The organism is Streptomyces sp. NPDC051921 (assembly GCF_040680975.1).
GTDB lineage: Bacteria > Actinomycetota > Actinomycetes > Streptomycetales > Streptomycetaceae > Streptomyces.
The window spans coordinates 1-56,093 of record NZ_JBFAXU010000033.1 but is presented as its reverse complement, the minus strand read 5'-3'; the positions used below and the strand labels follow the sequence as shown (position 1 = coordinate 56,093).

Sequence of the window (56,093 nt, the reverse complement as noted above, 5' to 3'; positions counted from 1 at the left end):
CTGTTGCGTACATCAAGCGGTACCTGCCGTTCGCCGATCCTGTTGGCTTGCTCGCAACCGTCAACACGGCAACGGCCCGTACTCTTCCCCAGCTCCCTGCGCGGGGCGCGCGCCGGTGCCATCGAGACGATGCCCCTGGGCGGTGACCTCTGCGACCACGGGTTCCCCGCGCACGCCGGCCTTCGGCGATCTGGGCGGACCCTCGGGGGCGAGCCAGATCACCGCCGTGCCCCGCCGCCGGCACGGCCGACGTGCGCCGGGGCCCGGCGGGGGTCAGATTGGAGGTGTCCTGGCCACCGGGCGGGGACACCTCGGCGGGGCGGTCACACGACAGGGAGGAACCGTCATGACGACCCACCCGAGTGCATCCGGTCGGCCTTCGACCGCGCTCACCGGCGTCCCCCGGCCGACGAGCACGCGCTCGTGGGGGACATCGACCGGCCTGCGGAGGCCGTCGTCAGCGCGGTGCTCTCCCTGATGCGCCCGGAATCCGATGCCGTGAGCCGGCCGTCCGGATCGGACACGAAGCGGGCCGACCACGTCGGTGGGCGCGACGGCCCTTCCGGGGCTCCCGGCCCCACGGGCGAGTCGTGGCGGCTGGTCCGCGCGGAGCAGAGTGCGGTGGTGCACGTCCAGGTGTACACGGGCGACACCCTGGCCGAACCGGAACGGCGACGGCGCGGAGTCGCCGTGGAGGCGATGTCCTGTCCCCCTGACGCCTTTCGCAGCGGCACGGACCTCACCGTCCTGGAGCCCGGCGCGACACACGTGCTCCGGTGGGGCCTGAACCCCTGGGGGTACGCGTGACACCGGCCCTGGAGCCGCCGGCGGCAGCCGACATGACCGCACACGCCTTCCGCGCGCTCTACGATCGCCTGCGGAGGCGGGCGGCGGCGCAGCCGGCAGCGGACGGCCGGTGCGGTGCGCTCGGCCGTCTGACCCCTGGGCGGGTGGTGGCGGCCGCCGCGGAGGTCCGTCTCGGACGCACCGTGTCGCTGGCGGCTCCGATCGAGACCGTGCCGGGCCCCGACGACCCCGAGCCCGCGGTGCACCGGATGACCGGTCCGAGCCCGCACGATCTCGGCTCGGACGGCCTGCACTTCGCCACCGACCGCTTCGCCATGAACGTGCACGGCGACGCGGACAGCCATCTCGACGCGCTCTGCCACGTGGTGTTCGACGGCGAGCTGTACGGCGGGGTGCCCGCCGGCAGCCTGACGCCCGAGGGCGCCCGCGCGCTCTCCGTCGACCTGCTCGCGGAGGGCGTCGTCGGCCGGGGCGTGCTGCTGGACGTCCCGCGGCTGCGCGGGGTGCCCTGGCTGGAACCGGGCGACCGGGTGACCTCGGTCGACCTGACGGCGGCCGAGGCCGCGCAGGGGGTCCGCGTCGGGCCGGGAGACCTGCTGTTCGTGAGGACGGGGCATCGCCTTCGGCGCACCGAACTCGGACCCTGGAAGGCGGCCACCGCCCGGGCCGGCCTCCACCCGGACGCCGTGGAGTTCCTGGCCGAGCGCGAGGTCGCCGTCCTGGGCGGAGACGGCAACAACGACACCGCGCCCAGCCCGGTGCAGGGCGTCTCCTTCCCCGTGCACGTCCTGGCGATCCACGCCCTGGGCATCCCTCTCATGGACTACCTGCAGTTCGAGGACCTGGTCCCCGCCTGCGCGCAGGCGGGGCGCTGGAGCTTCCTGTGCGTGGTCGCCCCCCTGCGGCTGGCCGGCGGCACCGGCTCGCCGGTGAACCCCATCGCCGTGCTGTGACCGACGGGGCCGGCCGTCGACCGCCCCTCCGGTAGCCGTCCACGGGGAGGGCGGATACGTTCGAACGGGTGGGACGCTCGGCCCCGTACAGCGGGGAGAAGGAGCCCGACGCCAGTTCAGGGCCATGATCACAAGGACGGTGGTCGTCGTGGGCGACGCCCCTCACTACGACGTCATCATCATCGGTACCGGCGCCGGCGGCGGCACCCTCGCCCATCGGCTCGCCCCGTCCGGCAAACGCGTACTCCTCGTCGAACGCGGCGACCACCTGCCGCGCGAACGGGACAACTGGGACTCGACGGCCGTGTTCGTCAAGGCCAAGTACCGGGCCCCGGAGTTCTGGATCGACCGGCACGGGAACGAGTTCCCGCCCGAGGTCAACTACTACGTGGGGGGCAACACCAAGTTCTACGGCGCCGCCCTCTTCCGGCTGCGGCCCGAGGACTTCGGTGAGCTCCGGCACCACGGCGGCCTCTCCCCCGCCTGGCCGATCCGGTACGAGGACCTGGAGCCCTACTACACGCAGGCCGAGCACCTCTACCTCGTCCACGGACGGCACGGCGAGGATCCGGGCGAAGGGCCGGTGAGCGCGCAGTACGCCCATCCGCCCGTGGAGCACGAGCCGCGCATCCAACAGCTGAGCGACGATCTCGAGAAGCGCGGTCTGCACCCCTTCCACCTGCCGATCGGGGTGAACCTTCGCCAGGAGAACGGCGGACGGGCCACCCACTCCAGTGTCTGCATCCGATGCAACCGGGTGGACGGCTTTCCGTGTCTGGTGCGCGGCAAGTCCGACGCCGAGGTGATCTGCGTCGAGCCGGCACTGGAGCATCCCGGCGTCGAGATGGTCACACGCACTCAGGTGGTCCGTCTGGAGACCGATGCGAGGGGGCGCAGTGTCAGCGCGGTCGTCGGCCGGCTGCCCGACGGATCGGAGGTCCGGTTCACGGCGGACGTGGTGGTCGTCTCCTGCGGGGCGGTCAACTCCGCGGCGCTGCTGCTGGCCTCGGCGAACGAACACCATCCGAACGGCTTGGCGAACAGCTCCGACGTGGTCGGCCGCTTCTACATGCGGCACAACAACCTGGCCCTGATGGCTGTGTCGAAGGAGCCCAACGACACCCAGTTCCAGAAGACCCTGGCCCTCCACGACTGGTACCTCGGCGCGGACGACTGGGACTACCCGCTGGGCGGCATCCAGATGCTGGGCAAGTCGGACGCCGAGCAGATCCACGGCGAGGCCCCGCGGTGGGCCGGCGCGGTCACCCCGGACATGCCCTTCGAAGTGCTGGCGCACCACGCCGTCGACTTCTGGCTGTGCGGCGAGGACCTGCCGCTGGCCACGAACCGGGTCACCCTCGACGGTGACGCCCGCATCCATCTCGCGCTCGACGAGAAGAACAACATCGAAGGCCTGAAGCGGCTGAGGCACAAGCTGCAGGGGATGCTGGGCCACTTGGGCATGCACGAGCACCACCTGCTGTCCCGCAGCATCTACCTGCACAAGGGCATGCCGATCGGTGCGACGGCGCACCAGGCGGGCACCGTACGCTTCGGCACCGACCCCGCCTCCTCCGCGCTGGACGTCGACTGCAAGGCCCACGACCTCGACAACCTGTACGTCGTCGACACGAGTTTCTTCCCGAGCATCGGAGCGGTCAACCCGTCCTTGACGGCCATCGCCAACGCGCTGCGGGTCGGTGACCACCTCCTGGCCCGGCTCGGCTGAGACCGGAGGCCGCTGGTCCGACCGGGCGAAGATGCTCGGCCCGACGGCCCAACCGTGGTTCCCCCCGGATGCCGACCGCCGCGGCCGGTGGTTCCGTGGCACCCGTGCCCGGCAGGCCGCAGCGGGCCGGGGCACGGCCGCGGGCGAGGAGGAGGCAGAGCGACATGGGTTCCACCGTGGAAGCACCGCAGGGGGTCGACCCCGCACGTCTGCTGCAGGGTCAGAAAGCGCTGGTCACCGGAGCCAACTCGGGCATCGGCAAGGCCACGGCCATCGGCCTGGGCCGGGCCGGTGCCGACGTGGTCGTCAACTACGTGACGGGGCGTGAGGCCGCCGAGGAAGTGGTCGAGGAGATCACGTCGTTCGGGGTGCGCGCGGCGGCGTACGAGGCGGACGTGTCCCAGGAGGACCAGGTCACGGCCATGATGGACCGGATGGTCGAGGAGTTCGGGACCATCGACGTCCTGGTCGCCAACGCGGGACTGCAACGGGACGCACGGCTCACCGACATGACGCTCGCCCAGTGGGAGAAGGTCATCGACGTCAACCTCACCGGCCAGTTCCTGTGCGCCCGGGAGGCGGTCAAGGAGTTCCGGCGCCGCGGGGTCGTCCCCGAGGTGTCCCGCGCCGCGGGAAAGATCGTCTGCATGAGTTCGGTGCACCAGGTCATCCCGTGGTCGGGCCACGTCAACTACGCGTCCTCCAAGGGCGGTGTGCAGATGATGATGCAGACCCTGGCCCAGGAGCTCGCACCGGAGAAGATCCGGGTCAACGCGGTCGCGCCCGGGGCGATCAAGACGCCCATCAACCGCGCTGCCTGGGAGACCGCCGAAGCCCGGGAGGACCTCCTGAGGCTGATCCCGTACGACCGGATCGGCGAACCGGAGGACATCGCCAACGCCGTGATCGCCCTCTCCTCCGACCTCATGGACTACGTGGTGGGGACCACCCTCTACGTCGACGGCGGCATGACCCTCTTCCCCGGCTTCGCCACCGGCGGCTGACCCGCTTCCCGGACGTCACGAACAGCGAAGGCGCGTATGCCCACCTCGTTCCACCTGCTGGCGGATGCCCCGGCCCAACTGCTGCCGGCCCGGGAACTCATGGCCTTCACCCTGGCGTCGCACATCATCCTGGTACCCCTGGGCGTGGCCCTTCCCTTCATCACCCTGGTCATGCACCATCGCGGCCTGCGCCGGCAGGACGCCACCGCCCTGCTCCTGGCCCGGCGCTGGTCGGCCGTCATGGCGGTGCAGTTCGCGGTCGGCATCGTCACCGGCACCGTGCTCTCCTTCGAGTTCGGCCTGCTCTGGCCCGGTCTGATGGGCAGGTGGGGTGACGTCTTCGGCGTCGGCTTCGGCGTCGAGGCCTGGGCGTTCTTCCTGGAGGCGGTGCTCATCGCCATCTATCTGTACGGGTGGCGGCGGCTGAAGCCCCGTACGCACTTCCTGCTCGGGCTGCCCCTGCCGTTCGCCGCACTCCTCGGAGCGTTCGGCATCCTGGCCGCCAACTCCTGGATGAACACGCCACAGGGCTTCTCCCTCGACTCCGAGGGCAACCCGGTCGACGTGAACGTCTGGAAGGCGATCTTCACGCCGATGTTCGGGCCGCAGTACTGGCACTTCGTGGTGGGGATGATCCTCACCGCGGGCTTCGTGGTGGCGGGTGTCTACGCGACGGGCTGGCTGCGCGGCCGCCGGGACCGCTACCACCGGCTCGGCTTCGCCGTTCCGTTCACCATCGCCGCGGTGGCCGCTCCGGTGCAGTTCGTCCTCGGCGACTCCATCGCCCGGTCGGTGTTCCACGAGCAGCCGGTGAAGTTCGCCGCGCTGGAGATCGTCTGGGACACCGACACCCGCGTTCCGGAGTACCTGTTCGGACGGCTGCACCCGGACGGAACCGTCTCGGGAGGCATCAAGATCCCGCTGCTCGACTCGGTCCTGGCCGGATTCTCCCCGGACACCAAGGTGGTGGGGCTGACCTCCGTGCCGCCGGACCAGCGGCCCAACGCCACCCAGGCGACCATCGCCCACTGGGCGTTCGACCTGATGGTCGTCATCGGCTCCGTCCTGGTCCTGCTCGCCCTCTGGTACGGGCTGGTCTGGCTGCGGCATCGGCGGCTTCCCGCCTCCCGGTGGTTCTACCGCGCCGCCGCCTGTGCGGGCGTGGCCTCCGTCGTGGCCGTCGAGTGCGGCTGGGTCGCCACCGAGGTGGGCCGTCAGCCCTGGATCGTCTACCAGAACATGAAGGTCGCGGAGGCGGTGACCTCGACCCGCTCGACCAGCCTCTGGATCATGCTCGGCGTGGTGATGGGCGTGTACGTGTTCCTCTTCGGCTCGTTCCTGGTCATCCTGCTCAAGATGCGCACGCGCTGGCGGCTCGCCGACGCGCAGCAGGCCGCGGGGGAACCGGCTCAGGCACCCGAGGCGGACACCCCGTACGGGCCGCGGGCCTCCGTCCCGGCGGGTGACGCCCCCGCCGACGGCGGAACCGCCCGGAGCGGGGACGGCCGACCATGACCGCCGACCTGATCGCCGTGGTGCTGCTCCTCGCCGTGACCGCCTACGCCTGCGCGGGCGGCACGGACTACGGGGCCGGTTTCTGGGACCTGACGGCAGGGGGAACGGAACGCGGCCGACGGCCGCGGTGGCTCATCGACCACGCCATGGCTCCCGTATGGGAGGTCAACAACGTCTGGCTGGTCTTCGTTCTCGTCGTCATGTGGACCGGATTCCCGACCCTGTTCCAGACCGTGTTCACCGCGATGTGGCTCCCCCTCGCGCTGGCCGCCATGGGCATGGTCCTGCGCGGCGCCGGCTTCGCGTTCCGCAAGCCCTCCCGGCGGCTCGCCGGCCGACGCCTCTACGGTGCCGTGTTCGCCGTGGCCTCGGTCGTCACGCCGTTCTTCCTCGGCGCCGCCGTCGGCGGGGTCGCGTCGGGACGGGTGGCGCCCGGTACCGCGGCGTCGGCGGACACCTGGTCCAACCCCACCTCCGTCATGTTCGGGCTGATCGCCATCGCGACCACCGCCTTCCTCGGCGCGGTCTTCCTCACCGGTGACGCCCGCCGCTTCGACGCACCCGACCTGGTGGGCCACTTCAGGCGCCGGGCGCTGGGCTCGCTCGGCGCGCTCACCGTCCTGGCCGTGGTCACCGGCTTCGTCACCCACGAGGACTCCCCCTACATCTGGCACGGACTCACCCACGGCCTGGGGCTGCTCTTCGTCGTCGTGGCCGGGGTGGCCGCGCTCGCGACGGCCTGGCTGCTGCTGCGGACACCGGGCACGTGGCTGCGCCTCACGGCGGTCGCGGTCGTCGCGTCCGCCGTCGTCGCCTGGGGCATGGCGCAGCGCCCGTACCTCCTTCCCACCTCGCTGACCGTGGCCGACGCCGCGGGCGCGTCCTCCACCCTGACGTGGCTGGTGATCGTCACCCTGGTGGCCCTGGTGCTCGTCATGCCGGCGGTCGTCCTCCTCTACTGGCTGGACACCCACGGGGAGCTGGAAGAGCTCACCGACGCCGAGCTGCGAAGCGGGAGCGGCACGGACGGTGAGGGCGCGGCACCGGGCGGCTGACCGCCCGGCCGCCCCTCTCGCGCCCGGAACCCGACGGAGGAATCCCCTGTGACCGACGACCAGATCCTGCTCGGGCTCGCCCTGACGGTGGTGCTCGCCACCGGCTCGCAGATCCTGGCGAGCAAGCTGCGCCTGCCGGCCCTGATCATCCTGCTGCCGGTCGGGTTCGCCGCAGGCGCCCTCACCGATGTCGTCAACCCGGACAAGCTGCTGGGGTCGACCTTCTCCGCCCTGGTCTCGCTGTCCGTCGGGGTGATCCTCTACGACGCCGGCCTGGGGCTCGACCTGCGCAAGCTCACCGGCCACACCCGGGGGATCGTCGGCCGGCTGCTGGTGTACGGGGTGCTGCTCACGTCACTGGTCGTCATGTCGGTCGCGCCGGCGATGTTCGACATGCCGCTGCGCGTGGCCGCGATGGTGGGCGTGATCCTCGTCGTCTCGGGTCCCACCGTCGTCGGTCCGCTGCTCGACTTCGTGCGACCGACCGACAAGGTGCGACGCATCCTGATCTGGGAGGGGACGCTGACCGACCCGATCGGCGGCATCCTCGGGGCGCTCACCTTCCACGCCATCGCCACGACGGGCCGGGTCGACATCGGCCGGGGGTACCAGCTGGGCCAGTTCGGCATCAGCCTGGCCGTCGGGCTGGTCGGCGGAGCCGTGGGGACCGCCCTGCTGTGGTTCACCCTGCGCACGCTCAGACTCGGCGAGACCCTGGGGACCCTGGCCCAACTGGCCACGGTGATCGCCGTATCGGCCGGCTGTGACATCGTGCGGGACGACACGGGGCTCATCGCCGCGATCGTCACGGGACTGGCCGTCGCCAACATCCGCGGGTTCGACATGCCTGCCCGGCGTCCCTTCTTCGAGACCCTGGTCCAGCTGATCATCGGGCTGCTGTTCGTCTCCATCTCCTCCACCGTCACCCCGGCGTCCCTGGTGCCGGTGCTCCTGCCCTCGCTCGCCCTCATCGCGGTCCTCGTCCTGGTGGTGCGGCCGCTCGTGGCCTTCGCCGCGACGGCGCGCTCGGGGCTGACCCGGGGGGAGCGGGGCTTCATCGGATGGATGGACCCGCGCGGCATCGTCGCCGCGGCCACCGCATCAGCCTTCTCCGCCAGCCTGGTCGACCGCGGGATCGGCGGGGCCGCGAAGATCCTTCCCGTCACGTTCCTGGTGATCGTGGGAACCGTCCTGCTCTACTCGCTGACGGCGGCGCCCATGGCCGGGCGGCTGGGCGTCGTCAAACCGGCGGGAAGGCGCATCCTGCTCGTGGGCGGTGGGCCGTGGGTGGTCGACCTGGGACGGGCGCTGCGCTCGGCGGGGCTCGACGTGCTGATGTGGGCGGGGCTCGACGAGGAGCGGGAAAGGATCAAGGAGGAGGGGATCGACCTGGCGAAGGGCGACCTGCTGGCGACCGCCATCAACCCCGGTGCCCGGCTGGAAGGAGTGACCGCCGTCTTCCTGGCCACGGACGACGACGACTTCAACGCGCTCGCCTCGGTCGTGATGCAGGACAACGTCGAGGGGCCCGTCTACCGGGTCGGACCGCCGCACGACAGCCATGGCGTGGTCGCTCCCTACACCGGCGGTGACATCCTCTTCGGCCGTTCCCTCGTCCGTCACGTCCTGGCGGAGCGCTACGAGCGGGGTGCGCGGTTCGTCGTGCAGCCCGCCTCCGCCCCGCTGCCGGCGGAGCACGAGACCCTCTTCGTGGTGCGGGCCGACCACCGCCTGGACCCGGTCACCGAGCGGGAGCGGACCGTCCCTCAGGAGGGGGACACCGTCGTCCTCCTCGGTTCCGTGCCGACGGAGGCCGGACGGTGAGCCTCGTACGCGGATTGAGTGCTCCTACTTCCCGCCCCCGGGCGCCCCGTTCAGCTTCGCGTCCAGGGTGATCGCCGCGTCGATCAGGGCCAGGTGCGTGAAGGCCTGGGGGAAGTTGCCCAGCTGCCGCCCCGTCAGGCCGATCTCCTCGGAGTACAGGCCCAGGTGGTTGGCGTACGAGAGCATCTTCTCCAGCACCAGTCTGGCCATGTCGGTGCGCCCGGCCCGCGCCAGGGCGTCGACGTACATGAACGTGCACAGGGAGAAGGTTCCCTCGGAGCCGCGCAGTCCGTCGGGAGACGCCTCGGGGTTGTAGCGGTAGACCAGGCTGTCGCTGACCAGCTCGCGCTCCATCGCGTCCAAGGTGGACTGCCACGTCGGATCGTCGGGCGTGATGAACCCGACGGTGGGCATGCGCAGCAACGACGAGTCGAGGACGTCGTCGCCGTAGTGCTGCACGAAGGCCTGCTTCTTCGGGTCCCATCCCCGGCTGAGCACCTGGGCGTAGATCTCGTCGCGCGCGTCCACCCAGCGGCCCCCTGCCGCGGGACGCCCGTCGTCGAAGGCGATCCGCAGGGCGCGGTCGAAGGCCACCCACGACATCACGCGCCCGTACGTGAAGTCCTTCTGGCCGCCTCGGGTCTCCCACAGCCCTTCTCCGGGCTGGTCCCAGTGGTCGACCAGCCAGTCGAGCAGCGTGTGCAGCGCCTTCCAGCCCCCGTTGTCGAGGTGCATGCCGTGGCGGTGCGCGAAGTAGATGCTGTCGAGCGCCTCGCCGTAGATGTCCAGTTGCCGCTGGGTCGCCGCTCCGTTGCCGATGCGGACGGGGGCGGATCCGCAGTACCCCTCCCAGTGTTCCAGGGTCTCCTCGACCAGGTCGGAGGAGCCGTCGACCCGGTACATGATGTTCAGCGGCCCGGTCCCGTCCCCCTGGCCGGCCTTCTCCTTCACCCGGTCGTGCAGCCAGCTGATGAACGCCGTCGCTTCTTCCCTGAAGCCCAGGCCCAGCAGCGCGTACACCGAGAACGACGCGTCCCGGATCCAGGTGAACCGGTAGTCCCAGTTGCGTTCCCCGCCCAACTGCTCGGGCAGCGCCGCCGTGGGGGCGGCGACCAGGGCGCCGGTCGGCGCGTAGGTCATGAGCTTCAGCGTCACGGCCGATCGCTCCACCGCCTCGCGCCACCGGCCCGAGTAGGTCGACTGGCCCAGCCAGGAGCGCCAGAAGCCGACCGTCTCGTCGAAGAGCTGCTCGAACTCCGCCGCCCGGACCTCGTGCGGCGGCCCGCCGGGGGACGACTCCAGGATCATGCCCCGCTGCTGACCCGCCTGCAGGGTGAGTCGGAAGCGCAGGTCCTGGTCCCCGGAGAGCGAGGCCAGCAGCCGGTCGTCCTGCGGCTCGCGGACGGGGTGGACGGCGAGCTCCATGTCCGGCGAGGTGAACAGGGCCCCGTGCTCGGTGAGGTGCAGCTCGTGCGGCTTGCGGCCGTAGTCGAAGCGGGGAGCGATCTCGCCCGCGAAGGTCATGCTGCCCCGCACACAGCGCAGCATGCGGACCAGGCGGTGCCGGTCCGTCGCGGTCGAGCCGGTGACCGGCATGAAGTCGACCACCTCGCCCGCCCCGTCCTCGGTCATGAAGCGCGTCACGAGAACGGCGGTGTCCGGGTGGTAGAGCTGCTTGGTGGTGTACTCGTCCGCGACCGGCCGCACGGTGAAGTGGCCGCCCTTCTGACGGTCGAGCAGGGCACCGAAGACGCTGGGCGAATCGAAGCGCGGACAGCAGAACCAGTCGATCGTCGCATCGGTCGTCACGAGGGCCGCGGTCTGCAGGTCACCGATCAGGCCGTGGTTCTCGATCAGGGGGTAGTCGTCCATCCTGAGCCCCTTTCGGCCGCCGGCGGTCAAGCGATCGGGCACCGTTGCGCGCCGCGTGGTGCGGGCGCCCCGGCCAGCTTAGGCCGACGGGGGCGTGCCGTCCTGGCGAGCGAGTCGCACCGGGCGACGGGGCGGGAGCTCCGCTGCGCCGCCCGGAGAAGGGCTCTACGGTGGGATGGCGGCGCTCCCCCGCGGGGGCCCGTGGTTCCGCGTGCCTCACGAGCACCGGAGTCCTCCGGGTGAAGGAGGCGTGACGTGGGTGTCCCGACGTCCTGGGCCGCCAGGTTCAGGCTGAGGCAGTACGTCAAGGCGAGCCTGTGGATCGTGCCGCTGATCGGTCTCGTCGTCGGTGTCCTGCTCGCCGAGCTCGCGCTCGCCGTCGACAACGCGGACTGGCAGCCGAGCGGCTGGCACTACTCCGCCACGACGGCGAGCGACGTGCTCTCCGCGATCGTGGGGGCCATGGTCGCGCTGCTCGGTTTCGTCGTCACCATCGGCGTGCTCGTCGTGCAGCAGGCGACGGGGACCCTCTCCCCCCGCTACATGCGCCTGTGGTACCGGGACCGGCTGCAGAAGGCGGTGCTGGCGACCTTCACCGGGACCTTCGCCTTCGCGTTCTCGTTGCTGCGCAACGTCGAAACCGACTCGGTCCCCGACTTCGGGGTCACCCTGGCCGGACTGGCGGTGGCCGTCAGTCTCGTGCTCCTGCTCGTCTACCTCAACAGGTTCACCCACAGCCTCCGACCTGTGGCCGTCGCCGAGCTGGTCACCCGCATGGGTGAGGCCGTCTTCGCGCGCGGCGTCAGGGCGATCCGCAACGCGGCCCCGGGTGCGGAGCCCCTCGTGCCGTCCGACGGCCCGGTGACGCGCCTGCGGACCGGACGGGGTGGAGCCATCCAGGCGTTCGACGTGGCCGGGCTGGTCGCGGAGGCGGCCCGGCACGACTGCGTCTTCGTCGTGACCCGGCTGATCGGCGACTACGTGCCGCCCGGTACCGTCCTCATCGAGGTCCACGGGGGCACGTCGCAGCCCGATCCGGACCGGGTGGAAGGTCTCGTCGCCCTCGGGTCCGAGCGCACCATCGAGCAGGACCCCGCGTTCGCCCTGAGGGTCCTCGTCGACATCGCGATCAGGGCGCTCTCCCCAGCGGTGAACGACCCCACGACCGCCGTACAGGTCATCAACTGCATCGAGTCCTTCCTGCACACGGTCGGCAGCACGCGCCTCCCCGGTCGCTACGTGCTGGCCGATCGCGACGCGAGGGCCCGGCTCGTGCTCCCAGGTCGTGACTGGGAGAACTTCGTGCAGCTCGCCGTGTGCGAGATCCGCGAGTACGGAAGCGCTTCCGTGCAGATCTGCCGACGGCTCCACGCCATGCTCGAGGGCCTGCTCGACACCCTGCCGGCGTCGCAGCACGCCGCCGTACGCGCGGAGATCGGCCTGCTGCGGGAGTCGGTCGACCGGGAGTTCACCGACCCGGCCCGCCGGGCCCTCGCGAGCCGACCCGACCACCAGGGCATCGGTGGGCGGTACCCCGCGTAGCGCGCGGGCTGGACGGGAGGAGGGATGCGCATCCCCGACGGGGAGCTGCTGGGCCGGGAGCTCGCCGAACTCGTGGGGTCGGGCACGCTGAAGGTCGCCCTGGTGACCGGGTCGCTGCGGGCTGCGGGCGCCGCCCCGCAGGGCGCCGCCCAGGTCTGGCGGTCCTGGCCGCCGGACTCCCGGGCCTTCCGGCCCACGCCCGGCCGCAGGCGCACGGGGCGCTGCCGGCCGTCGCGGCGGACGCCGCAGGCCTGTCGGGTGCGCGCGGTGACCTGCCCGAGGTGACCGCCTCGGCCCGGCGGCCGGGGTCGTCCCGTCTGCTCAAGGAGGCCCGGCGGCTGCGCGACACGCCGGCCGGGCTCTGAGTCACCGGACGCGGCGGCCGGCCCCACGTCCGGTACGGCTCCCGGCCGCTGTCGGCCGCCCTTGCCGGCCGCCGCCGGGCGGCCGGATCAGGCGGTTTCCAGCAGGCCTTCGCGCAAGCGCTTCATGGTGCGCGCGAGGAGGCGGGAGACGTGCATCTGGGAGCAGCCCAGGTGTTCCCCGATCTGGGCCTGGGTGAGTTCTTCGACGAACCGCAGGTGGATGATCTGCCGGTCTCGCTCGTCGAGGTCGGCGATGAGCGGGGCCAGGGCGTGGAAGTCCTCCACGAGCTCCATGGCGGGGTCCTCGCTGCCGATGAAGTCGGCGAGGGAGGCGTCGTTGTCCTCGTTCTCGCCGCTCAGCGCGGCGTCGAGCGACGAGGAGGTGTAGCCGTTGGAGGCCAGCCGGGCCTCGATCACCTCGTCCTCCGTGAGGCTCATCAGCTCGGCGAGTTCCTTGACCGTCGGTGTCCGGCCCAGGCGCGTGCTCAGTTCCTCGGTCGCCTTGGCCAGTTCCACCCGCGCCTCCTGCAGGCGGCGGGGTACGTGCACCGCCCAGGAGGTGTCCCGGAAGAACCTCTTGATCTCCCCGACGATGTAGGGAACGGCGAACGTGGTGAACTCGACCTCTCGTGTGAGCTCGAAGCGGTCGATCGCCTTGATCAGTCCGATCATGCCGACCTGGACGATGTCCTCCATCTCGTCGCCGCGATGGCGGAACCGCCCGGCCGCGTAGCGGACCAGGCTCATGTTCATCTCGATGAGGGTGTTGCGCGCGTACTGGTACTCGTGCGTGCCTTCCTCCAGTACCGCGAGCTCCTGGAAGAAGACCTTCGACAGGGCTCGTGCGTCCTTCGGCGCGACCGCCAACGCGTCCGGGACCATCGGCAGCGTTCCCGTTCCGGCCTCAATTCCCTTGGCCGACATCGTGGTGACCGTCACACCTTTCCCCTTTCGCGTGTGTACCGAGCCGGGATCCGTGGCCCCGTGGCTGCTCGCCTACCCGGAGCCCCGCAATCCACACGGCCCGGTTCGACGAGAAATTCCGGGGCGGGGGGTGAGGGGGACTCAGCAGCCCTCCGCGCAGCGCCTGTCGGCGTCGTCGAGCGCCCCTCCGCCCGGTTCTTCCGCCGGTCGCTGGGCAGAAGGAACATGCAGTACGGACGTTCGAAGGGGTGACATGACACGGGATCCCTCGCTGAGAGCCGTCGGGTGGGCGCGGTCGCTGCCCGTGGGCAGCAGCGTGAAGACGGCACGCGACTGGACGCGTGAGCACCTGGAGACGCTCGGCTGGGACCGTACCGCGCCGGCCACGGCGGACGCGGTGGTGCTCGCCGTCTCCGAGCTCGTCACCAACGCCCACGTCCACGCCCACAGCGACGCACAGCTCATCCTCACGTGGGACGAGGAGTGTCTGCACGTGACCGTGCACGACGCGTCGTCCCGTGCTCCCGAACAACGCGACCCCGGCGACGACGCCTTGGGCGGGCGCGGCCTGCTCCTGATCGGCGCCCTCGCCGACGACGTGCGGACCCGCAGCTGCCCCCGCGGCAAGGAAGTGACCGCCTGCTTCCGCCCGCCCCCGCCCGACCGGCGGACGTGACGCCGGGCGTGCGGGGAGCGGGCGGAGGGCGGCCGTACGAGGGCCCCCGCGCCACCGTGCGGCGGGCCCGCACCCCCTCTGCTCAGCGCCTGAGAGAGGAGAGCAGCGGCCGCCAGTCGATGTGGCTCTCCTCCGTGCCCTGCGGCACCAGGACGAGCGTGTCGCGCACCAGGCGGACGAGCCTGTCAGGGTCGCACCTGACCGTGGCGCAGTGCCCGGCCGGGCCGAGCAGCAGGAGGAGCGTGCCGTCGGGAGCCGGCCGCAGCCGGACCTCCCCCTCTCCGGTGGCGGTCCGCGATCCGGTGAGGACCATCTGGCGGTCGAGGCGCCACACGACGGGAGCCTCGCCCAGGAGGTGGAAGACGATGCTCAGCGCGTGGGGGTCGCGGGAGGTGTAGCTGACGGTGGTCTCGATCCGGACCGGCGCGTCCGCGTCCGGGGTCAGCAGTTCCATGGGCAGGGGCTGCGTGAGGACGCGCGGTGCGGGAAGCGGCGCGACGGGGGGCTGGGGCATGAGGTCCTCCGGCTGGGGGGATGTGGCGGGTGCGGTGTCCGCTTGACCCGTCCCGTCCCTGTTACACCTCATGCCCGCGGGACAGATGCGCCGATGGCGTCGCGGTTTCCCGCAGGCCGCGGACGCGGCCCGTCAGAGGCCGGGGAACCGGGGTCCGTCCGCCGCGCCGCTCGGGGTGTCGCCGTCGGGCCCCGCCGTCTCGGGCCGGCCCGTCAAATGCTCGTACGTGCCGGTGAGCAGCAGCAGCCTGTCGAGGAAGGGTGGCCTGTGGTCCAGTTGGAGCCGTACGCCCACCGCCTCGGCGTGCCGGTGGAGGGCCAGGAGGGCGGAGAGGCCCATCGAGTCGCAGAGGGTCATCCGGGCGCAGTCGAGGCGTATGTCCGAGGGCGCGGACGCCGGGTCGAGGTGGGCACGGACCGCGTCCAGCAGCTCGTCGGCGCTGTCCCAGGCGAGGTCGCCGGCGAGTTCCGCGTACAGGACGCCGTCCGCCGCGCGGGCGGCCGTGAGTTCGAAGGTGGTGTCGGATGTGGTCATGAATGGGGTCCGGGGGCCGATGGGGCGGGTACGCGGGTGAGGGCGCGACGTCCGGCGAGGAGGTGGGCCCGCGCGCGGGGGAAGTCGTGCTGCGCGTCGGCGAGGAGGTCGAGCGCGGCGGCCAGGGCAGCGCCCGGCACACCGCGGGCCCGCAGGACGTCGGCGGTCCAGGTGACGAAGCCGGTGAACAGTTCGGCGTCGTCGACGTAGAGGGACGCGGTGAGGAAGTCGACGATGTGGGCGATGTCCTCGGCGGTCCGTTCCCGCTGCGGGGCGGTGTACGACGCCATGGCCGGGACGGCGTCCTCCAGCTCCTTGAGGACGTGGCGGGTGAGCCGGGTCCGGTTGCGCGTCACCAGGGTGTACTCCTGGTCGGACAGATGCGGCAGTTCACGGGTCGGGTCCGGCAGCGGGTCCTCCGGGCGCCGCGGGCCATCGGCCAGGAGGGCGGCGGCGGCACGGGCGTCGGGTGCCCACCCGTCCGCGCCGAGCAGGAGGGCGTACCGGCCGTCGGGACCGAAGGCGGCCCCGCCGACGAGGACCGGGAGCCCGATGGCCTGGACGGCGGTGACCGCGGCGTGGGCGGTCGGGAGTCGGACCGGAAGGGAGGCCGACAGTGCGACGGCGTCCGCACCGGTCTGGTGCAGGTGCGCGATCAGGTGCGGGGTGGGGACGTGCGCCCCCAGGTAGTCGACGAGGAAGCCCCGGCCGCGCAGGACCTCCGCGAGGAGGCGGGCGGGCAGCGCGTGCCACTCGCCGTCGACGCAGGCGACGGTGACGCGCCGGGGCGCCGTCCCGCTCTCCCGCCGGGAGCTCGCCCCGGCGGTCGTACGGTGGCCCGGGACCTGGTGGGCGAGGGCCGCGATGACACGGTCCTGGATGGCCGTCGCGGCGTGCTCCTGGGCGACGCCGATGCGGCCGGCGGCCCACTCCCCGCCGACCCTCGCCTGTACGGGACCGATCACGTCGAGCAGGAGGTCCTCCACGGCGGTCCCCGCGTCGTGGGCGTCGAGGACGGCCGCTGCGGCTGCCGCTTCGTCCCTCGCCTGGAGTGCCGCCCACAGGCGTTCGCGGGTTCCGGCGAGGCCGATGGACGAGGTCATGGTGTGCGTGGTCATGCGGTGTACCTGCCCCGGGTGTGCCCGTTCACCGCCGACAGATGGGTGGTGTGCGGTGCGGTGATCGCGACGACCGCCATGTCGTCGTGCGGACCGCTGCCCACCCAGTCGCCGGCGATCATCTCCAGGCGCTCGACGACGGCCTCGGCGGGGAGGCCGACGCACTCGGCCAGCGCGGCCCGGAGCCGCTCCTCGCCGAACATCGACGAGCCGAGCGGTCCGCCCCGGGCCTCGGTGATCCCGTCCGTGTAGAGCAGGCACGTCTCTCCGGGCGCCAGGTGCACGGTCGCGGACCGCGAGGTGACCTCGGGCAGCGCGCCGACGAGGGTTCCGCTCGTGTCCGCCTCCTCCACCTCTCCCGTGGTGCGCAGGATCAGCGGTCGCGGGTGGCCCGCGCTGGTCAGTCTCAGCCGCACCTGACCGCCGGAGCGGCGCACCGAAGCCAGGACCAGGGTGGCGAAGCGGGTGTGGCGGGTCGTCAGGAGAGCGCCGTTGAGCAGCTTCAGGACGTTCTGGTGGTCGTCGGCGAGGGGCAGCAGCGCCTGCACGGTGCTGCGGATCCTGCCCGTGAGCACGGCGGCGTCCAGGCCCTTGCCGCACACGTCCCCCAGGACGGCGAGCGTCTCCTGCTCGGCGGCGGTCCCGGCGTGCACGTCGTAGAAGTCGCCGCCGATCCGCTCCGTGTCCTGGGAGGTCCGGTAGCCGCCGGCGAAGTCGACCCCCTGGACGTGGTGGAGTTGCGGCGGCAGGAGCTCGGCGATCAGCGCACGGGTGATGCGCGCCTGTTCCGCGTACAGGCGCGCGGCCGACAGGGCGGCGCCGGCGCGGGCGGCGAACAGCCGGGCGAAGAGTTCCTCCGAGGCGTCGAAGGCCCGCTGCCCGCCGCGCCGCAGCAGGATCAGGGCGCCCGCCGGCACGCCGTGACCGGGCAGCGGCGTGATGGCGACGGAGCCGGGGGCTCCTTCGAAGCCTTCGGGCACGGCCCATTCCGGCAGCTCCGCCGGATCGATCCACCGGGCGGGCACGGGGGGAAAGCCCTGGAGGGCCTCGGCCAGGCCGGGAACCGACGTCGGGTCCATCGTCACCTGGCTCCGGTCGCACCTCTCCCCCACGGCGGTGACCACGGCGTACCGCTTCCTCACGGGCGGAGAGATCACGAGCGCCGCGTCGCCGAGGTGGGCCGCGGCGAGCAGGGCCGCCTTCTCCAGGCACCGGTCCGGGTTCAGCGAGGCCAGGAGTTGCGTGGACGCCTCGGCCAGCAGCGCGGTGCGCTCCTGTTCGGTCCGCAGGGCGTCCTCCGCGACGGTCAGGTCGGAGTCGTCGACCAGCCACCAGGCCACGTCGCCATGGCCGGACTCGGTGGGGTGGGCCCGCAGGAGGCGGCCCTCGTGGCTCCCCCGCAGTGCGGGACGCCCCGCCCGTGCGCCGGCCGTGCCGGGCCCCGTCCGCGCCGGGCGGGCCAGCCGCCTGTGCGCGTCGGCCAGCCAGCCGGGGACGACCTCGTCCAGCCACGAGCCGACTCCCATCTCCGGGAAGAGGTCGGCCGCGGCGGCGTTGAACTCCACGACACCGCCCTCGCGGTCGGCCACCACCGCCGGATGGGGCGAGTGGAGCCAATAGGTGCGCCCGGCCGTGGGGGCGACCCGAGAGTGGTCGAACTCGCCTTCGAAAACAGTCATATGCGTGGCCCGCTCGTCGTGGCCCGCCACCTTTCCACTCGACGACGGCTCGTCCGTCCACCCTTCCGCAAGGGCGGGCCGCACATCAAGCGAACCCCCCTCTTCCGGTACGCACCCGCCGCTTCCTCGCCATACCCCCACCGTCCCGGCACAGGGGCTTCACCGGAGGGACACGTTTCGGAGGATCGCGTTTCGGGGTCGTGTTCGCGGTCAGCCGGTTCCTCGAACGTGGTCCTCGGCTCGGAAGGAATCCGTCGTGTCGGTCGTGCTCTTCCTGGTGCTCGGTGTCGGGGTGGCGATGGCGTGGTGGAGCGTCACGCCCGTGCGCGGCGGTACGCGGAGGGGGTCCAGGTGACGGCCGGCGGTCGTCCGCGGCCGACCGGGATCAGACCTCGTGCCACTTGGCCTGGCCGAACGAGAAGAGCCCGAAGAGCACGAGAGCGGCGGCCACCGCGATCAGCAGCCAAGGACCCGCCGGCGTCAGCGCGAACGAGCGGATCGCGTCGTCCACGCCCTTGGCCTCGCGCGGGTCGAACGCCACCGCCGCCCGCACACCGGAGAAGCCGACCGCCGCGAGGACGAGACCGCGCCCGACGCCACCGACGACCCCCGTGACGTCCATGGAGCGGCGCTGCCACGTCTCCATGCGCCCCCACACGAGGGTGTCCCGGTACTTCCGCAGGACCGCGCTGCCCGCGATCCACACGCCGACCGCGAGGACCCCCACGGCCACCGCGCCGACCCACCAGCGGCCACCGGGCATGTCCAGCAGGCGGCTGGTGACCTCACGGCTCTGACGGTCCGTCTCGCCCGCACCGCTCCCCCGCTCGCCCGCCGCGAAGGACAGGACGAGGAAGGCGGAGCCGGCATAGAAGACGCAGCGGCCTGCGGACAGCGCTCGCGTGCGCGCCTCGTCCCCCTTCGGGCCGGCCGCACCGAAGATCGCCTCCGACAGCTGCCACGCCGCCATCCCGGCCAGGCCCACGCCGAGCGTCCAGAGCAGGACGGCCCCGAACGGCGTGCCGGCGATGTGGGTGAGGGCCCCTCCCCGGTCCACCTGCTCGTTCCTCCCCGTCAGGCCGACGCGTACGGCCAGTGCTCCGACGAGCAGGTACAGCACGCCCCGCGCCGCGAAACCGACCCGGGCAGCCGCCCGTACGGCCTCGCCGCGGGCCGCTCCCGCCGTGACGGCCGCGTACGGCTTCCTCAGGGTCATGGCCACTCGCTCCTCTCGATCGCCCTCCGGATGCCCCGTCCGCGCCGGACCATTCCCGGCCCGGGGTCTGCGGCCCGGCCGAGCGGTCGGACGACGAGGACACGGTTCCCGAGCGGGGCGTCAGCGCGGGCGGCGGTCCGCCCGGGCCGCCGCGCCGGCGCGCTCCGGCAGGAGGGACAGGCACGCCCGGACCCGCTTGCCCTCCGGGTCCGGCTCGACGCCCAGGCTCTCGCAGACGGCGACGACGATCTCGACGCCGTGCTGTCCGATGCGGCGGGGGTCGTGTCCCCGGGGAACCGGGGCGGCGGCCCCGCGGTCGAACACCGAGATCTCCAGGGTGTCCGGACGCAGCTCCAGGAGCAGTCGGCAGGGGCCTGCGGTGTGCCGGACCGCGTTGGTCACCAGTTCGCTGACCACCAGCTTCGCCAGCTCGACGCGCTCGTCGGCCACCGGTGCGCGGCGCACGGACGGAGCGGCCGCGAGGAAGTCGGCCGTGAAGGCGCGGGCCGAGGCGATCGCGCCGCCGTCGGAGGCGCTGTCGTAGACGGCGCTCGCGGACAGCAGGGGCTCCGGTGCTGCACGCTCAGCGGTGATCGCGTCCGTCATGGCGCTGGTACTCCCCTCGTCCGGTTGGGTGGGCGCGCTGGGCACCTCGTACACCGCCTTTCCCCACTTCGTGGTTCCCACACCGCCCGCAACGGGGATCACACGTGGCCGCGCCAGTCGAGACAGAGCACGAGGACGGCGTCCGGCGCGCCACGGGCCGTCTCGCGCAGCACGCGCACGACGGCTCCGGGAGCGTCCGCGCCGCCGACGTGGCGGGTCCGGTCCAGAGCCGTGGCGACGGGACCGTCCGGCGCCTCGTACTCCCCGGCGGCGGCCGAGGGCTCGCCCGCGCCGCAGGCGACGAAGACCAGCCGGTCGCCGGGCAGGAGGCGCAGGCGCTGGGTGGCGTAGACGGTGTCCTCGAACATGCCGAGGGGCAGCTGGCGGTCCAGTTCGATGCGCTCGGTCACGGCGCCGCAGATCCGCCAGAGCGTCGGCGACCCGGCGTCGACCACCTCGATCTCTCCGGTGGTCAGGTCGAAGCGGAGCAGCAGGGCGGCGAGCGGGCTCTTCCCCCGGTACTGACCGTAGAGCGCCTGGTCGGTGAGGCTGGCCTGACCCACCAGGTCGAGTCCGGCCCGTCGGGCGTTGCGGATCGCGTTCAGGGCGAGGGTGCTCACCAGAGCGGCCGGGGTGCCGGGGCCGGCGCCGTCGGCGACGACCAGCAGCAGCTCGTCCTGGGTCACGCTCCAGTCCAGGAGGTGTCCGCCCGAGGTGTAGGCGGGCTCCCAATGGGCGTGCAGGTCGAAGGCCGGCCCGGTGCAGGCCCGGCCCGCCAGGGTGTCCCACTGCATCTCCCCGGCGACGGTGAGGGCGCGCGTCCTGCGGGTACTGCGGTACAGGTCGGTGTGGCGGTCGGCGACGCGCAGGGCGTGCCCGAGCGTCTCGGCGACGCGCCCGAGGCTCTCCACGGTCGACGCGGTGGCGCGGTCCGGGGGGAGGAGGACCACGAGGACGCCGAGCCGGTCGCCGCGGACGGTGACCGGAAGGCAAACGGTCGCCGTGGGCCCGTCATCACGGAAAAGATATGGTTGCTGCGTGCGGAGGACGCGACCGACGGGCCCTGTGTCCACGGGCACGTGCCGCACCCCGGCAGGTGTCTGCGCGGGCCGCACGGGCCGCAGGGACGTGAACCCGTAGTCGACGAGCAGCAGGTCGGCGGAGGTCGCGGCGTACTGCTGCGCGAGACTGGTACGGAGGGAGTCCAGGAGGAGGTGTGGTGCCGCCCCGCGCAGTGCGCTGTCCACTGTCACGTGTCGATCCACCGAATCCGTACCGCCTTCTGGAGAGATGTGGAGATGAGCGGTCCGTCGGAAGGCCGACGTCCTCGGCCCCGGACGCCCGAGGAGTGTCGCCCGGCATGAACCCCAACCCCGCCGCGTCCCAGGGGGACGGGCAGCAGACCACGCAGGCCGCCCGGGAGCTCATCGAGCTCCTGGAGGTGCTGTGGGAGCGCGGTCGGGACATGGTGTCGCCGACGCCGGTGTCGGCGAGTCAGCTCCGCGTGCTCTACAGCCTGGACCGCGAGGAGGGGATCAGCCTCCGCACCCTGGGCGACCTGCTCGGGTCCGCGCCGCCCTCGGTGAGCCGCATGTGCGACCGCCTGGAGGCGCTCGGCTTTGTCCAGCGGCTGCCCAGCTCCGTGAGCCGCAGGCAGCTGGAGCTGCACCTGACCGCCCACGGCAAGGCGTACCTGCGGGACCTCCGGACCCAGCGCGAAGAGGCCCTGCTCGCGGTCATCGCCGCCATGTCGCCGACGAGCCGCAAGGCGCTGCTGCGGGGACTCACCGGGTTCCAGGAGGCACTGGGAGAGGGCGCGCCGGCGGCCTCGTCACGCCCTGACACGCCGCTGAAGGACGTCAGTTCGGCCTGATCCCCGCGCGCCGCCGGCTCCGGCCGGCCGCACACCCCATGTCCCCACTGCCACCCTCCGGTGATCCTTGACGCGTTCAACCGGGCACGAGCCAGGTGTTGCCCCAAGGATACAGTTGTCACACGGCAACTGTTGACGGGGTCCCGTGCCAGTCGAGACAGACCACGAGGGCGTCGTCCTCCAGCGGGGTCCTACCGTGGTACGCGGCGAGCTCACGCAGCACCGCCTGCGGCACGTGCGTGGGCGGGAGCAGCCGTGTGCCACTGAGGGCGCGGGCCAGCGCCCGCTCCCCGTAACTCTCGCCGTCGGGCGAGACGGCGGCGTACACGCCGTCGCTGCCGAAGAGCAGGCGGTCCCCCGGGAGCACGGTGAACCGCTCCGGCACGTAGGCGGAGTCCTCGAACATGCCGAGCGGCAGCTGCGCCTCGAAGGAGACGGACTCGACGGAGTGGCCCCGCAGCCGCCACAGACGGGGCGAACCCGCGTCCACGGCCTCCACCTCGCCCGTGGCGAGGTCGAAGGACAGCAGGAGCACCGACACGTAGGCGCTGCCCCGGTACTGCGCGTACACGGCCTGGTCGGCCAGGGCGGCCTGGTCCGCGAGGTCCAGCCCGGCCCGGCGGGCGTTGCGGAGCGCGTTGATCGCCAGGTTCGTCAGCAGGGCGGCCTCGATGCCCTCCCCCATGCCGTTGGTGACGGTGAGCGTCAGCCGGCCGGCCGAGACCGACCAGTCGTAGTTGTCCCCGAAGATCGCGTAGGCCGGTTCCAGGTGGGCACCGAGGGCGAACTCGGGACGGGCGCACGAGCGGCCGGGAAGGAGCTGCCACTGCATCTCGGCGGCGAGGGTGAGCCGCGTCGCCCGCCGCGCCAGCACGTACAGGTCCGTGTCGCGCTCGGCCACCAGGATCTCGTGTCCGAGGCCCTCGCAGACCTGACCGAGGACGGGCAGCACGGCCCTGACGTCGGCCCCTGACGGCAACCCGGCGGTCAGGACGCCCAGCCGGTCCCCCCTCACGGTGACCGGGAGGTGGACCAGGACCGCGTCGGGGCCGCGGGTGACGTAGGGCTCCTGGGCCCCGAAGGCGCGCCCCTGGGGACTGTCGTGGATCGGGACCGACGGCACCGCCCCGGGTGCCCGCTCGACGAGCTGGAGGGTGCGCAGCCCGTAGTCGGCCAGACGGAGTTCCACCCACAGGGCCCCGCAGTGCTGCCGCAGGGCGTCCTCGACGACGCTCACCAGCTGGTGCGGAGCTGCCCTGCGGAGCGCCTGCTCCACGTCGGCGATCTCGTGCACGTTCTCCCGCTTCCTTCCTCCCGGGGCGCGGTCCCGTGCCCAGGGCCGCACCGCCCCTCCGTCTACCTCGCGCCGCAGGCCGCGGCCAGCGCCTCGGCCACGCCGGCGTGCGGCGGGATCGTGGTCGTCACTCCGGTGATCTCCAGGATGCGCCGCACCGCCGGCGTCGGCGCGGCGAGGTACAGGTCTCCTCCGTGCGCGCGCGCCTGGTGGACCGCCCTGATCAGGACGTTGAGGCCGGACGAGTCCATGAAGCCCAGCGCGGAGAGATCGAGGACGAGGCGGGCCCTCCCCTGCCGGATCAGGTCCGTCAGGTGGGCCTCCAGCAGATGGGCGGTCTCCATGTCGAGCTCACCCCCCACGGACAGCACCGCGGTGCCGGTGTCGGGGATCGTGACGTCGACGTTCAGGTTCGGTTCTCGCTCGGACATGCGTTCCCTGCTTTCCACGATGTGGGGGGACGGGCGGTGGGGCGGGCGGCAGGTGATCAGGTCACCTGGACACCGATCAGACACGTGTCGTCGTCCGTGTCCGACTTGCTGCGCGACAGCAGCAGGTCCAGCCGTCGTTCGAGGCCGTCGGCGGGCAGGCGGGCGGTGGCCAGCAGCTGCGCGATGGAATCGTGAACGGAGGTGTCCCGCCGTTCGACGAGACCGTCGGTGTACATCAGCACGGTGTCGTCGGGTTCGAGGCGGAGCTCCGCCTCCTCGTACTCGGCTTCGGCGAGGGCTCCCAGCAGCAGTCCGCCGAGCAGGGGCAGGTCGACCGCCTCGCTCCGCCGGACGAGCACCGGCGGGAGGTGCCCCGCCCGGGCCCAGCGCAACGTGCGGTTCTCGGGGTCGTAGATCCCGCAGACGGCGGTGGCCGTGACCTGGGCCGTGAGGTGGTGGGCGACGGTGTTCAGCCAGGCCAGCAGCTGTCCCGGCCCCGCGCCGGTGACGGCGAGGCCCCGCAGGGCGTTGCGCAGGACGACCATTCCGGTGGCGGCCTCCACGCCGTGGCCCGCGACGTCACCGACGCACAGGAGCACCTTCTTCGACGGCAGCACGACGGCGTCGTACCAGTCGCCGCCGACCAGGGACTCGGTCTCGGCCGGGCGGTAGCGCACGGCGACGTCGAGTCCCGGCGCGTCGAGCGGCGGTTTGGCCGGCGGCATGATCGCGTGCTGGAGCTGGAGGGTGAGCCGGTTGCGCTCCGCCGCCGCCTCCTCCGTGGCGACCAGCCGGTCGCGGGTGGCCGTGAGGGCCACCTCGGTCCAGTGCTGCGCCGAGATGTCCTGATAGGCGCCCCGGACCGCCTGGAGCCGGCCGTCGGCGCCCAGGGAGGGTTCGGCGATGACCCGGATGTGCCGCGTGACCCCGTCCCGGCGCAGCAGACGGAAGGCCGTGGAGCCCGCGCGTCGCTGCTGCAGGACGGAGTGGAGGAAGCGCCGGATGGTGTCGGCGTCGTCGGCATGGGCGTGCGCCGCGAGGTCGCGCAGGGAGACGGCCGGTTCCGTCCGCTGCCGGCCGAAGAGGTCGAAGAGCTGGTCGTTCCAGGTGATCTCTCCGGTGAGGACGTCCTCCTCGAAGGCGCCGACGCGGCCCAGACGCTGGGCGTGCTGCAGCAGGCTGGCGAGGCGGGCCGACTCGTCCTCGATGCGCCAGACGAGGAAGACGTTGTCCCCGTGCCGGCTGATGCTGATGTCGGCGAGCGAGGAGAGCGGCACCTGGTCCACGAGCGCGGTCAGTCGGGTCCGCCGGCAGCGGAAGGGCTCGCCCGTGGCGTAGACCCGCTCGATCCGTTCGAAGAGTTCGCTCCCGCCCGCCGTCGCGGGATACGCCTCCAGGAGCAGTGCGCCCTCGACGGCGCTGCGGGGCCGGCCGGCCGGGTCCTGGAAGTGCGCGTTGGCGTGCCGGATGCGGAAGTCGGCCAGCATCCCCGCCCCGTCCAGGTGAGGGGTCAGTACGAGGGCGGGGTCGTGGAGGCCGTCCGCGAGTTCGGCCAGTTCCAGGGGTCCGTCCCCGCCCGGGACGAGGGGTCGCGCCGGCACGGAATGCGCGGGACGTGCTTCCAAGGTGTGGGCGCAGAGCTCGGCGAGGGCTTCGATCTGGCGTTCCACCGCCTGGGGCTGGGGGTCCAGCGGTCCGGCCCAGCAGATCTCCAGGACGCCGTGGATGCGGCCGCCGGTCCCGGCGGGGACGACGACCCGGCCGCCGTCGGGATGGCGTGTGCGTCCGATCGACGGGATGCCGGCCGCGGCCAGGGAGGGGTACCAGACCGTACGACGGTCGGTGAGCGCCTGGCGGGCCGCGGTGGTCACGCCGGGCGGTACGTGGTGCCAGCGGGCCGCCTCGTCGGAACCGTACCCGGCGTGGCCGCGCAGGCTCAGCGAGGCGTCCGGGCCGGTGGTCCAGATCGCCACGGCGACGGCGCCGAGGGGTTCGAGGGCGTGCGCCAGCAGCGACTCGGCGACGGCCTGGGTGTCGGGCGCGCCGAGCACCGCGCTCTCGGTCGTCCGCAGGCGCACGCCGACCGAGGCGCGGGACCCGGCGACCGGACCGGGAGCGGCGGGGTCGCCGACGGTCGTCCTGAGGAAGTCACCCGCCACCTCGGCGACCCGGTCACGGGCCGCCTGGTTGATGATGTCCGCGGCCAGCTCCAGCTGGGAGAGCCCGGCCTGGTCGGCCAGCTCGGCGAGATGCCGTGCCGCCTGGGCGGGGCCGCAGCCCAGACGCTCGACGATCACTCCCTTGGCGAGTTCGACCAGGGCGCGCCCCTCGGCCGCCGCATGCGCGGCACGTACTTCGCCGCGCAGCCGTTCCACCGTGGCCGCCAGCCGGCCGGCCGTGACGCGGCCGCGCGCCGTCGGCGGGTCGCCGTCGAGCGGGGCCGGGTCGGGGACGGCCGCCGCGGTCGCGACCGGCGCCGCAGCGCCCTCCCCGTGGGGGCCCGGGTACGGGTCTCCGCCCGGGAGATGGGGTCCACTCACGTCGACGACTCCTCGGGTGGGGCGGCCTCGGGGCCGCCGGGGGGACGGGAACAGGGCGCGCCGGGAAGGCGCGGTGCCCGCCGCGGGGTGCGGTACGGGCCGGTGAGGACGGCCACGGGGCTACCCCTCGTTCAGCCAGCGTCGGACGCACGCGATGAGTTCGTCGGCGTCGACCGGCTTGGTCACGTAGTCGCTGGCACCCGCGGCGAGGCTCTTCTCCCGGTCGCCCGGCATGGCCTTGGCGGTGACCGCGATGACGGGCAGGCTGGCGAACCGCGGCATCTCCCTGATCCGTGCGGTCGCCGTGTAGCCGTCCATCTCCGGCATCATCACGTCCATCAGGACGAGGTCGACGGCCGCGTGCGCGAGGAGTGCCTCGATGCCCTTCCGGCCGTTCTCGGCGTGCAGCACCCTGATGCCGTGCAGTTCCAGGATGCCGCTGAGGGCGAAGAGGTTGCGGGCGTCGTCGTCGACCACGAGAACGGTACGGCCGTCCAGCGTGGTGTCGATGGTCTGCGGCTCGGGGGCCCCGTGTTCTCCTCGGACCAGGGGCACGACGTCGCCGGGCTGCTCCGCGGACAGGTGCAGGGCGATCCGCTCGCGCAGCTCGTCGAGGCTGGAGAGGAGTTCCAGCGGCCGTCGGCGGGCCAGCTCCTGGAGGACGCGCTCCTGGTCGGCGGCGAGCCGGCGGTTGTTGTGGGCGAGGACGGGGACGGTCCGCAGGGCCTCGTCCCCGTCCATCGCTTCCAGGAAGCGCAGGGCGTCGCCGTCCGCCATGTCGACGTCGAGCACGACGCAGTGGAACGGCCGGGTGGCCAGGGCGGTGGCGGCCTCCTGGGGGCCGACGACCGCGATGAGTTCGATGCCCTCCCGGTCGGCCCGGCCGCCGTCGGCGGCGAGTTCCGTGACGGCGTTCTCGGCGACGAGCGCGAGCAGCCCGCGCGGGCGCTCCTCGATCACGAGGAGGCGCCGCGTCGGCCGGGTCGAGGGTGCGCCGACGCGCAGGGGGAGGGCAGGGGCGTCACCCCGGTCCGGCGCAGCCACCGAAGGGTCCGGGAGGCCGTCCGCCGTGGGGGCGGCGGGGGCGGGCTGTTCCGTGAAGTCGGGGCGGGCGACGGGCAGGTAGAAGGTGAAGGTGCTGCCTTCGCCGGGCGTGCTGGCGACCGTGAGGGCGCCGCCGAGCAGGTAGGCGATCTCGCGGCTGATGGACAGGCCGAGCCCCGTGCCGCCGTACTTCCGGTTGGTCGTCCCGTCGGCCTGCTGGAAGGCGCCGAAGATCGCCTCCAGGTTCTCGCGGGCGATGCCGATGCCGGTGTCCGTGACACGGAAGGCGACGACCGGGCCGCCCCGGTGGACGGTCGCCGGGAGTTCGTCGTCCGCCGCCGGTTCGATGCGGAGTTCGACGCTGCCGCGCTCGGTGAACTTGACGGCGTTGGACAGCAGGTTGCGCAGCACCTGGCGGAGCCGGGAGTCGTCGGTGATCAGGTCGACGGGGACGCCGGCGGCGGTGGAGACCGTGAAGGCGAGGCTCTTCTGCGAGGTGAGGGGACGGAAGGTGGCCTCGACGTAGTCGAGGAGCCTGCGCAGCGCGACGCGCTCCGGGTGGATGTCCATCTTCCCGGCCTCGACCTTCGACAGGTCGAGGATGTCGTTGATCAGCTGCAGCAGGTCCGATCCGGCCGAGTGGATGATGCCGGCGTACTCCACCTGCTTGGCCGTGAGGTTGCGGGTCGGGTTCTGGGCCAGCAGCTGGGCCAGGATCAGGAGGCTGTTGAGCGGGGTGCGCAGTTCGTGGCTCATGTTGGCCAGGAACTCGGACTTGTACTTCGAGGCCAGCGCCAGCTGCTGGGCGCGGTCCTCGATCTCCTGCCGCGCCTGCTCGATCTGGAGGTTCTTGGCCTCGATGTCGCGGTTCTGCGTCGCCAGCAGGGCCGCCTTCTCCTCCAGTTCGGCGTTCGAGCGCTGGAGTTCCTCCTGCTGCACCTGGAGCTCGTCGGTGCGGGAGCGCAGTTCACCCGCCAGCCGCTGGGACTCGTCCAGGAGTTCGTCCGTACGGGCGTTGGCGACGATCGTGCTGAGGTTGACGCCCACCGTCTCCATGAGCTGCTCGAGGAAGTCCCGGTGCACGGAGGTGAAGGGGCTGAAGGACATCAGCTCGATGACGCCCAGCACCTGGTCCTCGACGACGATCGGCAGCACCACCAGGCTGCCCTGGGACGTCCGTCCGAGTCCCGAGGAGATGGTGACGTAGTCGGCGGGGACGTTCTCGGCCGAGATGGTGCGGCGGCTGCGGGCGGCCTGTCCGACGAGGGACTCGCCCAGCCGGAAGCGGTCCTTGCCCCGGTCGGCGGGGCGGCCGTAGGAACCGACGAGCCCCAGCTCGACGCCGTCCGCTCCTTCCTCGGCCAGATAGAACGCGCCGTACTGGGCGGCCACGAGCGGGGTCAGCTCGTCCATGACGAGCTCGGCGACGACGGCCAGGTCGCGGTGGCCCTGCATCAGCGCGGAGATCCGCGCCAGGCTGGACTTCAGCCAGTCCTGTTCCTGGTTGGCCCGCGTCGTCTCGCGCAGCGAGCCGACCATCGCGTTGATGTTGTCCTTGAGCTCGGCGACCTCTCCCGACGCCTCGACGGTGATCGAGCGGGTCAGGTCGCCCTCGGCGACGGCGCTCGCGACCTCGGCGATGGCGCGGACCTGTCGGGTGAGGTTCCCCGCGAGTTCGTTGACGTTCTCGGTCAGCCTCTTCCAGGTGCCGGAGACGCCCTCCACCTCCGCCTGTCCCCCGAGCCGGCCCTCGCTGCCGACCTCCCGGGCCACCCGGGTCACCTCGGCCGCGAACGAGGACAGCTGGTCGACCATCGTGTTGATGGTGGTCTTCAGCGCCAGGATCTCGCCGCGCGCGTCCACGTCGATCTTCTTGGAGAGATCGCCGTTGGCCACGGCGGTGGTGACCTGGGCGATGTTCCGGACCTGCCCGGTCAGGTTGCTCGCCATGGAGTTGACGTTGTCGGTGAGGCCCTTCCACGTGCCCGCCACGTTCGGCACCCGGGCCTGGCCGCCGAGGCGCCCCTCCGTGCCGACCTCACGGGCCACACGGGTCACCTCGTCGGCGAAGGCCGACAGCTGGTCGACCATCGTGTTGATGGTCGTCTTCAGCTCCAGGATCTCCCCGCGTGCGTCGACGTCGACCTTCTTCGACAGGTCGCCGTCGGCCACCGCGGTGGCCACATGGGCGATCGCCCTCACCTGCGCGGTGAGGTTCCCCGCCATCGAGTTGACCGAGTCGGTCAGGTCGCGCCAGGTGCCGGAGGCGCCCTTCACGTCGGCCTGGCCGCCGAGGATGCCCTCCGTGCCGACCTCGCGGGCCATGCGCGTGACCTCGTCGGCGAAGGAGGAAAGCTGGTCGACCATCGTGTTGATGGTGTTCTTGAGCTCCAGGATCTCGCCGCGCGCGTCCACGTCGATCTTCTGGGAGAGGTCTCCCCTGGCGACGGCGGTGGCCACCTGGGCGATGTCACGGACCTGGGTGGTGAGGTTGCCGGCCATGGCGTTCACCGAGTCCGTCAGGTCGGCCCAGGAGCCGGAGACACCGGGCACCACGGCCTGCCCGCCCAGGGTCCCTTCCGTGCCGACCTCACGGGCCACCCGCGTCACCTCGGAGGTGAACAGGGAGAGCTGGTCGACCATCCCGTTGAAGACCCGGGAGATCTCGCCCATCAGGCCGCCCGCCTCGTCGGGCAGGCGGGTACCGAAGTCGCCGTCCCGCACCGCCGTGAGACCGGCCAGGAGCTGTCGGAGCTCGGGCTCCGCCACCGCGCCCGGCCCGGGCCGCCCCCCGGTCGAGGAGCCCTTGATCGTCGTCTCAGACATGCCCCATCCTCGTTCACCATCAGGCATCCGCTCACGGGCCGTGCGATCACGATCACGCGCCGCACCGCCCGTGCTCCCATGACGGCTCCGGCCTCGACCGTTGCCGTACGGCAATAATGACGACCCTACCCCTCCGTGATCGACAGGAGGAGAGCGGTACCGCGTCAGGCGGCCGGAACCCGCCGTCGGCCGGCTCCCCCTCCACTCCCCGGCATGCACGCCGCGAGCCGGGGTAGACGGCGCGCCGAGCCGGGCGGTCGACGCCCTGACGACGAGGGGAGTAGCACGTGCTGATGGCCCATCCCGCGGTCCTGCGCAATCTCATCGAGCAGTACGAGACACTCGAGGTGCTCCGGGCGGAGAACGGCGGCGACGAGGTGCGGCGGCGCATGGAGGACCTGGCGTACACCCTGTGCGTCGCGACCGGTACGCGTGACGTGGACACGGCATTGATCGCGGCCCGCCATCGCCTTCCGGGCGCGCGACCCGAGGACGATTCCGTGCTGACCGCCTGAACACACGGACGAGCCCGGCACCCTCCTTCCGGAGGGTGCCGGGCTCGCTCATGCCGTGGGCGAGCTCACATCGTGGGCGAACTCACACCGTGGGGCGAGGCGCCTACCAGCGGTACCAGCGGCCCGTGCTCCCCTTGGGCCGGGCCACGAAGCCCAGCAGCCACAGGACGAGCACGACCACGGCGATCCACCACAACGCCTTGACCGCGAAGCCGATGCCGAAGAGCAGCAGCGCGAGCAGAAGAACCAGCAGCAGGGGAACCATGCGTCTCTACCTCCTGAGATGACAGGTACTCACGTACGGATGACGGACGGGCGGGTGTGCGCCCGGCACGGGAGGGAGCGGATCGCGCCGTCCCTCAGAAGCGGCGTTCGAAGAGCCGGGCCACCGGGCCGCGGCTCCGTCGCCCGGCCCGACGCCCCAGCAGGTACGCGGCGGTGACCGCGGCCGTCGCGCCCATGGCCGCGCCACCCGCCATCCCTGTGAACGAGCGGACCGCGGTCCGCAGCGCGACGTCGGCGCCACCGGTCGCGGGCACGGTCGCTCGGGCCGACGGGGTCGGGAGGAAGAGCACGTCCCCCATGGTCACCGGGCCGCGTGTCCCGGTGGTGTCCCCGCTCCCCTCCCCCGCCCGCAGGACGCCTTCCGCGCCGCGCGGCGCGCCGGCACGGTCGGCGACGGCGCGGTCGGCGACGGCGCGGTCGGCTACGGCGCGGCCCGGGACCGCGTACGGGCCGGGCCGACGGAACGGCTTCTGTCCACTCTTCTCCGAAGCAGTCATGGGGACCGTCTCGCCGGACCCGCCCGCGGCAAACCTCCCCCCTCGTCCCGGGCCCCGCTCCACGGCGCGCTTGGCCCCGTCGATCCCGGACAGACGGCCCCTCATGGTGACGATTCTTCTCGCGGGACTCCCGGCCATCGCCGCCCTCGCCACCGGTCTCCTGGCCGCTCTGGCGTCTCCGTGGTGGTGGTGCGCCGCAGGCCCCGCGCTCCTGCTCGCCTCGGTGGCGGCGTACGACCTGCTCCAGCGGCGGCACTCGATCCTGCGCAGCTATCCGCTCCTGGGACACCTGCGGTTCGCGATGGAGCGGATCCGTCCCGAGGTGCAGCAGTACTTCGTCGAGCGAAACGTCGACGGCGCTCCCTTCGACCGGGACACGCGCTCCATCGTCTACGAACGGGCCAAGGGAACCGACGCCGAGGACCCCTTCGGGACGGAGCTGGACCTGGACCGGCCGGGCACCGACCACCTCGTCCCCTCCATGTCCCCACGCCCGGTGGCCACGCAACCGCCCCGGGTCCGGATCGGCGGCCCCGACTGCACCCGGCCCTACGACATGGCCCTGCTCAACGTGTCCGCGATGAGCTTCGGCTCCCTGTCGGACCGGGCGGTCCGGGCGCTGAACGAGGGCGCCCGGCGCGGTGGCTTCGCCCACGACACCGGTGAGGGCGGGATATCGGAGCACCACCTGGCCCCCGGCGGGGACCTCGTCTGGGAGATCGGCACGGGCTACTTCGGCTGCCGTACGGAGGACGGCGGCTTCGACCCGGGGACGTTCGCCGAGAAGGCCGCCCTCGACCAGGTCGTCTGCGTCCTGCTGAAGATCAGCCAGGGAGCCAAGCCCGGCATCGGAGGCGTGCTGCCCGGCACCAAGGTCAGCCGGGAGATCGCCGCGGTCCGGGGCGTCCCCGAGGGCCGGACCGTGATCTCCCCGCCGTACCACCGCGTCTACCGGACCCCCAGGGAACTCGTGCGCTTCGTGAGCCGGATGCGGGAGCTCGCCGGAGGCAAGCCGGTCGGGCTCAAGCTGTGCGTCGGCTCGCGCCGCGAGTTCCTCGCCGTCTGCAAGGCGATGCTGGAGGAGGACGTCACGCCCGACTTCATCGTCGTCGACGGGGCCGAAGGCGGCACCGGGGCCGCGCCGCTGGAGTTCGCGGACACCGTCGGGCTCCCCCTCACCGAGGGCCTGACGACGGTCCACCGCTCCCTGGTCGGCGCCGGCCTGCGCGACCGGGTCCGGATCGGCGCCTCCGGCAAGGTCGCCACCGGCGGTGACATCGTGAAGCGGCTGATCCAGGGCGCCGACTACACCAACTCCGCCCGGGCCATGATGTTCGCCCTCGGATGCGTCCAGGCCCAGCGCTGCCACACCAACACCTGCCCCGTCGGGGTCGCCACGCAGGACCGCCGGCGCGCCCGGGCCCTGGACGTCGAGGACAAGGCGCGCCGCGTCCAGCGCTTCCAGGAGGCGACGGTCAAGAGCGCCCTGCAGATCATGGCCGCCCTGGGCGTCGACGGGCCGGGCGACCTGTCGCCCGAGATGCTGCTGCGCCGGGTCGGACCGGACACCGTGCGGTCGCACGCCGACCTGTACCCACCGCTCGAAGCCGGACAGCTCCTCGCGTCGGCGTCGGTTCCGCTCGCGTGGGCGGACGACTGGAACGCGGCACATCCGGACCGGTTCACCCCTCGGTGAACCGGTCGGTGTCCCTCGCGAGGGGGGACGAGGACGCGGCCTGCCGGACGAGCGCCTCCTCACCGGCGCCGCCCCCGGCGCGGACAGCCGACTCTCCCACGGAAGCCGCGACGCGTCCGACCGCGTACGTGCGACGCGCTCACGCGCGTGCGGCCCGCACCGTCTGCTGGTGCGGGCCGCACGCGGGTGCCGACGACCCACGGCAAGGGGAGAACCCTGGATCGTGCGACGTGAGCGTGTCCCGTCGCTCACCATCCGCCTGCCCCGGTCACGGGAATCCATTCCTCCTTTTTCGCCGTCGCCGGGTCGGGTCCTCCCCCTCTGCGCCGGACGCGGCGGCCGGCCTGCTCGGAGGCCTGTCCGGAGCGGCGGGCGGTGGCGCCGCCGATGCCGGCGGCGGCGGTGACGACGGCAGTGCGGCCGGCCGCCGACCTGCCGCTCGGGGGCCGCCGGAGCGGCTCGCCCTGCCGCTCCGGTCGGCTGCCGGGCCCGCCGCAGCGCCCGGAACCCGACGACGGCGGGCAAGAGCCCGTCAGGGTGTCGAGGGCGGTGGCTCGCCACGGCGCACGAAGGCGTGGGCCGGACGGAAGGTCCGTCCGGCCCACGCCCTCGTGTTCCGCGGAGGCGGGTCTGCGCCCGTGCGTCGGATCCTCGGACGATCCCTGCGACGAACGACGTGGACCGCCCGGGGTCGCCGGTGTCAGACGGGGCCCATGCCGCCACCCGAGAAGGGCCCGCCCGCGCGGTAGTACTGGCCGATCTCCTCGCGGTACTGCCGGTCGGCGAGGTGCTTGTCGGAGACGAACTCGGGCGCGTCCTTCACCTGGGCCTTGGACAGGGCGAGGTGGACCGCTTGCTCCTCCAGGTCGACGCGGATCACCGCGCTCGCCGGGATCAGCACCTCCTTGCCGAAGATCCAGACGCCGGTGTCGACGACCAGATAGGCGTCGCCCACCTCGTCGGAGTGCTTGTCCACCTTGCCGATGTGCCCGTCGGACGCCTCGACCCGCCATCCGGTCAGGTCGGTGCCCGCCGGGTGGCCGGACTCCGTGGTGTAGGACCAGAGATGATCGGTCATTGCTGTCACTCCTCTGTCGCTGTGCTGCCTGTACGTCGCGGCACCGAACCGTGCGGGCCGCCTCAGAGCCGGTCACGCCGGTCGTCGTCGGTGACCGTGGGTGCCACGGGCGGGACCACCATCCGGCGGCGGCGAAGGACGCTTGCGTAGACGGCGGTTCCCAGGAAGCCGACCGCCATCAGGATCAGACCGACCACATCGAGGTCGACGGCTTCGAGCTCCCAGTCGGACGCGAAGGTGAGGATGGCGCCGACGGCGATCATGATGATGAACAGTCCCAGACCCATGGTTGCTCCCTCCCATGCGGGTTGGACAGCGTCCGCGTACCCGGCTCTCCGGGGATCATTCCGCTCCCCGGGCGCGGTCGGGTCCTGCGCTCGGCCGACCGCACCTCCGCCGCCCCTCGACCCGCGGGAGCGTCACGGTCCGGCGGGCACGGGAGGTGTGGGACGGCGGCCACGGGCAACACGGAGCGACAGGGCACGACGCCCGGGAGCACGTGCCCCGACGGGAGACGACGGACATGCGATACGAGGAGGACCCCATGACCGCACTGCTGACCTGCATCAAGCGGTTCGCCCGCAGCCCTCAGGGACGAAGCACGGCGGCGGCCGTCCGCCGGGCGGCCGCCGACCCCCGCAGGCGCACGCAGGCGCAGCGCCTCCTCGGCAAGCTGCGTCGCCACCGCTGACGGTTGCTCACCCGGCCCGGGCGGGCCGGGGAGGACGGCCGGAGCCCCGCACCCGTCCCCGGGGAGTTGGCGCCGGGGTTGATGATCAGGCAGCCGACCACGAAGCGGAGGGGGACGGTGAAGTAGACGCCGCCGCGTCCGCGGTGCCCCAGCCGGGCGGGGCCGCCTGGCCGCGGCCGGTGGCGATGGTGCGGGCCGCGCTGCCCGCGCCGGCGTTGCCGCTGCGGGTGCCGGAGGCCCGCACCGCCCCTCCGGGGACGGAGCCGCGGGTGGCGCCGAGGACCGTCCGGGCGGCGCGCCGTCACCCGGGCAGCCCCAGGGCGCGCCGTCCGCCGCCCTCGGGGGCGGAGCCCTTGGGCTACCGTCGGCCTCATGGAGCGAATCCGTGCGGTCCTGATCGACATCGACGGTGTTCTCACCGTGTCCTGGAAGCCACTGCCCGGAACGGTCGCGGCCATGGAACGGCTGCGCGCCGCCGGCCTCCGCCTCGCGCTGGTGACCAACAACACCTCCCGCACCCGGGCCGCCATCGCCGCGCGCCTGGCCGACCTGGGGTTCCCCGTGGGTGCCGGCGACATCCTGACGGCCCCGGCCGCGACGGCGGCGTACCTGCGCGAGCACTTCCCCGGGGCCCGCTGCCTCCTCCTCAACAGCGGCGACGTACGGGACGACCTGCCGGGAGTCACCCTGATCGACGAGGGAGACGCGGACGTGGTCGTGCTCGGCGGCGCGGGCCCCGAGTTCGGCTACGAGTCCCTCAACCGCGTCTTCCGGCAACTGCAGCGCGGTGCGCGGCTGGTGACCATGCACCGCAACCTGTACTGGCGCACCGAGGGCGGCCTCGACCTCGACACCGGGGCCTTCCTCGAAGGCATCGAGAAGGCTTCCCGCACGGAGGCGGACGTGACGGGCAAGCCGGCACCCGCGTTCTTCGCGAGCGCCCTCGCCCACCTGGACGCCGACGCACCCGAGGCGCTGATGATCGGCGACGACATCGAGTCGGACGTCCTGGCGGCCCAGCGGTCAGGCATCACCGGCGTCCTGGTGAGGACGGGCAAGTACCTCCCGGAGACGCACCACGACGCTTCCGGGTCCCCCGACCATGTCCTCGACTCCTTCGCCGACCTGCCCGCGCTGCTCCTCGCCGGCTCCGGCTCCGACTCTCCTGCCGGATCCGGTTCCTAGACGGCACCCTGCTGAACGGGATCCCCGGTTTCCGTGCCGTCCGGCTCACCGGCCCGGGCGGCGGCGCGCAGCGCCGACTCGACCCGGCGGTTGGTGGTCATGGTCGACGTGACGGCGGTCATGGTGAGGAGGAGACCGGCCGCGGTGTAGAGCGGGGTGCGGACGTCGTGGGTGGTGGCGAGCCAGCCGCCGAGGAAGGCGCCGAACGGGGCGGCGCACATGGCGAGCATGCGGGAGGTGGAAGCGACCCGGCCCATCAGGTGGGCGGGGACGATCGCCTGCCGGAGGGAGGGGCCGAGCACCATCGTGGCGCCCATGCCCGCTCCGCAGACGGCGAGCGCGAGGCCGGCGACGTACGGGTCCGGGGCGGCGGCCAGGACCAGGATGGCAAGCCCCTCGACTGCGGCCGTGCAGGTCAGTGCGGTGCCGGTGCCGAGCCGTCGACCGAGGAAGGACGCGATGCCCGCGCCGAGCAGACCGCCGGTGGCCTCCGCCGTGAGGAGCAGGCCGAAGCCGAAGGTGTCGATGCCGAGACGATCGTGCGCGAAGAGGGCGAGCACGGTCTCCACGGCGAGGAAGGCGATGTTCCCGACCGCCGGACGCAGGGCGAGCCCGAGCAGCAACCGATCCCGGAACACGTACGAGGCGCCGGCCCGCGCCTGCCGCAGCAGCGACTCACGGACCTGCGGTACGGGCCGGGGGACGGCGGGCAACGACCGTACGAGCAGGGCGGAGAGCGCGAACGACACCGCGTCGGCGAGCAGCGGGAACGTCCGCCCGAGCGCGAGCAGGGCACTGCCCGCAGGCGGCCCCGCGAAGCCGGACGCGGCGGTCTGGGTGCCGCGCAGGCGGGAGTTGGCGCGCTCCAGGAGCGCGGCGTCGCGGCCGAGCAGATCCGGCAGATAGGCCGTGGCGGCCGTGTCGAAGAAGAGTCCGCCGAGGCCGAGCAGGAAGGCGACGGCCGCCAGCAGCGGAATGCCCAGCACGTCGAGCGCGGCCGCTGCCGCCGGTATCGCGAGCAGCACCGCACGCGCCGCGTCCGTGACCCACATCGTGCGCCGTCGGTCCCAGCGGTCCACCAGCGCGCCGCCGAGCACCCCGAAGAGCAGCCACGGCAGCGTTCCGGCGGCGGTGACGACGGCGAGCGCCATCGGATCGCGCGTCAACGTCAGCGCGAGCAGCGGCAGCGCGGCATGGGTCACCCCGTCCCCGAGTGAGGACACCGTCTGCGCGGTCCACAGCCGTCCGAATCCGGTCGGCAACTTCCTCACGTCTGCGGTCACTTGGCATCCCCTCCGGCCTGCTCGCCCGTCGCCGGGCGGAACAGCGCGAAGACGAGCGACGCATCCGGCAGCGACGGGTCGGACAGCTCCCGGTACTCGTCCGCCAGCTCCTGCAGCCGCGCCCCCAGTTCCGTGAACTGCTCCTCGGTGAGCCGCAGATGCGCCATCCGTACGTGCCGCTCGCCACCGGCCGGCGCCGCCTCCAGGTCCGCCACCGCGTGCCGCATCAGCACGTCCGGCCCTCCCTCGCCCGGATCCGGCAGCTCGATCGACCGCGCGGCCATCGCGTAGTACCGCTCGGTGACGCCCCGGACCTTTCGCGTCCGTACCACCTTCACCAGGCCGGCCCGTTCGAGCAGGCGTACGTGGTAGCTGGAGCTCCCCTTCGCGAGGCCCACTCGCTCGGCGATCTGCGTGATCGTCGCGGGCTCGAAGCGGAGCACGGCCATGATCCGGTGACGCGTGAGATTGGAGACGGCGCGCAACTGCTCGTCCGTCGTGACGCGGAACGTCTCGGGAAGATCATCGGTAGGCATGCCCGCAATGGTCAACGTTTCTTGACCATTGCGCAAGGGGTTTGCGCCCGGCTGTGCGGGAGGTCCGTTCACCGTGGCGGGTGCTCGTGCGGGCACGACGCGAGCAAGCGGGGGCGGGCCGCGGGTGGGGGCCCGCGGGTCCCTAAGGTGGGCCCATGTCTGCCACGTTGAGTTCCACGAAAGCGGCCGCCGCCCTGCGCACTGCGGCTCGCGTGTCCGCCGAGTCGTTGTTGGTCCTGCTGATGGCCGGGGTGGCCCTGTGGCTCCTGGGTCGCATGTGGTCGGTCGTCTGGCCGCTCGTCGTCGGGTTGTTCCTCACCACCCTCACCTGGCCGCTGACGCGTTTCCTGCGCCGCCACGGCTGGCCTCCCGCCGTGGCGGCGGGGGTCGTCACGGTCTCGTTCGTGCTGGTCGTCGCCGGCATCGTCGCGCTCATCGCGGTACCGGTCGCGTCCCAGTCCGGGGAGCTCTCCCAGGGCGTGGTCGAGGGAATACAGCGCCTGCGCGAGTGGGCGGCCGGGCCTCCGTTGAACATCGGCGACGACGAGATCTCGGGCGCCTTCGACGCGGCGATGGCCCGCGTCCAGGACAGCATCGGCAGCATGGTCACCGCGGTCGCGACCGGCGTGGGCACCGTGTTCAACGGTGTCGTCACGGCCTTCCTGGCCCTTTTCCTGATGTTCTTCTTCCTGAAGGACGGCCCCCGGTTCGTGCCGTGGCTCGGCCGTCAGCTCCCCGGACGGCTCGCCGTCGACGTCCCGGTCCTGGCGGAGCGCAGCTGGGACACCCTGGGTGCGTTCGTGCGCAGTCAGGCCTTCGTCGGCCTCCTCGACGCCGTGTTCATCGGCCTGGGTCTGTGGATTCTGGACGTCCCCTTGGTGCTTCCCCTCGCGGTGCTGACCTTCGTGTCCGCGTTCGTGCCGATCGTGGGAGCCCTCTTCGCCGGCCTGGTCGCGGTGCTCATCGCGCTGGTGTCGAACGGCGTCACCGACGCGCTGATCGTTCTCGCGATCATCGTCGTGGTGCAGCAGCTGGAGGGAAACGTGTTCCAGCCCATGATCCAGAGTCGCGGACTCGGTCTGCACGCGGCCGTCGTCCTGCTGGCGGTGACGCTCGGCGGCAGCCTGGCCGGCATCGTGGGGAGTCTGCTGGCCGTCCCGGCGGCCGCTCTCATCGCGGTGTTCTGGAACTACCTGCGGGAGCAGCTCGGCGACGGAAGGCCGGAACCGGACCCGGACGAGGCGCACGACCCCGTGCCCGCCACGACCTGACCTGACGGCCGGTCAGGTCAGGTGGTGGCGGGGCACCGGGCCGATCGCCCAGGGAGTCAGGTGGGTGTGTGGGCCGCCTTGCTCGTCGTGGTGCCGTCCTCGTCCTGGGCCTCCGGCGCGGCAGGCGGTTCCGGAGCGGGCGGCGTGCGCACCAGCAGCGCGACCAGCACGGCCAGGGCGCCGAGGACCGCTCCGACGCCGAACCCCCACCGGATGCCCGCGGCCAGGGCGCCGGTGGTGCCGGCGCCGTCGGCTGCCGCCGTGGCGGCGCGTCCCGACATGACGCTGATGACCAGGGCGGTGCCGGCGGCGGCCGCGACCTGCTGGAGCGAGCCGAGGATGGCGGAGCCGTGGGGGTAGAGGTGCGGAGGCAGTACGGAGAGGCCGGAGGTGAAGACAGGGGTGAACACGAACGCCATGCCGGCGCTCAGGGCCACGTGCAGGGCGAGCACCAGCCACGGCGAGGTCTGCTCGCCCGTGAGGGCGAACAGTGCGAGGCAGAGCGCGGTGAGTACGGCTCCGGGCACGACCAGGCGCGGCGCGCCGAGTCGGTCGTAGAGCTTGCCGACCTGCGGTCCGAGCAGGCCCATGGTCAGACCGCCCGGGATGAGGAGCAGCCCGGTCTGCAGCGAGGTCAGGCCGCACACCTCCTGCAGATAGATCGGCAGCAGGATGAACGCACCCATGAGGGCCATGAAGGACAGGCACATCAGGCCCAGCGCCACGGAGAAGTGGCGGAACGTCAGGGCGCGCAGGTCGAGCAGCGGCGTGGACGAGCGCTGCAGTGCCAGCTGGCGCCACACGAACAGGCCCACCAGCACGGCGCCGATCAGGGTGATGGCCGCCGGGGGCACCGGGGCCCGGGCCGCGTCCCCGGCACCGAGCCCGCTCAGGCCGTAGACCAGGGCGCCGAATCCGGCCGCGGCGAGCGGGACGGACAGCCAGTCGATGGGGCCGGCCTGCGGCTCGCCGATGTTCACCAGCTTGCGCCGACCGAATACGGCCATGGCTCCCGCGATCGGCAGCACGGCCAGGAACAGCAGGCGCCAGGTCCCCAGTTGCAGCAGAACCCCGGAGGCGGCGGGGCCGAGGGCGGGTGCGACGGAGATGACGAGGGTGATGTTGCCCATGACGCGGCCGCGGTCGTGCGGGGGCACGAGGGTCATCAGCGTCGTCATGAGCAGCGGCATCATGACGGCGGTGCCGCTGGCCTGGATGACGCGCGCGGCCAGCAGCACCGGGAAGGCGGGCGCTGCCGCGGCCAGCGCCGTGCCGGCGAGGAACAGTGCCATGGCCAGGCTGAAGGCGGTCCGCGTCGTCACGCGCTGGAGGAACCACCCCGTCACCGGGATGACGACGGCCATGGTGAGCATGAAGGCCGTGGAAAGCCACCCTGCGGCGGCCGCGGTGACCTCGAACTCGCGCATGAGCCGCGGGATCGCGTTGACCATGATCGTCTCGTTGAGGAGGACGACGAACGTGGACAGCACGAGGATCCGCAGCACGGCGGTGACGCGGGCGGGCGGGAGCGTGGGTGGTGCGCTTGGTGCGAGCATGGCGCCTTCCGTCAGGTGAGTGTCCTCCGCACGTGGGCGGGTCACACTGACAGACCGCGGCGCCGGGAAGAACTCATCGGTGTCTCCCGATCCTGCCGGTCCGGGCGCCCGAGCTCAAACGGTTTTTCGGGCGCCGTTCCGCTCGGGCCGCCCGCCCGGGTGCTGCGGCGCGCGGCCACGGCCGCGCGCCGCGGCACCGTCAGCCTCGCCGCGGCCCGGGGCCCTGCACTCAGCAGATGCGGGGCAGCTGCTCACCCAGCGGCATGTCGACCACGCGCGTGCCGCCGAGGCCGGTACGGGCCACCACCATGCCCGGATGCTCCGCCACGGCCTCGCCGATGACGGTCGCACCCGCGCCGAGCGGGTGCGCGCGCATCGCCGCCAGCACGGATTCCGCCCGCTCCCGCGGGACGAAGGCCACGAGCTTGCCCTCGTTGGCCACGTACATCGGGTCGAGGCCGAGGATCGCGCAGGCGTTGGCCACGGGGTCGGGAACGGGGACGGCCCGTTCCTGGACGACCACGCCGGTGCCGGAGGCGGCCGCGATCTCGTTGAGGGAGGCGGCCAGGCCTCCGCGCGTGGGGTCGCGCAGCACGTGCAGGTCCGGAGTCACCGCGAGCATCGCGTCGACGAGACCACCCAGTGCCGCGCAGTCGCTCTCGATCTCGACGCCGAACTCCAGGCCTTCCCGCACGCTCATGATCGCCACGCCGTGGACGCCGACCGGCCCGCTGACGATCACCACGTCACCGGGCACGACGCGTGCCGGACGCAGATCGACACCGGCCGGGATCAGGCCGATCCCGGACGTGTTGATGTAGATGCCGTCCCCGTGGCCGGCCTCGACGACCTTGGTGTCGCCGGTGACCACCTGGACGTCCGCCGCACGCGCCGCCGCGCCGAGCGCGTTCGCCACCCGGGCGACGACGTCGGTCTCGACCCCTTCCTCGAGGATGAAGCCGCAGGACAGGTACGCGGCCCTGGCCCCGCTCATCGCGAGGTCGTTCACGGTTCCGTTGACGGCCAGGTCGCCGATGCTGCCGCCGGGGAAGAAGAGCGGGCGCACCACGAAGGAATCGGTGGAGAAGGCCAGCCGGGCACCGCCGAGTTCGAGCGCCGCCGCGTCCGTGGTGGTGGAGAGCGCCGGCCCGCCGAAGGCGGGTGCGAAGACCTGCTCGACCAGTTCGGCGGACAGGGCACCGCCACCACCGTGGCCCATGACGACCCTCGGCTGGTCCCGCAGGGGCGCCGGGCAGGTCCAGGCGAGCATGTCCGGTGCCCGGTCCGGGGCATCCGGGCTGGTGATGCCTGCGGTGCCCGTGGTCGTGTCAGACAACGGAACTCCCCTCCAGGGGCGCGACGTTCGAGGACGGGATGGTCGAGGGCGGGATGCTGGAGGGCGGGACTCCCGAGCCGAGGTCGAGCCTCCGGTAGAGGTAGTAGGCGGCGCAGGCCCCCTCACTGGAGACCATCGTGGCGCCCAGAGGCGTGCGGGGCGTACAGAGGGTGCCGAAGGCTTCGCACTCGTGGGGTTTGAGCAGGCCCTGCAGCACCTCCCCGCTGCGGCACTCGGCCGGCTCGCGGGTGTCGATCCCCTCGACGGAGAAGCGGACCTCCGCGTCGTGGTCGCGGTACCGCTCCGAGAGCCGCCAGCCGCTGTCCGGGATGACGCCGATGCCGCGCCAGGCCCGGTCGGTGACCTCGAAGACGTCGTCGAGCATGGCCCTGGCCGCCGGGTTGCCCTCGGCCTGTACGGCACGAGGGTAGGCGTTGTCGACGGTGTGCTCCCCCCGCTCCAGCTGGAGCACGGTCCTCCGTACGCCTTCGAGGATGTCCAGGGGCTCGAAACCCGTGACGACGATGGGCACCCGGTACCGCGCGGCGAGTTCGGGGTATTCCGCGGTGCCCATCACGCTGCAGACGTGGCCCGCGGCCAGAAAGCCCTGTACGCGGCAGTCCGGGGACCGCATGATCGCCTCGATCGCGGGCGGCACCCGCACGTGGGAGACCAGGAGGCTGAAGTTGCGGATGCCCAGCCTGCGCGCCTGGTGCACCGTCATCGCGTTGGGCGGGGCGGTGGTCTCGAATCCGATGCCGAAGAACACCACCTCGCGCCCGGGGTTCTGCTCGGCGATCCGCAGGGCGTCGAGCGGCGAGTAGACGACCCGGACGTCGCCGCCCTGTCCGCGCACCTGGAAGAGGTCGCGGCCGTTGCCGGGGACCCGCAGCATGTCCCCGAACGAGCAGAAGATCACGCCGGGGCGTGACGCGATCTCCAGGGCCTTGTCGATGACCTCCAGCGGTGTCACGCACACCGGACAGCCAGGGCCGTGGATCAACTCGACCTCGTCCGGAAGGAGTTGGTCGATGCCGTGCCTGATGATGCTGTGGGTCTGGCCGCCGCAGACCTCCATCAGGGCCCAGGGCCGGGTCACCGTCGCATGGATCTCGTCGAGCAGCCGCCGGGCCAGCTCGGGGTCCTGGAACTCGTCGATGTACTTCACCGGTGCACCTCTCCGGCGGCGCCCTCGTGCGCCTGCCGTTCGCCGTCCGTCATCTCGGCCGCCGTCTCCCACGGGTCGCCGAACTCCTCCTGGAGCATGCCGAGGGTCTCGAACAGCTCCAGCGTCTTCCTGGCCGACTCCTCGTCCAGACGTTGCAGGGCGAATCCGACGTGGACGATCGCGTACTCGCCGACCTTCAGGTCCGGCAGGTACTCCAGGCAGACCTCCTTGACCACGCCGCCGAAGTCGACGGTGGCCATCCGGGTGCCGTCCCGGTCCTCGACGTCCAGCACCCTTCCGGGGACCGCCAGACACATGTACGTCTCCTCACTGTCGCTGTCGTGGTCGCGCACCGGGGGCCGGATCGGCGGTGACGCGACCGGCCACGACCAGTTGGCCGAGTGCCAGTCCTCCGTCGTTCGGCGGAACCAGGCGGTGGCGGAGGACGGTGAAGCCGTCCCGGCTCAGGGCACGCGCACAGGCCGAGGAGAGCACCGTGTTGGCGAACACTCCCCCGGTCAACGCGACGGTCTCCACGCCCCGTTCGGCGCGCGCCGCCCTGCAGACCGTGTGCACCAGGTGGGCCACCGCGTGGTGGAAGCGGGCCGCGACGAGCGCCGGCGGCGTGCCGCCGCGCACGTCGTCGGCGGCCGCGGCCAGCAGCGGTGCGGGGTCGAGGGACAGCGGACCGCCGGGTCCCGACGCCACCGGGCGGAAGGCGTAGCGCGCGTCGCCCTCCGCCGCCGGCGCGCGGAGGGCCGCGGCCTCCAGCGCGACGGCCGCCTGCGCCTCGTGACCGGCGAGGTGGCAGACGCCGGTCAGGGAGGCGACGGCGTCGAAGAGCCGGCCCATGCTGGAGGTCGGCACGCAGTTCAGCCGGCGGGCCAACTGCTGTTCGAGCAGCCGCAGTTCGTCCGGCGGACAGGCCGCCACGCACGGCAGTGCGGGATCGGCCGGGAGGCCGGCGGCGTGCAGGTGCGCGAGGGCCATGCGGTACGGGCGGCGGACCGTCGCGTCCCCGCCGGGGAGGGGAACGTAGGCCAGGTGCGCGAACCGCGAGAACCCCGCGTAGTCCGCGAGGAGGAACTCGCCGCCCCACACGGCGCCGTCGAGCCCGTGACCGGTGCCGTCGAAGGCCACGCCGAGGACGGGGCGGCTGCCGTCGAGGCCGTTCTCGGCCATGGCGGCGGCGACGTGCGCGTGGTGGTGCTGCACGGGGACGACCGGGCGCCCCGCCGCGTGCCGGGCGGCCCAGCGGGTGGACCGGTAGGCGGGGTGCCGGTCCGCCGCCAGCAGGCCGGGCATCACGCCCGTCACCGACTCCAGCTGCCGCTCGGCCGCCGAGAGGGCCGACTGCGTCGCCAGGGCGTCCATGTCGCCGATGTGCGCGGACAGCCAGGCCCTGTGGCCCTGGCCGAGGCAGAAGGCGTTCTTCAGGTCCCCGCCGACGGCGAGGGTGGGGACGACCTCCACCGGCAGGGTGAGCGGCAGCGGGGCGTAGCCGCGGGAGCGTCGCAGGACGAGCTCTGCGCCGTCGCAGACGCGTACGACGGAGTCGTCGCAGGGGACGTGGATGGGCCGGTCGTGCAGCAGCCAGGCGTCGGCCAGGCCGGCGAGCCTGGTCAGCGCGTCCGCGTCCTCGGTGACGATGGGTTCGCCGGAGAGGTTGCCGCTGGTCATGACCAGGAGCCGGGGCCCCCGCGGTTCGGCGGCGCCGAGTCCGAGGAGCAGGTGGTGCACCGGGGTGTACGGGAGCATGACGCCGAGGTCCGGACTGCCGGGTGCCACCTCCGGCGCCGGGACGGCCCCGGGACGTGGCGGGGTGTCGCGGCGTCGCAGGAGGACGACGGGTCGGGCGCGTCCGGTGAGGAGTTCGCGCTCCACGGGGCCGAGGTGCACCAGGGGCTCGACGTCCGCGATCTCCGCCGCCATCAGCGCGAACGGCTTGTCCCCGCGTGCCTTGCGGCGGCGCAGTTCGGCGACCGCCGCCGAGTTCGTGGCGTCGCAGGCCAGGTGGTACCCGCCCAGCCCTTTGACGGCGAGGATCGCGCCGGCCGCGAGCATCCGCCGGGCGGCGGTCACCGGGTCGGTGCCCGGCTCCGCCGGTGTCGGCCGGCCCGGTCCGGCGACCAGGCGCAGTCGGGGACCGCACCTCGGGCAGGCGACGGGCTGCGCGTGGAAGCGGCGGTCCGTCGGGTCCTCGTACTCCCGGGCGCAGTCGGGGCACATGGGGAAGCCGGCCATGGTCGTCTGGGCGCGGTCGTAGGGAAGACCGGTGACGATGGTGAACCGGGGGCCGCAGTGGGTGCACGTGACGAAGGGGTGCAGGTGTCTGCGGTCGGCCGGGTCGGCGAGTTCCGCGAGGCAGGCCTCGCAGGTGGCGGTGTCCGGCGGGACCAGGGTCCGGACGCCGCCGTCCTGACGGGAGGGGACGATGGTGAATCCGCTGCCGCCACTCGGGGCGACGTCGGTGGTCTCGACGGACTCCACCCGGGCGAGGGGCGGCGCCTCGGGTGCGATGCGGGCGCTGAACGCGGCCACGTCGGCGGGGGCTCCCTCGACCTCGGCCACGACGCCGTCGGGGGTGTTGGTGACGTGGCCGGTCAGGCGCAGACCGGTGGCGAGGGCGTGGACGTAGGGCCGGAAGCCCACGCCCTGGACGACTCCGCGCACGACGACGCGGTGGCGCAGGGCGTTCGTCGGCGGTGCGGTGCCCGGTCGTACCGCGGTCACGCGCCGGCCTGGGCCATCACGGGGGTGTGGAGGTCGGCGCCCTCGGCCGCTGCCAGGGCCCGGTCGAGCAGCGTTCCGGCGCCCCGGCCGTCGCGCGCGGAGGTCAGGAGGACCTCGACGCCCGGGTTGACCTGCTCCACGTTGCGCCGGAAGGCCGTCTCGTCGAACTCCGCGGCCGCGGCCAGGTCGGTCTTCGTGACGACCACGAGGTGGGCGAGGCCGAAGGCGGTCGGGTACTTGAGGGGCTTGTCCTCCCCTTCGGTGACCGAGGCGAGGACGACCCGGAGGGATTCGCCGAGGTCGTAGCCGGCCGGGCAGACGAGGTTGCCGACGTTCTCCACGAACAGCAGCCGGGTCGCCTCGGGGAGCCAGTCGTGCAGGTGCCGGGCGACCATGTCGGCCTCCAGGTGGCACAGGCCGTCGGTGTGCACCTGTTTCACGGGCACGCCCGCCCTGGCCAGGCGTTCGGCGTCGTTCTCGGTGGCCAGGTCGGCGGTGAGGGCGGCCGTGCTGACGCCCCGTTCGACGGACAGCCGCAGGGTGCGCTCCAGCAGGGCGGTCTTCCCGCTGCCGGGGCTGGAGAGCAGGTTGATCAGCGTCGTGCCGCGGGCGGTCAGTTCGGTGCGCAGGATGCCGGCCGCGGCATCGTTCCTGGCGAGGATCGCCCGCTGGAGGTCGACTACTCGGCACATGATCGGCTCTTCTCGGTGGTGGGTTCGCCGCGTGGTGCGCCGGTCGCGGCAGGATCGGTCCAACGGACCTCGCGGATCCGCAGTTCGCGCCCGGAGACGAGTTCGACGGCGGCTCCCCCGCAGCCGGGGCAGAGCAGTCGCGGTGGCATGCCGACCTCCCAGACCTGGGCGCAGGGTTCGCAGCGTGCCGTGCCCGGGACCGTGTGCGTGATCAGTTCGGCGCCCTCGACGAGGGTTCCGGCGCAGGCGAGTGCAAAGCAGAAGTGGAGCGAGTCGGCGACGATGCCGGCCAGTTCGCCCACCTCCAGCCGGATGCTGTCGACGCCGCCGGCACCGCGGGACCTCGCGGCCGTCTCGACCTGGTCGACGACAGCCAGCGCGACGGACATCTCGTGCATCGCTCTCCGTCCCGGGCGGGGGGTGTCTCTGGGCCGCCATTACAGGACGGAAGGGCCGTGGGGCGCCGTCCGGCTCGCCGCGAGGGCGCGCGGGTGTCGTCCGTTCGGTGCAGTCGGACCGCGCGCCGGCGCCCCGGGAGGGGGCGCCGGACGCGGTTCCGTCCTCCGGGGGCGGGTCACATCCTGCTGATGCGCAGGTAGCGCTGGAGGTCGGGGAGCACTTTGAAGAGGGCCAGGGCGGCCAGGGCGGCGGTGACGGCGATGGCGGTGGTACCGATGACGTGCTTGCTCATGGTGCTCTCCGTGTCGGGCTTCGTACGGCGGCTTCCTGGCTGACCAGTTCGGTCACCATGCGGACCGCCTCGGGCACTGCGGCGGCGACCTGCGGGCTGAGTTCCACGCCCTCGTCGAGGCAGGCGGGTTCGCAGCCGACGACGAGGATCCGGCGTGGCGGTGCGGCGCCCGTTCCCGCGCACAGGGTGTCCAGCAGGGCGAGGACGGCGTCGGGTGCCATCCGGTGGCCGTCGAGGGGCACGGCGTGGGGGTCGGCGCGTCGCTCGTCCGGCGCGGTGGCGTCGATCAGGTAGAGCGTCCCCGGTTCGCCGCCCCGTGCGGTGGCGTCGACGAGGACGAGGGTGTCCCAGCCGTCGAGGAGCCGGTAGGCCAGGTGGACGCCGCGGATCCCGACGTCGGCCACCTCGACGTGGGGCGGCAGGTGCTCCCGGGCGAGGAGGCGCACGGTCTCGACGCCGAAGCCGTCGTCCCCGAGGAAGACGTTGCCGACGCCCGCCACGAGGGTGCGCGGGGCGGGACGGGGCTCGGGTTCGGTCACGCGTCCTCCAGAGCCTGGACCTCGTCGGGCTGGAAGTAGAGGAACCGGCCCTGTTCGCGGCGGATGTCGGCGCCCGGATCGTCCTCCAGGGTCACGGCGATGTGCACGCCGCCGTCGACGTCGTGCAGTACGGCTTCGACCAGGGCGCTGCGCCCGTCCACGAACAGGTCCTGGGCGTCGGTGCGGCGCAGCCGCGGACGCAGGCGCACCCTGCTGCCCGCACGCACGGCGTGTCCGTCGACGAGGACGTGGTCCCGGGCCGGATCGACGGTCGGGTCGCCCGCCGGGTCCCACCAGGGGGTGTCCGGTACGAGGAGGTCGGCGCCCGGGTGCGCTCGGGGCCCGGTGACCTCGCGGAGGCTGCGTACCGCTCCGTGCAGGCGCTCCAGCACCTCCTGGGGCATGGTGTCCGCCAGGTCGATCACGGCCGCGGCGCGTGCGTCGGTCCCCCGCGCCTCACGCTTCTCCTCGTCCGTGAGGGCCGCGGTGCGCAGCGCGAGGATCTCGTCGATCTCGGTGGCGTCGTAGAGGGCCCCGGGGCTCTCGGGCGCGATGGCCGGGTGGTCGTCGAGGATGATCGGCGAGGAGAGCACGAGATCGGCGCGGCCGGGTTCGCCGGCCAGGACGGGCCAGGTGTGCCGGTTGTCGCACGCGGCGACGGCGCCCCTGGCCCATTCCGGCGGGTCGGTCATGGAGAGGAAGGATCCGGCGTCGAGGCGGAGCAGGGTGTGCGTGGCGACCAGGGAGTGCGCCAGGGCGGCGTGCCGGTCGTCGGCCGGGAGGGCGTGCCAGCGGCTGCTGTTCTCGACCGTGACGGACAGCCGCCGGACGCGGTAGGGGCCGTCGAGTTCCGCGGCCGAGATCCGCAGGGTGCCGCTGATCTCCTCGCGGCGGCGCACCAGTCTGCCGCGCGGGCGCCCTTCGGCGTCGGTGACGTCCTCGGTGTCCTCGGCGGCGGGGCGTGTGAAGGGGACGGTGGTGCCGTCGCCGTCCAGCGCCCCGACGGGGACGGTGAGGGCGATCCGCTCCTCGACGCCCTCGTCCCAGGTCGGCAGGACCCGGTCCACCAGGCGCAGTTCGGCGACCGGCACGTAGGTCCCGTCGTCGCGGAGTGCCTCGACGGTCCGCCGCTGGACGTGCAGGAAACGGACCTCCAGGGCGAGCTCCGCGCCGGGCCGGGGCTCCATGAGGCACGCGGTGTGCTGCCGGGAGTGCTCCCCGGCGGCGCTCCAGGACGGGGGGACGAGGACCCCGAACTGCCAGCGGAACCTGTTCTTCGCGGCCGACGCCCGGTAGGGGTAGAGCACGTACCCCTCGAAGAGGACGGCGTCGGCGACCTGCCGGGCGACGGCGAACCGTGCCTCGGTGTCGGGCGGGAAGACGGCGGTGGTCATGATGTCCTCTCCCCCGCCCCTTCGAGCAGGGCCTCGACGGTCGCCTGCCAGGACGGGAGGGCCCGGCGGGACCGGTAGGCGAGCAGGGCGTCCATCGCGTCGCCGGGCAGCCGGATCCAGCCGCAGCCGGGGAAGTGCTGGTCGATCATCTCGCGCCAGATCTTCACGGGCATGCGGTGGGCCACCTCCTTGTCCCAGGGCACAGGCTCGACGTGGAAACCGCCGGCGCCCGTGAAGGCCGTGCCGGAGAACAGCAGGAGCAGCGGCACCTCGCCCTCGGACAGTGCACGGAAGTAGCGGGTGGCGGCGATGTCGGTGTCGTAGGTGCAGGGCACGACGAGGTCGGTGTCGATCTCGCCGGTGAATCCGGGGACCATCACGGAGACCTGGGCGAACTGGACGGGGTTGAGGCTGCTTCCCCACCGGGCGCGTTCGCCGAACAGGTCGCCCAGGGCCTCGGCCTCGGCGTCGTCGTATCCGCGCCGGGCGGGTTCGATGCGGATCTGGCAGCGGAGCGCGAGGGCGTGCACCCGGGTGCCGGGGGTCGCGGTGATGCGCAGCCGGAAGACCAGCGTCGGTCCGGCCGCGTAGGCGTCGGCCCGGACGCCGGTGCAGGCGAAGGAGAACTCGGTCACGCCGGGCTCCCCTGTGCCGTGCGCGCCGATCCGCGGACGCGGGCGAAGACGGCGTCGAGGTCGGATCGTGCCTCCGCGCCCCCGTCGAAGCCCTGCCAGTGCAGCCTCATGCGACCCACCAGTTCGTAGCAGACGTCGATCGGCACCAGGAAGCATTCCGTGCGCCCTTCGTGACGGCGCAGCAGCAGCGCCTCCACGTCGGGTCGGAGGAGGTCGGCGAGCCCGGTGGCGTGCCGCACGGACTGCCAGGCGGGGTCCTCCAGTTCGCTCTCGGTGGCGCCGGCGGGGCTCGGGTAGAGCGCCACCGCCCGGTCGAGTGCGGAGTTGTGGAAGAGGAAGGCGACCGAGACGGGAATGCGCAGCGCCTCCCACACCGTGTCGTCGACGCGGTGCTCCGGGTCGGCGAGGTGGCGGTCCGGCACGGCGCGGAACCGGCCCCGCGGTGCGGCCGAGCCGTCCATGAGCTGTGCGCACGGGCCGCAGGCGCAGACCAGGGCCCGCTTGTCGATGTCCGCCAGGTGGCGGTGGCCACCGTCGGTGAGCCGGGCCCCGCACAGTTCGCACCGCTCCTCGCGGGGTGGGCGCGGGGTGGTGAAGCGCCGCAGGCCGGTGGGGGCGGTGCGGGCCCCGGTACCGGTCGGGAGCCCGGTCACGAGACGTCGCCCGGGGCGAGGGCGCCGGTGCCGGCGTGGGGCGGACGGGCTCCGATCTGCAGCAGTGCGGGTTCGCGCGCTCCCGCCGGTTCCAGTTCGACGTCGGTCACTTCGGGGGCGAAGCACGCGAGGGCGTCCAGCGCCGCCTGCCGGGTCGCTTCTCGGGTGCTCGGGCAACCGCAGCCGGAGGAGGCCTCGACGCGCAGGCTCAGCACCCCGCTCGTCGCGTCGAAGCCGCCCTTGGCCACGACGTGCGGCAGGCCGGACAGGGCCCGGTCGATGCGGGTGGGCAGTTCCTCCGGGTGCAGCCCGTGCAGGTTGAGCAGGCTCGCGACGAGTTCGTCCGCGAGCAGTGCGCCGAGGGGCTCGGCGGCGGGCACGGGGCCGGGGCGCCCGAGGAGCTCGACGACGCGGGCGAGCCCGCTGCCGTAGAACTCCATCAGGACGCGTACGACGTCCTCGGCGGCCCCGACGGCGTCGGCGTCCCCCTTCTCCGCCAGCCGGTCGAGGACCTCCTCGACCCGCCGGCCCGCCTGTTCGGCGGTGACGGCGCTCATCCGCCGAGACCGCTCAGGCCGGTGGGCACGTGCATCGCCTTCACCGTCCGGCCGTTGCCGGTGTACATGTGCACACCGCACGGCAGGCACGGGTCGAAGCTCCGTACGGCGCGCATGATGTCGATGCCCTTGAAGTTCTCGGGCGGGTTCTCCTCGAAGATCGGGGTGTTCTGCACGGCGTCCTCGTAGGGGCCGGGGGTGCCGAACGTGTCCCGGGTGGAGGCGTTCCAGGGCGTGGGCGGGTACGGGTGGTAGTTGGCGATCTTGCCGTCCCGGATCACCATGTGGTGGGAGAGGACGCCTCGGACGGCCTCGGTGAAGCCGACCCCGATCGACTCGTCGGGCACCTCGAACTTCTCCCAGGTCTGGGTGCGTCCGGCGCGGACCTCCTCCAGGGCCTTCTCCGCGCTGTGCAGGGCGACGGCCGCCGCGTACGCCTGGAAGTAGGTCCTTGCGCGGTTGCGCTCCAGGGCGTTGCTCCACTGCGGGATCTTCCACTCGAAGGTGGTCTCCGGCTTGGTCAGCGTCCGGGGGAGGTTGATGACGACGCTGTGCCCGGTGGCCTTGACGTAGCCGATGTCGACCAGGCCGGACAGGGCGGTCGACCACAGGCGCGCGATGGGGCCGCCGCCGGTGTCGAGCGCCAGGTGGTCCTTCCCGTCGAACCACCGGGGGGACATCACCCAGCTGTACTTGTCGTCGAAGTTCCGCTTCTGCGGGGCGGGGATGGTGTGCTGGTTCCAGGGGTGCCGGGGGTCGACGGGGTTGCCCAGCGGGTCGTGCGTGACGAACTGCTCCTGCCCCTCCCAGTCCTCGTAGTAGGAGCTGCCGAGCAGGATGCGGATGCCGAGGTTGATCCGGGTGAGGTCGTTCGTCACGAGCTTGCCGTCGACGACGACGCCAGGGGTGACGAACATCCGCCGGCCCCAGTCGGTCATGTTGGCGTACGTGAAGTCGCAGTACTCGGGGTCGTTGAGCGCTCCCCAGCAGCCGAGCAGCACGCGCCGGCGGCCGACCTCCTCGTATCCGGGCAGCGCTTCGTAGAAGAAGTCGAAGAGGTCGTCGTGGAGCGGGACGACCCGCTTCATGAACTCCACGTAGCGCATCAGCCGGCTGAGGTAGTCGGTGAAGAGCTGTACGGACGCGACGGTGCCGACGCCGCCCGGATAGAGCGTGGAGGGGTGGACGTGACGCCCCTCCATGAGGCAGAACATCTCGCGCGTGTAGCGGCTGACCTGCAGCGCCTCGCGGTAGAACTCGCCCTCGAGGGGGTTGAGGGAGCGCATGATGTCGGCGATCGTGCGGTAGCCGTGCTCGGCCGCGTGCGGGGCCTCGGTGCGCTCGGCGAGTTCCAGCACCCCGGGGTTGGTCTCGCGGACCATCTTCTCGCAGTAGTCGACCCCTACCAGGTTCTCCTGGAAGATGTTGTGGTCGAACATGTACTCCGCGGACTCGCCGAGGTTGATGACCCACTCGCCGAGATGCGGAGGCTTCACGCCGTAGGCCATGTTCTGCGCGTACACGGAACAGGTGGCGTGGTTGTCGCCGCAGATGCCGCAGATGCGACTGGTGATGAAGTGCGCGTCGCGCGGGTCCTTGCCGCGCATGAAGACGCTGTAGCCGCGGAAGACGGAGGACGTGCTGTAGCACTCGGCGACGCGCCGCTGCTTGAAATCGATCTTGGTGTGGATGCCGAGACTGCCCACGATCCGGGTGATGGGGTCCCAGGCCATCTCCACCAGTCCGCTGCCGTCCCCCGTCGTCTTCGCCGGAGATGCCATGGTCTGTGCGATGCCCTTCCGTCGGTTCTTCGCGTTCACGAGAAGTGGGTGGGTGAGAGGGTTTCCTCTTCGAGGGGCCCGGTCACCAGGGGGGCCGGTACCCGGTGCTGATCCGGTCGCCGGTGTGGCGCCACTTCGGCTCCTTGTCCACGGTCCTGGCGGTGATGGACCGCAGCCGGCGGATGACGGAGCCGTACACGCCGCTGGCGGTGCTGGAGACCCTGGCTCCGGGCGGCTCGTCCATGAACGGCATGAACTTGTCCGGGAACCCGGGCATCGTGCAGGCGATGCAGATGCCGCCGACGTTCGGGCATCCGCCGATGCCGTTCATCCAGCCGCGCTTGGGGACGTTGCACTTCACGACCGGCCCCCAGCAGCCCAGCTTGACCAGGCACTTGGGCGAGTCGTACGAGGTGGCGAACTGGCCCTGCTCGTAGTAGCCCGCGCGGTCGCACCCCTCGTGCACCGTCGCTCCGAACAGCCAGGTCGGGCGGAGCTTGTCGTCCAGCGGGATCATCGGCGCGGAGCCGGCGGCCTGGTAGAGCAGGTACGTCAGGGTCTCGGCGAAGTTGTCCGGCTGGATGGGACATCCGGGCACGCACACGATGGGAATCCCCGCGGCGGACTTCCAGTCCCACCCGAGGTAGTCCGGCACGCCCATCGCGCCCGTGGGGTTGCCCGCCATGGCGTGGATGCCGCCGTACGTGGCGCAGGTGCCGATCGCGACCACCGCGAGCGCCTTGGGTGCCAGTCGGTCGATCCACTCGCTCGTGGTGATGGGCTGGCCGGTCTCCGGGTCGTCGCCGAAACCGCACCAGTACCCCTCCTGCTTGATGGCCTCGTTCGGGATCGAGCCTTCGACCACCAGCACGAACGGGTCGATCTCGCCCCGCTCCCCCTTGAAGAACCACTCGATGAACGTGTCGGCGCCGCCGACCGGACCGCACTCGAAGTCGATCAGCGGCCAGTGGACCGCGATCTTCGGCAGTCCGGGCAGACCGGCGAGGGCGATCTCCTCGATGCTGGGCTGCATGGCGGCGGTCAGGGCCACCGAGTCGCCGTCGCAGCTCAGGCCCGCGTTGATCCAGAGGATGTGGATCGGCTTCTCGTCTGTGCCGACAGCGGCGCCCCGGTCCTCGGCCTGGGCCTGCGTGCCTGCGTTCATGCGTCGCCTCCTGGGGAGGATGGGGCAGGGGCCTTCGGGCCCCGCGTACGTGTCAACGGTCGGCCGGACCGCCCGCGCCCGCACCCCGGGCGTCGGGGGATCCCGCGGTCTGCGCCTCCTTACGGACGAACGCCCGGCGCAGCGCGTGGTAGGGCGCGGTGGGGTCGTCGAAGATCGCCCGCATGCGGCTGAGCTCCTGTTCCCGGTGGGCCGCCAGGGGTGTCAGCGCCTCCCTGGCCTCGTGTTCCGCCTTCTTCGCCGCCACGCGCGACGCGATACCGGGGTGGGAGGCCAGCCGCGCGGCCAAGCGGGTGATCTCGGCCGTGAACTCCCCCGGCCGGCATTCGACGACCCGGTCGACGAGTCCCATGCTCCGGGCGGTTGTCGCGGAGACCGGCCGGGCGCCCTGCGTGAGGCGCTCCGCGAGGGCCGGCCCCACCTTGCGGGGCAGGGTGTGGGTCCAGTACTCCGACCCGTACAGGCCCATGCGCCGGTAGTGCGGGTTGAGGACGGAGCCCGACCGGCACCAGACCTCGTCGGCGGCGAGGGCCAGCATCACCCCGCCCGCGGCGGCATTGCCGCCGATCGCGCTGACGACGAGCCGGTCGGTGGTCGTGAGCACCGCCTCGACCAGGTCGTTCATGGCGTTGATGTTGGCCCAGGACTCGGCGGCGGGGTCGGCGGCGGCCTCGATCACGTTGAGGTGGATGCCGTTGGAGAAGAAGTCGCGCTGTCCGCCGAGGACGAGGACGGAGGTGGGACGCCGGCGGACGGTCTCGTAGGCCTTCAGCAGGCGGCGGCAGTGGTCGGTGCTCATCGCTCCACCGGGGAAGGAGAAGGACAGCACGCCCAGGGCTCCCCGCTCCCGGTAGCTGATGTCGGACCAGGTGCGGCCCGACGTCGGCGCGTGGACGGGTGCGGGCCGCTCGGGAAGCTCCGGGAGCCGCCCCGCGAGCGCGAGGGCCAGCGTGGCCGGCAGCTTGCAGGCGCGGTCCTCACCGGATCCCGTCCGGGCGCGCAGCTCCGGGATCCACACGGCGCCGTCCCCCGTGGCGCGGCAGATCGCACCTGCTCGGGTGGCCAGCAGCTCGCCGGGCCGACCGCGCAGGCCGTCCTCCGCGTGGCCGCCGTGCAGGAACCATCCGGCCCCGAGGAGCTCGTCCCGGACGCCGGGCTGCGAGTCGGCGGCGCGCAGGGTGCGCAGGACCGTCTCCGTGTCCTCCTCCCAGGAGATCCGGCGCTGCTCCTGGCGGACGTAGGGCCGGGTACGGACCGGTCCCGTCTGCGGGCGCGGCGCGGCTCCGGCGGCGAACCGCTCGACGGCGAGGTGCACGGCGGTCATGGCGGCGTCGGACAGCTCGTTCCGGTACAGGTCGCTCTTGCCCACCTCCGGGACGCGGAACGCGACCGTCGCCCAGACGTCGCCCGCGTCCATCTCCTGGTTCGCCTGGAGCACGGTCACGCCCCATTCGGCGGCGCCGTCGTGGACCGCCCAGTCCAGCGAGGACGGTCCCCGGTCGCCCACCGGCCCCGGATGCACGATCAGGCAGGGGCGACTCGACCAGACGTCCCTGGGCACGACGGTCTTCAGCATGGGGGCGAGGACCAGGTCGGGATCGCTCCGCCCGACGGCGTCCCGCACGGCCGCCTCGTCGGGCGTGACCTCCACGGAGACGGCGTGCCCCCGGTCCTGCAGCTCGGCCCGGGCCCGCTGGGTGAGACTGTTGTAGCTGCTTGCGATGAGCAGGATGCGCATGGCAGCCCTTCCGGGTCGTGGTGGAGGCCTCGCGCCGGGGCGGCGGGTCGGGGCGCGGCCCCAGTGATCGTCGGGCCACCGTGGGCGGCGAGCGCGGCGACGCATCCCTCGCCTCACTCGATCGAGACCCGTTTCCCACCACTTGGCGGCAGACCGCGCCACTCCCGGTGATCCGTGCCTTCCAGGGTCCGGCCACCGGGACCGGCGGACAGGACCGTCGTCGGTGCTGCTCGCATCGCCGCGGTCGCGGCCCTGCCGGGCTGCCTCCCTCGGAGGCGTCGGAGGGGGGAGGCAGCCGCGAGGAGGAGCCAGGGGAGGCGACCGGGGGGAGGCGACCGGGGGGAGGCGACCGGGGGAGGCGACCGGGGGGGGTGCCTCTATGTCTTTCGTCAAGCGAGGCGTGGGGTTCTGGGTTCGTAGAAGGTGCCGTCGCGGAGCATCGCGAAGAGCACGCTGATG

At 72.6% G+C, this 56,093-nt stretch carries 51 protein-coding genes (1 of these 51 running past the window's edge); 16 read left to right on the top strand and 35 right to left on the bottom strand.

Annotation, left to right across the window (positions count from 1 at the left end; translation table 11 throughout):
- On the bottom strand, window positions 1-13 hold the 5' end (the start) of the coding sequence (locus AB0M16_RS32925) for a hypothetical protein (protein ID WP_365349564.1). The gene continues 1,220 nt to the left of window position 1, outside the view; only the first 13 of its 1,233 coding nucleotides appear in the window; it begins with the start codon at window positions 11-13; the stop codon falls past the left edge of the window.
- 410 nt (window positions 14-423) lie between these two features.
- Here AB0M16_RS32925 and AB0M16_RS32920 point away from each other — a divergent pair, with 410 nt between their 5' ends.
- The 7 genes from AB0M16_RS32920 to AB0M16_RS32890 all read left to right on the top strand — a co-directional run bounded on the left by AB0M16_RS32920 (window position 424) and on the right by AB0M16_RS32890 (window position 8,887).
- Window positions 424-807, top strand: a complete 384-nt coding sequence (locus AB0M16_RS32920) for a hypothetical protein (RefSeq protein ID WP_365349562.1) — start codon at window positions 424-426, stop codon at window positions 805-807.
- Window positions 808-839: 32 nt separating this feature from the next.
- Complete coding sequence (locus AB0M16_RS32915; protein ID WP_365349560.1) at window positions 840-1,760, top strand: cyclase family protein; 921 nt, start codon at window positions 840-842, stop codon at window positions 1,758-1,760.
- Between the two features lie 124 nt (window positions 1,761-1,884).
- Window positions 1,885-3,489 (top strand): GMC family oxidoreductase, encoded by a 1,605-nt coding sequence (locus tag AB0M16_RS32910; protein WP_365349558.1) that lies wholly within the window; start codon window positions 1,885-1,887, stop codon window positions 3,487-3,489.
- Window positions 3,490-3,653: 164 nt separating this feature from the next.
- Window positions 3,654-4,493, top strand: a complete 840-nt coding sequence (locus AB0M16_RS32905; protein ID WP_365349556.1) for an SDR family oxidoreductase — start codon at window positions 3,654-3,656, stop codon at window positions 4,491-4,493.
- 36 nt (window positions 4,494-4,529) lie between these two features.
- On the top strand, window positions 4,530-6,008 hold the full coding sequence (locus tag AB0M16_RS32900) for a cytochrome ubiquinol oxidase subunit I (RefSeq protein ID WP_365349553.1): 1,479 nt from the start codon (window positions 4,530-4,532) through the stop codon (window positions 6,006-6,008).
- Window positions 6,005-7,063, top strand: a complete 1,059-nt coding sequence (locus tag AB0M16_RS32895) for a cytochrome d ubiquinol oxidase subunit II (protein WP_365349551.1) — start codon at window positions 6,005-6,007, stop codon at window positions 7,061-7,063. The genes AB0M16_RS32900 and AB0M16_RS32895 overlap by 4 nt, the downstream gene beginning before the upstream one ends.
- 48 nt (window positions 7,064-7,111) lie before the next feature.
- Window positions 7,112-8,887, top strand: a complete 1,776-nt coding sequence (locus AB0M16_RS32890; RefSeq protein ID WP_365349549.1) for a cation:proton antiporter — start codon at window positions 7,112-7,114, stop codon at window positions 8,885-8,887.
- A 24-nt stretch (window positions 8,888-8,911) separates the two neighbouring features.
- Here AB0M16_RS32890 and AB0M16_RS32885 read toward each other — a convergent pair whose 3' ends face one another.
- Window positions 8,912-10,759, bottom strand: a complete 1,848-nt coding sequence (locus AB0M16_RS32885; protein WP_365349547.1) for a glycoside hydrolase family 15 protein — start codon at window positions 10,757-10,759, stop codon at window positions 8,912-8,914.
- Between the two features lie 255 nt (window positions 10,760-11,014).
- Between AB0M16_RS32885 and AB0M16_RS32880 the strand changes: the two genes are divergently transcribed.
- Both AB0M16_RS32880 and AB0M16_RS32875 read left to right on the top strand, forming a co-directional pair.
- Entirely contained in the window at window positions 11,015-12,301 is a 1,287-nt protein-coding gene (locus AB0M16_RS32880; protein WP_365349545.1) for a DUF2254 domain-containing protein, read from the top strand.
- 24 nt (window positions 12,302-12,325) lie between these two features.
- On the top strand, window positions 12,326-12,586 hold the full coding sequence (locus tag AB0M16_RS32875) for a hypothetical protein (protein WP_365349543.1): 261 nt from the start codon (window positions 12,326-12,328) through the stop codon (window positions 12,584-12,586).
- 167 nt (window positions 12,587-12,753) lie between these two features.
- On the opposite strand, the gene AB0M16_RS32870 is transcribed toward AB0M16_RS32875, so the two are convergent.
- Window positions 12,754-13,548, bottom strand: coding sequence for an RNA polymerase sigma factor SigF (locus AB0M16_RS32870; protein ID WP_365349603.1), 795 nt, complete (start codon window positions 13,546-13,548; stop codon window positions 12,754-12,756).
- 295 nt (window positions 13,549-13,843) lie between these two features.
- Between AB0M16_RS32870 and AB0M16_RS32865 the strand changes: the two genes are divergently transcribed.
- Window positions 13,844-14,266 (top strand): ATP-binding protein, encoded by a 423-nt coding sequence (locus AB0M16_RS32865; protein WP_365349541.1) that lies wholly within the window; start codon window positions 13,844-13,846, stop codon window positions 14,264-14,266.
- An 82-nt stretch (window positions 14,267-14,348) separates the two neighbouring features.
- Here AB0M16_RS32865 and AB0M16_RS32860 read toward each other — a convergent pair whose 3' ends face one another.
- The 7 genes from AB0M16_RS32860 to AB0M16_RS32830 form a co-directional block, all read right to left on the bottom strand.
- Entirely contained in the window at window positions 14,349-14,780 is a 432-nt protein-coding gene (locus AB0M16_RS32860; RefSeq protein ID WP_365349539.1) for an SsgA family sporulation/cell division regulator, read from the bottom strand.
- 132 nt (window positions 14,781-14,912) lie between these two features.
- On the bottom strand, window positions 14,913-15,314 hold the full coding sequence (locus AB0M16_RS32855; protein ID WP_365349537.1) for an STAS domain-containing protein: 402 nt from the start codon (window positions 15,312-15,314) through the stop codon (window positions 14,913-14,915).
- Entirely contained in the window at window positions 15,311-16,432 is a 1,122-nt protein-coding gene (locus tag AB0M16_RS32850) for a cobalamin B12-binding domain-containing protein (RefSeq protein ID WP_365349535.1), read from the bottom strand. Before AB0M16_RS32850 ends, AB0M16_RS32855 begins: the two co-directional genes overlap by 4 nt.
- Window positions 16,429-18,111, bottom strand: a complete 1,683-nt coding sequence (locus tag AB0M16_RS32845; RefSeq protein WP_365349533.1) for a PP2C family protein-serine/threonine phosphatase — start codon at window positions 18,109-18,111, stop codon at window positions 16,429-16,431. The genes AB0M16_RS32850 and AB0M16_RS32845 overlap by 4 nt, the downstream gene beginning before the upstream one ends.
- A gap of 385 nt (window positions 18,112-18,496) precedes the next feature.
- On the bottom strand, window positions 18,497-19,327 hold the full coding sequence (locus AB0M16_RS32840) for a DUF1206 domain-containing protein (RefSeq protein WP_365349531.1): 831 nt from the start codon (window positions 19,325-19,327) through the stop codon (window positions 18,497-18,499).
- A 120-nt stretch (window positions 19,328-19,447) separates the two neighbouring features.
- Window positions 19,448-19,933, bottom strand: coding sequence for an ATP-binding protein (locus AB0M16_RS32835; protein WP_365349529.1), 486 nt, complete (start codon window positions 19,931-19,933; stop codon window positions 19,448-19,450).
- 98 nt (window positions 19,934-20,031) lie between these two features.
- On the bottom strand, window positions 20,032-21,186 hold the full coding sequence (locus AB0M16_RS32830) for a GAF domain-containing SpoIIE family protein phosphatase (protein ID WP_365349527.1): 1,155 nt from the start codon (window positions 21,184-21,186) through the stop codon (window positions 20,032-20,034).
- A 107-nt stretch (window positions 21,187-21,293) separates the two neighbouring features.
- On the opposite strand from AB0M16_RS32830, the gene AB0M16_RS32825 reads away from it, so the two are divergent.
- On the top strand, window positions 21,294-21,806 hold the full coding sequence (locus AB0M16_RS32825) for a MarR family transcriptional regulator (protein WP_365349525.1): 513 nt from the start codon (window positions 21,294-21,296) through the stop codon (window positions 21,804-21,806).
- A gap of 118 nt (window positions 21,807-21,924) precedes the next feature.
- On the opposite strand, the gene AB0M16_RS32820 is transcribed toward AB0M16_RS32825, so the two are convergent.
- The 4 genes from AB0M16_RS32820 to AB0M16_RS32805 form a co-directional block, all read right to left on the bottom strand.
- Window positions 21,925-23,100 carry a PP2C family protein-serine/threonine phosphatase gene (locus tag AB0M16_RS32820; RefSeq protein ID WP_365349523.1) on the bottom strand — a complete coding sequence of 392 codons (1,176 nt, stop codon included), beginning with the start codon at window positions 23,098-23,100 and terminating at the stop codon, window positions 21,925-21,927.
- A 62-nt stretch (window positions 23,101-23,162) separates the two neighbouring features.
- Window positions 23,163-23,531: an STAS domain-containing protein gene (locus tag AB0M16_RS32815; protein WP_365349521.1), complete on the bottom strand. Its 369-nt coding sequence runs from the start codon at window positions 23,529-23,531 to the stop codon at window positions 23,163-23,165.
- 56 nt (window positions 23,532-23,587) lie between these two features.
- Window positions 23,588-26,071 carry a SpoIIE family protein phosphatase gene (locus tag AB0M16_RS32810; RefSeq protein ID WP_365349519.1) on the bottom strand — a complete coding sequence of 828 codons (2,484 nt, stop codon included), beginning with the start codon at window positions 26,069-26,071 and terminating at the stop codon, window positions 23,588-23,590.
- A 120-nt stretch (window positions 26,072-26,191) separates the two neighbouring features.
- Window positions 26,192-29,941 carry a HAMP domain-containing protein gene (locus AB0M16_RS32805; protein ID WP_365349517.1) on the bottom strand — a complete coding sequence of 1,250 codons (3,750 nt, stop codon included), beginning with the start codon at window positions 29,939-29,941 and terminating at the stop codon, window positions 26,192-26,194.
- A gap of 287 nt (window positions 29,942-30,228) precedes the next feature.
- On the opposite strand from AB0M16_RS32805, the gene AB0M16_RS32800 reads away from it, so the two are divergent.
- A complete protein-coding gene (locus AB0M16_RS32800; RefSeq protein ID WP_365349515.1) occupies window positions 30,229-30,456 on the top strand; it encodes a DUF5133 domain-containing protein in 228 nt (75 codons plus the stop codon).
- 103 nt (window positions 30,457-30,559) lie between these two features.
- Here AB0M16_RS32800 and AB0M16_RS32795 read toward each other — a convergent pair whose 3' ends face one another.
- Together AB0M16_RS32795 and AB0M16_RS32790 are read right to left on the bottom strand one after the other, a co-directional pair.
- A complete protein-coding gene (locus AB0M16_RS32795; protein ID WP_365349513.1) occupies window positions 30,560-30,721 on the bottom strand; it encodes a DUF5670 family protein in 162 nt (53 codons plus the stop codon).
- Window positions 30,722-30,815: 94 nt separating this feature from the next.
- On the bottom strand, window positions 30,816-31,238 hold the full coding sequence (locus AB0M16_RS32790) for a hypothetical protein (protein ID WP_365349511.1): 423 nt from the start codon (window positions 31,236-31,238) through the stop codon (window positions 30,816-30,818).
- A gap of 103 nt (window positions 31,239-31,341) precedes the next feature.
- Between AB0M16_RS32790 and AB0M16_RS32785 the strand changes: the two genes are divergently transcribed.
- The gene (locus AB0M16_RS32785) at window positions 31,342-32,934 is read left to right on the top strand and encodes an FMN-binding glutamate synthase family protein (protein WP_365349509.1); all 1,593 of its coding nucleotides are present in this window, start codon (window positions 31,342-31,344) and stop codon (window positions 32,932-32,934) included.
- Between the two features lie 700 nt (window positions 32,935-33,634).
- Here the strand turns inward: AB0M16_RS32785 and AB0M16_RS32780 are convergent.
- Together AB0M16_RS32780 and AB0M16_RS32775 are read right to left on the bottom strand one after the other, a co-directional pair.
- Window positions 33,635-34,012, bottom strand: a complete 378-nt coding sequence (locus tag AB0M16_RS32780) for a PRC-barrel domain containing protein (protein WP_365349507.1) — start codon at window positions 34,010-34,012, stop codon at window positions 33,635-33,637.
- A 62-nt stretch (window positions 34,013-34,074) separates the two neighbouring features.
- Complete coding sequence (locus AB0M16_RS32775) at window positions 34,075-34,299, bottom strand: DUF6458 family protein (RefSeq protein WP_365349505.1); 225 nt, start codon at window positions 34,297-34,299, stop codon at window positions 34,075-34,077.
- A 257-nt stretch (window positions 34,300-34,556) separates the two neighbouring features.
- Here AB0M16_RS32775 and AB0M16_RS32770 point away from each other — a divergent pair, with 257 nt between their 5' ends.
- Together AB0M16_RS32770 and AB0M16_RS32765 are read left to right on the top strand one after the other, a co-directional pair.
- Window positions 34,557-34,703: a hypothetical protein gene (locus AB0M16_RS32770; protein WP_365349503.1), complete on the top strand. Its 147-nt coding sequence runs from the start codon at window positions 34,557-34,559 to the stop codon at window positions 34,701-34,703.
- 372 nt (window positions 34,704-35,075) lie between these two features.
- Window positions 35,076-35,888, top strand: coding sequence for an HAD-IIA family hydrolase (locus AB0M16_RS32765; protein WP_365349501.1), 813 nt, complete (start codon window positions 35,076-35,078; stop codon window positions 35,886-35,888).
- Here the strand turns inward: AB0M16_RS32765 and AB0M16_RS32760 are convergent.
- Window positions 35,885-37,171 (bottom strand): MFS transporter, encoded by a 1,287-nt coding sequence (locus AB0M16_RS32760; RefSeq protein WP_365349499.1) that lies wholly within the window; start codon window positions 37,169-37,171, stop codon window positions 35,885-35,887. The two genes, AB0M16_RS32765 and AB0M16_RS32760, sit on opposite strands and share 4 nt — an antisense overlap.
- Window positions 37,168-37,707: a helix-turn-helix domain-containing protein gene (locus AB0M16_RS32755; protein WP_365349497.1), complete on the bottom strand. Its 540-nt coding sequence runs from the start codon at window positions 37,705-37,707 to the stop codon at window positions 37,168-37,170. Before AB0M16_RS32755 ends, AB0M16_RS32760 begins: the two co-directional genes overlap by 4 nt.
- A 155-nt stretch (window positions 37,708-37,862) precedes the next feature.
- Between AB0M16_RS32755 and AB0M16_RS32750 the strand changes: the two genes are divergently transcribed.
- A complete protein-coding gene (locus AB0M16_RS32750; protein WP_365349495.1) occupies window positions 37,863-38,978 on the top strand; it encodes an AI-2E family transporter in 1,116 nt (371 codons plus the stop codon).
- 56 nt (window positions 38,979-39,034) lie between these two features.
- On the opposite strand, the gene AB0M16_RS32745 is transcribed toward AB0M16_RS32750, so the two are convergent.
- From AB0M16_RS32745 to AB0M16_RS32675, 15 genes are all read right to left on the bottom strand, one after another.
- On the bottom strand, window positions 39,035-40,534 hold the full coding sequence (locus AB0M16_RS32745; protein ID WP_365349493.1) for a DHA2 family efflux MFS transporter permease subunit: 1,500 nt from the start codon (window positions 40,532-40,534) through the stop codon (window positions 39,035-39,037).
- A 229-nt stretch (window positions 40,535-40,763) separates the two neighbouring features.
- The gene (gene hypE, locus AB0M16_RS32740) at window positions 40,764-41,804 is read right to left on the bottom strand and encodes a hydrogenase expression/formation protein HypE (protein ID WP_365349601.1); all 1,041 of its coding nucleotides are present in this window, start codon (window positions 41,802-41,804) and stop codon (window positions 40,764-40,766) included.
- 58 nt (window positions 41,805-41,862) lie between these two features.
- The gene (hypD, locus tag AB0M16_RS32735; RefSeq protein ID WP_365349491.1) at window positions 41,863-43,038 is read right to left on the bottom strand and encodes a hydrogenase formation protein HypD; all 1,176 of its coding nucleotides are present in this window, start codon (window positions 43,036-43,038) and stop codon (window positions 41,863-41,865) included.
- Window positions 43,035-43,355 carry a HypC/HybG/HupF family hydrogenase formation chaperone gene (locus AB0M16_RS32730; RefSeq protein WP_365349489.1) on the bottom strand — a complete coding sequence of 107 codons (321 nt, stop codon included), beginning with the start codon at window positions 43,353-43,355 and terminating at the stop codon, window positions 43,035-43,037. The genes hypD and AB0M16_RS32730 overlap by 4 nt, the downstream gene beginning before the upstream one ends.
- Before the next feature lie 10 nt (window positions 43,356-43,365).
- A complete protein-coding gene (gene hypF, locus AB0M16_RS32725) occupies window positions 43,366-45,771 on the bottom strand; it encodes a carbamoyltransferase HypF (RefSeq protein WP_365349487.1) in 2,406 nt (801 codons plus the stop codon).
- A complete protein-coding gene (gene hypB, locus AB0M16_RS32720; RefSeq protein WP_365349485.1) occupies window positions 45,768-46,463 on the bottom strand; it encodes a hydrogenase nickel incorporation protein HypB in 696 nt (231 codons plus the stop codon). The genes hypF and hypB overlap by 4 nt, the downstream gene beginning before the upstream one ends.
- Window positions 46,451-46,861 carry a hydrogenase maturation nickel metallochaperone HypA gene (locus AB0M16_RS32715; protein ID WP_365349483.1) on the bottom strand — a complete coding sequence of 137 codons (411 nt, stop codon included), beginning with the start codon at window positions 46,859-46,861 and terminating at the stop codon, window positions 46,451-46,453. Before AB0M16_RS32715 ends, hypB begins: the two co-directional genes overlap by 13 nt.
- 289 nt (window positions 46,862-47,150) lie before the next feature.
- Entirely contained in the window at window positions 47,151-47,693 is a 543-nt protein-coding gene (locus AB0M16_RS32710; RefSeq protein ID WP_365349481.1) for a hydrogenase maturation protease, read from the bottom strand.
- Entirely contained in the window at window positions 47,690-49,087 is a 1,398-nt protein-coding gene (locus AB0M16_RS32705) for a hypothetical protein (RefSeq protein WP_365349479.1), read from the bottom strand. The genes AB0M16_RS32710 and AB0M16_RS32705 overlap by 4 nt, the downstream gene beginning before the upstream one ends.
- Complete coding sequence (locus AB0M16_RS32700) at window positions 49,084-49,722, bottom strand: DUF6084 family protein (RefSeq protein WP_365349477.1); 639 nt, start codon at window positions 49,720-49,722, stop codon at window positions 49,084-49,086. The genes AB0M16_RS32705 and AB0M16_RS32700 overlap by 4 nt, the downstream gene beginning before the upstream one ends.
- Window positions 49,719-50,375, bottom strand: coding sequence for a DUF5947 family protein (locus tag AB0M16_RS32695; RefSeq protein WP_365349475.1), 657 nt, complete (start codon window positions 50,373-50,375; stop codon window positions 49,719-49,721). Before AB0M16_RS32695 ends, AB0M16_RS32700 begins: the two co-directional genes overlap by 4 nt.
- Entirely contained in the window at window positions 50,372-50,932 is a 561-nt protein-coding gene (locus tag AB0M16_RS32690) for a hypothetical protein (RefSeq protein WP_365349473.1), read from the bottom strand. The genes AB0M16_RS32695 and AB0M16_RS32690 overlap by 4 nt, the downstream gene beginning before the upstream one ends.
- Entirely contained in the window at window positions 50,929-52,713 is a 1,785-nt protein-coding gene (locus AB0M16_RS32685; protein ID WP_365349471.1) for a nickel-dependent hydrogenase large subunit, read from the bottom strand. Before AB0M16_RS32685 ends, AB0M16_RS32690 begins: the two co-directional genes overlap by 4 nt.
- Before the next feature lie 82 nt (window positions 52,714-52,795).
- Window positions 52,796-53,878 (bottom strand): hydrogenase expression protein HypE, encoded by a 1,083-nt coding sequence (locus tag AB0M16_RS32680; RefSeq protein ID WP_365349469.1) that lies wholly within the window; start codon window positions 53,876-53,878, stop codon window positions 52,796-52,798.
- A 52-nt stretch (window positions 53,879-53,930) separates the two neighbouring features.
- Complete coding sequence (locus AB0M16_RS32675) at window positions 53,931-55,634, bottom strand: enoyl-CoA hydratase-related protein (protein WP_365349467.1); 1,704 nt, start codon at window positions 55,632-55,634, stop codon at window positions 53,931-53,933.
- Between the last annotated feature and the right edge of the window lie 459 nt (window positions 55,635-56,093).

Coding starts and splice junctions, on each gene's coding strand:
- AB0M16_RS32915 (WP_365349560.1), top strand. CDS start 840: ATGACCGCACACGCCTTCCGCGCGCTCTACGATCGCCTGCGGAGGCGG.
- AB0M16_RS32910 (WP_365349558.1), top strand. CDS start 1,885: ATGATCACAAGGACGGTGGTCGTCGTGGGCGACGCCCCTCACTACGAC.
- AB0M16_RS32905 (WP_365349556.1), top strand. CDS start 3,654: ATGGGTTCCACCGTGGAAGCACCGCAGGGGGTCGACCCCGCACGTCTG.
- AB0M16_RS32900 (WP_365349553.1), top strand. CDS start 4,530: ATGCCCACCTCGTTCCACCTGCTGGCGGATGCCCCGGCCCAACTGCTG.
- AB0M16_RS32895 (WP_365349551.1), top strand. CDS start 6,005: ATGACCGCCGACCTGATCGCCGTGGTGCTGCTCCTCGCCGTGACCGCC.
- AB0M16_RS32885 (WP_365349547.1), bottom strand. CDS start 10,759: ATGGACGACTACCCCCTGATCGAGAACCACGGCCTGATCGGTGACCTG.
- AB0M16_RS32875 (WP_365349543.1), top strand. CDS start 12,326: ATGCGCATCCCCGACGGGGAGCTGCTGGGCCGGGAGCTCGCCGAACTC.
- AB0M16_RS32870 (WP_365349603.1), bottom strand. CDS start 13,548: ATGGTCCCGGACGCGTTGGCGGTCGCGCCGAAGGACGCACGAGCCCTG.
- AB0M16_RS32865 (WP_365349541.1), top strand. CDS start 13,844: ATGACACGGGATCCCTCGCTGAGAGCCGTCGGGTGGGCGCGGTCGCTG.
- AB0M16_RS32860 (WP_365349539.1), bottom strand. CDS start 14,780: ATGCCCCAGCCCCCCGTCGCGCCGCTTCCCGCACCGCGCGTCCTCACG.
- AB0M16_RS32855 (WP_365349537.1), bottom strand. CDS start 15,314: ATGACCACATCCGACACCACCTTCGAACTCACGGCCGCCCGCGCGGCG.
- AB0M16_RS32850 (WP_365349535.1), bottom strand. CDS start 16,432: ATGACCACGCACACCATGACCTCGTCCATCGGCCTCGCCGGAACCCGC.
- AB0M16_RS32845 (WP_365349533.1), bottom strand. CDS start 18,111: ATGACTGTTTTCGAAGGCGAGTTCGACCACTCTCGGGTCGCCCCCACG.
- AB0M16_RS32840 (WP_365349531.1), bottom strand. CDS start 19,327: ATGACCCTGAGGAAGCCGTACGCGGCCGTCACGGCGGGAGCGGCCCGC.
- AB0M16_RS32835 (WP_365349529.1), bottom strand. CDS start 19,933: ATGACGGACGCGATCACCGCTGAGCGTGCAGCACCGGAGCCCCTGCTG.
- AB0M16_RS32825 (WP_365349525.1), top strand. CDS start 21,294: ATGAACCCCAACCCCGCCGCGTCCCAGGGGGACGGGCAGCAGACCACG.
- AB0M16_RS32815 (WP_365349521.1), bottom strand. CDS start 23,531: ATGTCCGAGCGAGAACCGAACCTGAACGTCGACGTCACGATCCCCGAC.
- AB0M16_RS32805 (WP_365349517.1), bottom strand. CDS start 29,941: ATGTCTGAGACGACGATCAAGGGCTCCTCGACCGGGGGGCGGCCCGGG.
- AB0M16_RS32795 (WP_365349513.1), bottom strand. CDS start 30,721: ATGGTTCCCCTGCTGCTGGTTCTTCTGCTCGCGCTGCTGCTCTTCGGC.
- AB0M16_RS32790 (WP_365349511.1), bottom strand. CDS start 31,238: ATGACTGCTTCGGAGAAGAGTGGACAGAAGCCGTTCCGTCGGCCCGGC.
- AB0M16_RS32785 (WP_365349509.1), top strand. CDS start 31,342: ATGGTGACGATTCTTCTCGCGGGACTCCCGGCCATCGCCGCCCTCGCC.
- AB0M16_RS32780 (WP_365349507.1), bottom strand. CDS start 34,012: ATGACCGATCATCTCTGGTCCTACACCACGGAGTCCGGCCACCCGGCG.
- AB0M16_RS32775 (WP_365349505.1), bottom strand. CDS start 34,299: ATGGGTCTGGGACTGTTCATCATCATGATCGCCGTCGGCGCCATCCTC.
- AB0M16_RS32770 (WP_365349503.1), top strand. CDS start 34,557: ATGACCGCACTGCTGACCTGCATCAAGCGGTTCGCCCGCAGCCCTCAG.
- AB0M16_RS32765 (WP_365349501.1), top strand. CDS start 35,076: ATGGAGCGAATCCGTGCGGTCCTGATCGACATCGACGGTGTTCTCACC.
- AB0M16_RS32755 (WP_365349497.1), bottom strand. CDS start 37,707: ATGCCTACCGATGATCTTCCCGAGACGTTCCGCGTCACGACGGACGAG.
- AB0M16_RS32750 (WP_365349495.1), top strand. CDS start 37,863: ATGTCTGCCACGTTGAGTTCCACGAAAGCGGCCGCCGCCCTGCGCACT.
- AB0M16_RS32745 (WP_365349493.1), bottom strand. CDS start 40,534: ATGCTCGCACCAAGCGCACCACCCACGCTCCCGCCCGCCCGCGTCACC.
- hypE (WP_365349601.1), bottom strand. CDS start 41,804: ATGCTCGCCTGGACCTGCCCGGCGCCCCTGCGGGACCAGCCGAGGGTC.
- AB0M16_RS32730 (WP_365349489.1), bottom strand. CDS start 43,355: ATGTGTCTGGCGGTCCCCGGAAGGGTGCTGGACGTCGAGGACCGGGAC.
- hypB (WP_365349485.1), bottom strand. CDS start 46,463: ATGTGCCGAGTAGTCGACCTCCAGCGGGCGATCCTCGCCAGGAACGAT.
- AB0M16_RS32715 (WP_365349483.1), bottom strand. CDS start 46,861: ATGCACGAGATGTCCGTCGCGCTGGCTGTCGTCGACCAGGTCGAGACG.
- AB0M16_RS32705 (WP_365349479.1), bottom strand. CDS start 49,087: ATGACCACCGCCGTCTTCCCGCCCGACACCGAGGCACGGTTCGCCGTC.
- AB0M16_RS32690 (WP_365349473.1), bottom strand. CDS start 50,932: ATGAGCGCCGTCACCGCCGAACAGGCGGGCCGGCGGGTCGAGGAGGTC.
- AB0M16_RS32685 (WP_365349471.1), bottom strand. CDS start 52,713: ATGGCATCTCCGGCGAAGACGACGGGGGACGGCAGCGGACTGGTGGAG.
- AB0M16_RS32680 (WP_365349469.1), bottom strand. CDS start 53,878: ATGAACGCAGGCACGCAGGCCCAGGCCGAGGACCGGGGCGCCGCTGTC.
- AB0M16_RS32675 (WP_365349467.1), bottom strand. CDS start 55,634: ATGCGCATCCTGCTCATCGCAAGCAGCTACAACAGTCTCACCCAGCGG.